The 57,671-nt window shown below is 62.9% G+C and carries 44 protein-coding genes and 2 tRNA genes (1 of these 46 running past the window's edge); 14 read left to right on the plus strand and 32 right to left on the minus strand.

All coding sequences use genetic code 11. From position 1 onward, the window contains the following. A partial coding sequence (gene nrdD, locus DF196_RS08375; protein WP_241519658.1) for an anaerobic ribonucleoside-triphosphate reductase occupies positions 1-716 on the minus strand: 716 nt, incomplete at its 3' end. A 376-nt stretch (positions 717-1,092) separates the two neighbouring features. Between nrdD and xseA the strand changes: the two genes are divergently transcribed. Together xseA and DF196_RS08385 are read left to right on the plus strand one after the other, a co-directional pair. Further along, positions 1,093-2,460, plus strand: a complete 1,368-nt coding sequence (gene xseA, locus DF196_RS08380; protein ID WP_109057398.1) for an exodeoxyribonuclease VII large subunit — start codon at positions 1,093-1,095, stop codon at positions 2,458-2,460. Between the two features lie 69 nt (positions 2,461-2,529). Further along, positions 2,530-2,832, plus strand: a complete 303-nt coding sequence (locus DF196_RS08385) for an exodeoxyribonuclease VII small subunit (RefSeq protein WP_109057399.1) — start codon at positions 2,530-2,532, stop codon at positions 2,830-2,832. A gap of 27 nt (positions 2,833-2,859) precedes the next feature. Here DF196_RS08385 and DF196_RS08390 read toward each other — a convergent pair whose 3' ends face one another. The 3 genes from DF196_RS08390 to DF196_RS08400 form a co-directional block, all read right to left on the minus strand. Beyond that, the gene (locus DF196_RS08390; RefSeq protein WP_170115025.1) at positions 2,860-4,716 is read right to left on the minus strand and encodes an AMP-dependent synthetase/ligase; all 1,857 of its coding nucleotides are present in this window, start codon (positions 4,714-4,716) and stop codon (positions 2,860-2,862) included. A gap of 203 nt (positions 4,717-4,919) precedes the next feature. Beyond that, the gene (locus DF196_RS08395; protein WP_109057401.1) at positions 4,920-5,345 is read right to left on the minus strand and encodes a nucleoside 2-deoxyribosyltransferase; all 426 of its coding nucleotides are present in this window, start codon (positions 5,343-5,345) and stop codon (positions 4,920-4,922) included. Positions 5,346-5,568: 223 nt separating this feature from the next. Next, a tRNA-Arg gene (locus tag DF196_RS08400) sits at positions 5,569-5,641 on the minus strand. A gap of 225 nt (positions 5,642-5,866) precedes the next feature. Between DF196_RS08400 and DF196_RS08405 the strand changes: the two genes are divergently transcribed. Beyond that, the gene (locus DF196_RS08405; protein ID WP_158276302.1) at positions 5,867-7,150 is read left to right on the plus strand and encodes an endonuclease/exonuclease/phosphatase family protein; all 1,284 of its coding nucleotides are present in this window, start codon (positions 5,867-5,869) and stop codon (positions 7,148-7,150) included. A gap of 99 nt (positions 7,151-7,249) precedes the next feature. Here DF196_RS08405 and DF196_RS08410 read toward each other — a convergent pair whose 3' ends face one another. Together DF196_RS08410 and DF196_RS08415 are read right to left on the minus strand one after the other, a co-directional pair. Beyond that, positions 7,250-8,218, minus strand: coding sequence for a Ppx/GppA phosphatase family protein (locus tag DF196_RS08410; RefSeq protein ID WP_109057403.1), 969 nt, complete (start codon positions 8,216-8,218; stop codon positions 7,250-7,252). Between the two features lie 33 nt (positions 8,219-8,251). Then, positions 8,252-9,460, minus strand: coding sequence for a pyridoxal phosphate-dependent aminotransferase (locus tag DF196_RS08415; RefSeq protein WP_109057404.1), 1,209 nt, complete (start codon positions 9,458-9,460; stop codon positions 8,252-8,254). Positions 9,461-9,666: 206 nt separating this feature from the next. Here DF196_RS08415 and DF196_RS08420 point away from each other — a divergent pair, with 206 nt between their 5' ends. After that, positions 9,667-10,725: a Gfo/Idh/MocA family protein gene (locus DF196_RS08420; RefSeq protein WP_109057405.1), complete on the plus strand. Its 1,059-nt coding sequence runs from the start codon at positions 9,667-9,669 to the stop codon at positions 10,723-10,725. 65 nt (positions 10,726-10,790) lie between these two features. On the opposite strand, the gene DF196_RS08425 is transcribed toward DF196_RS08420, so the two are convergent. Continuing rightward, complete coding sequence (locus tag DF196_RS08425; protein ID WP_421728469.1) at positions 10,791-11,186, minus strand: very short patch repair endonuclease; 396 nt, start codon at positions 11,184-11,186, stop codon at positions 10,791-10,793. 305 nt (positions 11,187-11,491) lie between these two features. Between DF196_RS08425 and DF196_RS08430 the strand changes: the two genes are divergently transcribed. Continuing rightward, on the plus strand, positions 11,492-11,971 hold the full coding sequence (locus DF196_RS08430; RefSeq protein WP_109057406.1) for a GNAT family N-acetyltransferase: 480 nt from the start codon (positions 11,492-11,494) through the stop codon (positions 11,969-11,971). A gap of 4 nt (positions 11,972-11,975) precedes the next feature. On the opposite strand, the gene DF196_RS08435 is transcribed toward DF196_RS08430, so the two are convergent. Then, positions 11,976-16,463 (minus strand): DEAD/DEAH box helicase, encoded by a 4,488-nt coding sequence (locus DF196_RS08435; protein WP_109057407.1) that lies wholly within the window; start codon positions 16,461-16,463, stop codon positions 11,976-11,978. A 103-nt stretch (positions 16,464-16,566) separates the two neighbouring features. Here DF196_RS08435 and DF196_RS08440 point away from each other — a divergent pair, with 103 nt between their 5' ends. The 3 genes from DF196_RS08440 to DF196_RS13285 all read left to right on the plus strand — a co-directional run bounded on the left by DF196_RS08440 (position 16,567) and on the right by DF196_RS13285 (position 19,555). Then, positions 16,567-17,694 carry a helix-turn-helix transcriptional regulator gene (locus DF196_RS08440; RefSeq protein WP_109057408.1) on the plus strand — a complete coding sequence of 376 codons (1,128 nt, stop codon included), beginning with the start codon at positions 16,567-16,569 and terminating at the stop codon, positions 17,692-17,694. A gap of 257 nt (positions 17,695-17,951) precedes the next feature. After that, positions 17,952-18,971: a 2,3,4,5-tetrahydropyridine-2,6-dicarboxylate N-succinyltransferase gene (dapD, locus tag DF196_RS08445; protein ID WP_109057409.1), complete on the plus strand. Its 1,020-nt coding sequence runs from the start codon at positions 17,952-17,954 to the stop codon at positions 18,969-18,971. 230 nt (positions 18,972-19,201) lie between these two features. After that, positions 19,202-19,555 (plus strand): hypothetical protein, encoded by a 354-nt coding sequence (locus DF196_RS13285; protein WP_146194741.1) that lies wholly within the window; start codon positions 19,202-19,204, stop codon positions 19,553-19,555. A 337-nt stretch (positions 19,556-19,892) separates the two neighbouring features. Here the strand turns inward: DF196_RS13285 and DF196_RS08450 are convergent, their stop codons facing one another. From DF196_RS08450 to DF196_RS08460, 3 genes are all read right to left on the minus strand, one after another. Then, on the minus strand, positions 19,893-21,185 hold the full coding sequence (locus tag DF196_RS08450; RefSeq protein ID WP_109057410.1) for a citrate synthase: 1,293 nt from the start codon (positions 21,183-21,185) through the stop codon (positions 19,893-19,895). A gap of 223 nt (positions 21,186-21,408) precedes the next feature. After that, entirely contained in the window at positions 21,409-22,191 is a 783-nt protein-coding gene (map, locus tag DF196_RS08455; RefSeq protein WP_109057411.1) for a type I methionyl aminopeptidase, read from the minus strand. Positions 22,192-22,215: 24 nt separating this feature from the next. Then, complete coding sequence (locus DF196_RS08460) at positions 22,216-23,154, minus strand: HdeD family acid-resistance protein (RefSeq protein WP_109057412.1); 939 nt, start codon at positions 23,152-23,154, stop codon at positions 22,216-22,218. Positions 23,155-23,324: 170 nt separating this feature from the next. On the opposite strand from DF196_RS08460, the gene DF196_RS08465 reads away from it, so the two are divergent. Further along, complete coding sequence (locus tag DF196_RS08465) at positions 23,325-25,511, plus strand: M13 family metallopeptidase (protein ID WP_109057413.1); 2,187 nt, start codon at positions 23,325-23,327, stop codon at positions 25,509-25,511. Between the two features lie 146 nt (positions 25,512-25,657). Here the strand turns inward: DF196_RS08465 and DF196_RS08470 are convergent, their stop codons facing one another. Both DF196_RS08470 and DF196_RS08475 read right to left on the minus strand, forming a co-directional pair. Next, positions 25,658-26,389 carry a single-stranded DNA-binding protein gene (locus DF196_RS08470; RefSeq protein ID WP_109057414.1) on the minus strand — a complete coding sequence of 244 codons (732 nt, stop codon included), beginning with the start codon at positions 26,387-26,389 and terminating at the stop codon, positions 25,658-25,660. Between the two features lie 500 nt (positions 26,390-26,889). Continuing rightward, positions 26,890-28,692 (minus strand): proline--tRNA ligase, encoded by a 1,803-nt coding sequence (locus DF196_RS08475; protein ID WP_170115027.1) that lies wholly within the window; start codon positions 28,690-28,692, stop codon positions 26,890-26,892. A gap of 604 nt (positions 28,693-29,296) precedes the next feature. Here DF196_RS08475 and DF196_RS13690 point away from each other — a divergent pair. Further along, a complete protein-coding gene (locus DF196_RS13690) occupies positions 29,297-31,261 on the plus strand; it encodes an SCO7613 C-terminal domain-containing membrane protein (protein WP_206603791.1) in 1,965 nt (654 codons plus the stop codon). Between the two features lie 18 nt (positions 31,262-31,279). Here DF196_RS13690 and amrS read toward each other — a convergent pair whose 3' ends face one another. The 7 genes from amrS to DF196_RS08515 all read right to left on the minus strand — a co-directional run bounded on the left by amrS (position 31,280) and on the right by DF196_RS08515 (position 40,905). Beyond that, positions 31,280-32,365, minus strand: a complete 1,086-nt coding sequence (gene amrS / locus DF196_RS08485; RefSeq protein ID WP_109057416.1) for an AmmeMemoRadiSam system radical SAM enzyme — start codon at positions 32,363-32,365, stop codon at positions 31,280-31,282. A gap of 109 nt (positions 32,366-32,474) precedes the next feature. Continuing rightward, positions 32,475-34,679: an AmmeMemoRadiSam system protein B gene (gene amrB / locus DF196_RS08490; RefSeq protein ID WP_241519659.1), complete on the minus strand. Its 2,205-nt coding sequence runs from the start codon at positions 34,677-34,679 to the stop codon at positions 32,475-32,477. A 180-nt stretch (positions 34,680-34,859) separates the two neighbouring features. Next, positions 34,860-36,266, minus strand: coding sequence for a DEAD/DEAH box helicase (locus tag DF196_RS08495; protein WP_109057417.1), 1,407 nt, complete (start codon positions 36,264-36,266; stop codon positions 34,860-34,862). 211 nt (positions 36,267-36,477) lie between these two features. Beyond that, on the minus strand, positions 36,478-37,128 hold the full coding sequence (orn, locus tag DF196_RS08500) for an oligoribonuclease (RefSeq protein ID WP_109057418.1): 651 nt from the start codon (positions 37,126-37,128) through the stop codon (positions 36,478-36,480). A gap of 159 nt (positions 37,129-37,287) precedes the next feature. Continuing rightward, the gene (gene guaB, locus DF196_RS08505) at positions 37,288-38,841 is read right to left on the minus strand and encodes an IMP dehydrogenase (RefSeq protein ID WP_109057419.1); all 1,554 of its coding nucleotides are present in this window, start codon (positions 38,839-38,841) and stop codon (positions 37,288-37,290) included. Positions 38,842-38,911: 70 nt separating this feature from the next. Further along, complete coding sequence (locus DF196_RS08510; protein ID WP_241519660.1) at positions 38,912-40,210, minus strand: MraY family glycosyltransferase; 1,299 nt, start codon at positions 40,208-40,210, stop codon at positions 38,912-38,914. Continuing rightward, a complete protein-coding gene (locus DF196_RS08515) occupies positions 40,207-40,905 on the minus strand; it encodes an L-threonylcarbamoyladenylate synthase (RefSeq protein ID WP_170115029.1) in 699 nt (232 codons plus the stop codon). Before DF196_RS08515 ends, DF196_RS08510 begins: the two co-directional genes overlap by 4 nt. 282 nt (positions 40,906-41,187) lie before the next feature. Between DF196_RS08515 and DF196_RS08520 the strand changes: the two genes are divergently transcribed. Further along, positions 41,188-41,787, plus strand: a complete 600-nt coding sequence (locus tag DF196_RS08520; RefSeq protein WP_193852572.1) for a sugar O-acetyltransferase — start codon at positions 41,188-41,190, stop codon at positions 41,785-41,787. Between the two features lie 68 nt (positions 41,788-41,855). On the opposite strand, the gene prmC is transcribed toward DF196_RS08520, so the two are convergent. From prmC to DF196_RS08545, 5 genes are all read right to left on the minus strand, one after another. Then, positions 41,856-42,734, minus strand: a complete 879-nt coding sequence (prmC, locus tag DF196_RS08525) for a peptide chain release factor N(5)-glutamine methyltransferase (RefSeq protein ID WP_109057421.1) — start codon at positions 42,732-42,734, stop codon at positions 41,856-41,858. Further along, positions 42,731-43,819, minus strand: a complete 1,089-nt coding sequence (gene prfA, locus DF196_RS08530; RefSeq protein ID WP_109057422.1) for a peptide chain release factor 1 — start codon at positions 43,817-43,819, stop codon at positions 42,731-42,733. The genes prmC and prfA overlap by 4 nt, the downstream gene beginning before the upstream one ends. Positions 43,820-43,963: 144 nt before the next feature. Then, entirely contained in the window at positions 43,964-44,176 is a 213-nt protein-coding gene (rpmE, locus tag DF196_RS08535; protein WP_109057423.1) for a 50S ribosomal protein L31, read from the minus strand. Between the two features lie 115 nt (positions 44,177-44,291). Beyond that, positions 44,292-44,365: transfer RNA gene (locus tag DF196_RS08540), tRNA-Ile, on the minus strand. 182 nt (positions 44,366-44,547) lie between these two features. After that, on the minus strand, positions 44,548-45,774 hold the full coding sequence (locus DF196_RS08545) for an ROK family transcriptional regulator (RefSeq protein WP_109057424.1): 1,227 nt from the start codon (positions 45,772-45,774) through the stop codon (positions 44,548-44,550). 235 nt (positions 45,775-46,009) lie between these two features. On the opposite strand from DF196_RS08545, the gene DF196_RS08550 reads away from it, so the two are divergent. From DF196_RS08550 to DF196_RS08560, 3 genes are all read left to right on the plus strand, one after another. After that, a complete protein-coding gene (locus DF196_RS08550; RefSeq protein ID WP_109057425.1) occupies positions 46,010-47,530 on the plus strand; it encodes a xylulokinase in 1,521 nt (506 codons plus the stop codon). Between the two features lie 507 nt (positions 47,531-48,037). Beyond that, on the plus strand, positions 48,038-48,373 hold the full coding sequence (locus tag DF196_RS08555) for a hypothetical protein (protein ID WP_109057426.1): 336 nt from the start codon (positions 48,038-48,040) through the stop codon (positions 48,371-48,373). 229 nt (positions 48,374-48,602) lie between these two features. Next, on the plus strand, positions 48,603-48,947 hold the full coding sequence (locus DF196_RS08560) for a hypothetical protein (protein ID WP_109057427.1): 345 nt from the start codon (positions 48,603-48,605) through the stop codon (positions 48,945-48,947). Positions 48,948-49,234: 287 nt separating this feature from the next. Here DF196_RS08560 and mmsB read toward each other — a convergent pair whose 3' ends face one another. The 7 genes from mmsB to DF196_RS08595 form a co-directional block, all read right to left on the minus strand. Further along, positions 49,235-50,446 (minus strand): multiple monosaccharide ABC transporter permease, encoded by a 1,212-nt coding sequence (gene mmsB, locus DF196_RS08565; RefSeq protein ID WP_109057428.1) that lies wholly within the window; start codon positions 50,444-50,446, stop codon positions 49,235-49,237. A 72-nt stretch (positions 50,447-50,518) separates the two neighbouring features. Continuing rightward, positions 50,519-52,060, minus strand: a complete 1,542-nt coding sequence (locus DF196_RS08570) for a sugar ABC transporter ATP-binding protein (protein WP_217624838.1) — start codon at positions 52,058-52,060, stop codon at positions 50,519-50,521. A gap of 191 nt (positions 52,061-52,251) precedes the next feature. After that, a complete protein-coding gene (locus DF196_RS08575) occupies positions 52,252-53,367 on the minus strand; it encodes a substrate-binding domain-containing protein (protein WP_109057430.1) in 1,116 nt (371 codons plus the stop codon). Between the two features lie 600 nt (positions 53,368-53,967). Further along, on the minus strand, positions 53,968-54,162 hold the full coding sequence (locus DF196_RS08580) for a hypothetical protein (RefSeq protein ID WP_109057431.1): 195 nt from the start codon (positions 54,160-54,162) through the stop codon (positions 53,968-53,970). Positions 54,163-54,286: 124 nt separating this feature from the next. Then, complete coding sequence (locus DF196_RS08585) at positions 54,287-56,281, minus strand: right-handed parallel beta-helix repeat-containing protein (protein ID WP_109057432.1); 1,995 nt, start codon at positions 56,279-56,281, stop codon at positions 54,287-54,289. A 58-nt stretch (positions 56,282-56,339) separates the two neighbouring features. Further along, complete coding sequence (locus DF196_RS08590; protein WP_109057433.1) at positions 56,340-56,972, minus strand: sugar O-acetyltransferase; 633 nt, start codon at positions 56,970-56,972, stop codon at positions 56,340-56,342. A 118-nt stretch (positions 56,973-57,090) separates the two neighbouring features. Beyond that, positions 57,091-57,671: the final stretch of a glycoside hydrolase family 43 protein gene (locus DF196_RS08595; RefSeq protein WP_109057434.1), read on the minus strand. It continues 1,258 nt past the right edge of the window; 581 of the gene's 1,839 nt are visible here — the last part of the coding sequence; its start codon lies off the right edge, out of view; the stop codon is at positions 57,091-57,093.

A 57,671-nucleotide genomic window follows, 5' to 3' on the forward strand; every position in this document is an offset into this window, starting at 1 on the left:
TCCTTCATGATCTGGGTGATCTGGGTGGCGGCGATGGCGATGGACTTCGGGGAGGCCATCGGGGCGTTGCCGAGCGTAAAACCGTTGGCCAGCATGTCCCAGAAGTTCGGGAGGCTGCAGTTGGACTGGGCGGTGAACGGCGAGTAGTCGGCGTCATGGAAGTGGATGTCGCCCTTCATGTGGGCGTTGGAGACGGCCGGGGGCAGCATGTTGAACGCGGCGGCCTTGCTCACGGCGCCGGCCAGCAGGTCGCGCTGGGTGGCGTAGACGTTGGAATCCTTGTTGGCGTTCTCATGGATGAGCGTCGGATCGTGGTTGATGAAGCGGGCCACGGCTTCGTTCACGTCGGTGGCCTTGGCACGCTCGATGTCCTTGTCCAGACGGTAGCTGGTGTAGGCGCGGGCCACGTCGTACAGGTGCGCGTCGATGAGGGCGTGCTCCACCAGGTTCTGGATGTCCTCGATCTTGGCCGGACCGTTGTAACGGCCCTTGATCTCGCCTTCCACCTGGTTGGCGAAGCCACGGATCATGGCCTCCTCTTCGGGGCCGATTTCCTTATTGAGGTCACCGAAGGCGGACTTGACCGCGGAGATGATGTTGATCGGGTCGAAGTCGACCACGCGACCGTCGCGCTTCTCGACGAGAACGGTGGAGGTCTTGGCGACCTTCTTGATCTCGCTGCCGGCGACGTTCTCTTCCAGCACCTGTGCGCTCATCGGGAACCTCTTTCCTTGGTGTGCGGGCCTGTTTCCAGCCCCGTATTTTGGCCGCACTTGACGTGGGCCACACGAATTACATGGATGTCGTTTCTTGAACCTTTAGAAGGATACGGCAACCCCAACCCTATATCTAGTGCCCAACTATGGCGTGTTGACCTATTTGTAGTGATTATCGGCCATATTCCGCCAAAATCGAATCTGTGTGATTCACGTAACGGTTTTTCCCGAGCGTGTCGCCGGTTGATGACGTCCATATTCGACCTCCCCTCGTGCTATGTGGTTCCATCCGCATCCGATACGGCTCATCATCGCATGGGTTTTTCGTGTCGGTAAAATTTTTCCCTCCCTGAAAACCGCACTTATAGTGGAGGGCATGACTACTGCAATGGGCTATTCTTCGGGCGGCGCACCGACCGCCGCCTCTCTGGCTTCGGCCGGCTTCACCCCCGGTCAGGGGGCCGGCGCCGGCGAACCGGGCACTATCAACCTGCCCGCCGGTCCACGCCCCGCCGACCAGTTGCCGGCGCGAGCGGGCGAGACCACCGCCCAGAACCCCTGGCCGGTCAGCGTGCTGAGCCAGAAGTTCTACGGTGCGGTGGAACGCTGGCCCGCCGCCTGGGTCACCGGTCAGATCACCCAGATCAACACCCGTCGTGCCGGCTCGGCGTACATCACCCTGCGCGACGACTTCGAGGACATCGCCATGGAGGTCAATGGCTTCGGCCGTTTTGCCGCCGCCGCCAGCCAATTCGTGCAGGGCGATCGCGTGGTGATTCATGGCAAGGCGAATCTGTGGATGAAGCGCACCTCGCTTTCCCTGAGGGGAGACACGATTCTCAAGGTCGGCGAGGGTGGCAGCCTCAAGGCCATGATCGATGAGCTGCGCAAGAGGCTCAAAGGCGAAGGACTGTTCGACGCGGATCACAAGCTTCCCCTGCCTGAATTCCCCAAGACCATCGGGCTGATCTGCGCGCCGCAGGCCCGCGCCGAGGGTGATGTGATCACCAACGTGAACCTGCGCTGGCCCACGGTCTCGTTCAAGGTGGTGCATGTACACGTGCAGGGCGAACAATGCCCCGCCGAGGTGGTCGAGGCCATCGCCAGGCTGGATGCCGATCCCAGCGTGGATGTGATCATCGTGGCCCGTGGCGGCGGTTCCTTCGAGGACCTCATCGGCTTCTCGGACGAACGAGTGGTGCGGGCGGCCTACGCCTGTTCCAAGCCCCTGGTCTCCGCCATCGGCCATGAGGACGACTGGACGCTGCTGGACTTGGTGGCCGATCTGCGCGCCTCAACGCCCACGGATGCCGCCAAGCGCGTGGTGCCGGACGTGAACGAACAGGCACAACTCATCGAGGGCGCCATCGACCGCATGCGCCTGCGTGTCCGGTCGCGCGTGGAGAACGAAATCAGGCTCATCGAAGGGTACGCCAACCGTCCGAGTCTCACGCAGCCGCACACCATGTTAGAGCCCCATCAGCGTCTTATCGACGATTCGTTGCAGCGATTGGATATCGGCTTGCGGCGCATCGTGGACGACGCCCAGCTCACCATCGAGAAAGCGCACGCCTCATTGACGGCCTTGAGCCCCCAGTCCACACTCAATCGCGGTTACGCTGTGGTGCAGTCGGCGGATGGGCACGTCGTGGACAGCTCCACGCAGGTCTCCCCCGGAGATGACATCACCGTGACGTTGAAGCAAGGCGTCATTACCGCAACCGCCACGTCCACCACCGAATAGCCGCATCGTTATTCATCTATTCATACCGACACACGCATAACTACCGTATATATAGTAAGGAGCGTCATCATGACCGATACTGCCAACACTTCCGAAAACACCACCCCCGCTTCCACACTGACGGACAAGGAACGCGAGCTCATCGCCCAGATGCCGTATGAGGAGGCGCGCGACAAGCTTATCCAGGCCGTGCAGGCATTGGAGACCGGCGGCCTAAACCTTGACCAGTCGATGCGCCAGTGGGAAATCGGCGAGGCTCTGGCCAAGCGCGCACAGGGCCTGCTCAACGATGTCCGCGCCAAGCTCGACCAGGCCCAGGCCGATCAGGCCGCCAACCAGGCCACTGCGGGTACTCAGTCGAATCTCGACTGAGTACCCCTCGGCCTACGGCCTTGCTACCTACTTTTTCAGCGGCACGTAGATCACGTTGTCGATCAGGTCCTGATAGTGCTTGACGATCTGCGCGCGGCGGGTCTTCAGGCTCGGGGTCAGCATGCCGTTGGCCTCGGTGAACTCGTCCGGCAGAATCTCGAACTTGCGGATGGATTCGGCGCGGGAGACGCCCTCGTTGGCGGCGTTCACCGCACGCTCCACTTCGGCGTGCACGATCGCGTTGCCGGCCAACGAGGCCAGGTCAGGCTCCGGCTTGGCACCCTGTGCTTCCAGCCAAGCGTTGGCGTCGGCGAAGTCCAGCGTGACCAAGGCGGCCACGAACGGCTTCTTGTCGCCGATCACGAGGCACTGATTGACCACGGGCGAGGTCATCACGGACGCCTCCAAGAGGCCCGGCGAGACGTTTTTACCGCCTGCGGTGATGATGAGGTCCTTCTTACGGCCGGTGATGGAGATGAACCCGTCCTCGTTGATGTCACCCAGATCGCCGGTGTGCAGCCAGCCGTCGGTGATCTGCTGGGCGGTGACCTCGGGGTTGTTGTGGTAGCCCTTGCACACCAGCGGACCCTTGACCACGAGCTCGCCGTCCTCGGCGATGCCGGCAGTGATGCCGCACATGGGCATGCCGATGGTGCCGATACGGTTGTCCTCCGGCAGGCTCACGCACACCGGGCCGCAGGTTTCGGTCATGCCGTAGCCTTCCAGCACGGGCATGCCGATGCCGTTGAAGAAGTGCGAAAGCTCGGAGTCCATGGGAGCTCCGCCGGTGATGGCGAAGTCGGCGTTCGGACCGAAGATCGTGCGGATCTTCTTGTATACCACCTGCTCGTAGAAGGCGTGGGCGATGCGGCCGGCCAGCGGCAGCTTCTCGCCCTTCTGCTCGGCGCGGGACCAGTCACGGGCGTTCTGCGCGGCACGCGCGAACATCTTGCCTGCGAATCCGGTACCGGCGCGCTGGGAAGCGGCGTTGTAGACCTTCTCGTACACGCGCGGCACGGCGAGCAGCAGCGTGGGACCGAAGGTCTCGAAATCCTTGACCATGGTCTTCATGTTGGAGCTCAGGGCCAGCGTGATGGTGCCGCCGAAGCTGAAGAACTCCATGAACCGGGCGAACACGTGGCTCAACGGCAGGAACAGCAGCAGGCGGCGGTCCGGCCATGCGCCGGCGCGCGGCATGTACTGCAACGCGGAGAGCACCAGGAACACGAAGTTGCGGTGGGTGAGTTCCACTCCCTTCGGTGTCCCGGTGGAGCCGGATGTGTAGACGATCGTGGCGAGGTCGTCGCCGTGGGCGGCCTCCTTGTATTCCCAAAATTCGGCGTCGGTCACGGATTCGCCATATTCCTTGATGGCCTCCAGACCTCCCGCCTCAATCACGAACACGTTGCGCAGGGTGGGCACCTGTGAGCGCACGGACTCGATCTTGTCGCGCTGACCGTCGTCCTCGGCGATGGCGATGGTGACTTTGGAATCGTTGAAAATCCAGCTGACCTGACTGGCGGAGTTGGTCTCGTACACCGGCACGGTGAGCGCGCCGATGGACATGATCGCCAGATCCAGCGCGGTCCACTCCCAGCGGGTGTGGGACACGATGGAGACCGAATCGCCCTTCTTGACGCCAAGGCCGATCAGGCCCTTGGCCAAGGCGATGACCATGTCGCGGAAGACCTGCGCGCTGTAGGGGTGCCAGGCGCCGTCATCGCCCTTGTATTCGATCATGGAGCCATCGGGGTCACGCTGGGCGCGGCGGTCGAGCAAATCGAACAGATTAATGTCGCTGTCGATCGGCTCTTTGACCGGGTTGGTGAACTGCTTGACGATCGTGGTCTCATTCCGGGCCACATCAGCGATGTTTTCAGTCATAGCCCCTATGTAACTCCATCGTTGCTACAAATTCGTTGCCGAGGTCCGTCCATCCGTCAACATGGCCAACATGTCTACGGCCCAACGAATGAAATCCCAAGCTCCGGCCGAACCGGACAAGCCCGTGAGCCTGGTGCCGCAAGACGAGTCGAGGCGGCCCGATCCTCTCTATCCGAATCGCCTCGCCTCGTCGGGGTCGCCCATCAGAACTGGATGTAATCGACTTCTGTATGCTCGCCGGTTTCCAGGTATTTGGCCACGTCTTCGGGACCGGAGAAGACCAGTTCGACGGCCTGCGCCACCATGAGGTTCACGCGGTCCATCGGCGTGATGCCTTCGTAATACGCATACACCGGCATGCCCAAGGCATGGGCGTATCCGATTTCGAACATGGTGCCCGGATCCTCATCCATGAGGTTCGCGATCACCGCCTTGGAGGAGTTGATGCCGCGAATATCGTCCGCGAAGCAACCTTCCGGACCGACCTCCTCGATCTGGCTGACGAACCGCGGCTTGAACAGCTTACGGCCATGATCTTCCAGCACCTTCTCCAGACGCTCCATGCTGCGCGTCTGCTCGGGATCGAAGAACGGACCGGCCACGTAATAGTCATATTCCTTGTCGCTCATGGCTTCCAGTCATACCGCAGCCTTGCGGAACATCATGTATATAGCTCAAGGTGTGGACAAGATATCAGCATGCGAACATTTTGCTGCACATACCGCATTCATGCCGCATAATGGCGCGAATTTCACACCTCTTCAGTCACGTCTCAATCATGAGAGCCAGTGATGAGAAGGTGAAATCGACATGGCGGATACGTCACATCCTTGGACCTTCCGCCAGCACAAGTGCCCGAGATCGGATTCGAACCGACGACACCCGCTTTAGGAGAGCGGTGCTCTATCCACTGAGCTACCCGGGCAACGACGTTCCATTGTACACGGTCAGCACCCCAAACGAACACCCATCCAGGCATATCGGTGACCAAGAACGTCACGGCAGGCCCGATGAACCGGCACACATACGAACAAATCGTGCCGGTTTGGTGCGGAACATGGGCCTTGCGGCGAAAAAACGGACGCCCGCCAAGACGAACCCGCTACAGTGGCAAATCGCAGAAAATCGGATGGCATGGAGGGGATTCGTCATGGCGAGGTCACGAAGCACGGCATACGGCAACGTCACCGGCGCAAGTCGCGGCGGGACGGCTTCCGGCCGTACCCGGACACGATCGCAGGCCGCCGGTGGCGCCGGAGCCCAGGCCGGCAGAATCGACGGAACCTACGGATCCGGCAGAGACGGATCGTCCTACAGGACCAGCGCACGCCCGGCCAAGGCAACCGGCAAGGCTCGCCCCGCAACCGGAAAATCCGGCAAGTCCAGCAAATCCGGCAAATCCAAGTCCAGGAAGAACGCAGCCCCCGACCACCGTTATCGGAACCGGCTGCTCGGTCTGTTGTCCGCACTGTTCGCGCTTGCAGCCCTCATCGGCACCACCGCACGTGCGTTGCCCGGTGATTTGCAGGAACTGCCGTATGTGCCGATCGTGGTCTCGGCCACGCCTTGGTTCGCGCTGTTGGCCCTGATCGCTCTGCTGTTGGCGATCGTCTCGCACCGCGTCCTCGCCGCACTGCTCGCTGTGGCCGCTATCGGACTGAACGGGTACTGGCAGTATCCGTTCTTCTACTCCCCCAATCCGTTGCCGCAGGCCGCGCTGAACGCCGTGGCCGCCTCCGAGGCCAATACCGAGGATGCCTTCGCGCGCGTGATGACGCTCAACGTATACAAGGGCCAAGCGGACCCGCAGGCCATCGTGGATCTGGTGAGCGACCAGCGTGTGGAGGTGCTGGCCCTGCAGGAGACCACCGACGACTTCGTCAAGCGGCTCAAACAGGCCGGCATCGAGCATTACCTGCCGTATTCGCAGGTCTCATCGTCCGATGGCGTGTACGGCAACGGCCTGTGGTCCGCCACTCCCCTGGCCGACCCAGTGGATGACGAGGTGAATTCCAGCGCCTCGTTCATGCCGGGCGGCACCGTGGATCTGGGCGGGTATCGGATTCGATTCGTTTCGGTGCATACCACGGCACCGGTGCCCGGCTATTGGCGTCAGTGGAAGCGCTCCCTGGATGAGCTGGGTCTGATGCGCGAGCACACGGACACCCGGTACATCTTCATGGGCGATTTCAACGCCACATACGATCACACGCCGTTCCGTGATTTTCTGGGCACGCGGTTCCAGGACGCCGCCTATGCCTCAGGCCATGGGTTCACGTTCTCCTGGCCCACGAACCGCCCATGGGTGCCGATGTTCGCCGGCATCGACCATGTGGTGCTCGATCAGGGCATGCGGGCCGGCCAAGGCAAGGTGGTGCAGGTGGAGGGTTCCGACCATGCCGCCCTGCTCATGACCGTGGACGTGATGCAGTAGCATCATCCTGTCCCTGGATTCTTCCCGCCAAGGGAAGCCGTCCCGAAGACGGCGTCGAAGATGAGACCCGCGAACCCGTCCGCACACCAACCGACAGTCTCAGAACCCCAGCCGCGTGCGACCGAACTGGTCGAGCCAGCGCAGGATGGCGCCCTCACGCAGCGCCCACGGGCAGATCTCGACTTCCTGGATGTTGAGCGCCTTCATGATCTCGTCGGCCACCACGCCGCCGCCCACGATCTGCATCGTGCGCTCCGGGGTGATGCCGGGCAGGGCCACGCGCTGCTCGGGCTCGATGGCGGCCAGCCGCGGAATCCAGTCCTCAAGCTGCTCTCGGGTCATGATCCACGTGTCCTCGCGGCCGGGCTGGCGCACCACGGCGCCGCACAGTCGGGCCAGCGAGCGGAAGGTCTTGGACGTGCCCACCGCGTGGTTCGGATGCTTGGACTGCGGGAACACCTTGACCATCGGCTCCAGGATCTTACGCACGTTCTTGCGCACTTCCTCAAGCTCCTCGGGCGTGGCGGTGCCGGAGGGCAGGAACTCGGTGGTCACGCGGCCCGCGCCTGCCGGCACGGACAGCGCAACGGTCGGCTCCTCATCGGAGCCCATCGCCACTTCCAGCGAGCCGCCGCCGATGTCCAGCACGAGCAGTCGGCCGGCGTCCCAGCCATACCAGCGGCGGGCGGCGAGGAAGGTGAGTCGGGCCTCGTCGTTGCCGGACAGCACGGTCACGCCCTGGCCGATACGTTCTTCGATCTTGTGAATCACCTTGTTGCCGTTGGGCGCCTCGCGCAGGGCGGAGGTGGCCATGGCGAGCAGCTGCGTGATCTCATACTCCTCGGCGAGCTTCATGCACTGGTCCACGGCTTCGAGGATCGCCTCGACGCCGGCCTTCTTGATGGAGCCGTCCTCCTTCAGGTATTTCATGAGGCGCACGGTGGACTTGGTGCTGGCCTCGGGATCGGGGCGCGCGCCGGGGGCCGCGTCAACGATGAGCATGTGGATGGTGTTGGAACCGATATCGAGCACGCCGAGTCGGGTGGTGTGCGAACGCAGATTGACCATAGTTCTTGACCTTATCACCTAATGACAGGCCGCTCACGCCAGCGCTGCCACGAACCGGCCGAGTCGTTCCAATCCCTCGCTCAGCGCCTCGCGCGAGGCGGCGTAGCTCAGGCGCACGTGCGTGTCCGCGGTGGCGGCGCCGAAATCGCGGCCCGGCGTCAGGGCCACGTGCGCCTCGTCCAGCGCACGTTCGCAGAAGGTCCAGGCGTCCAAGCCGGTGCGGGAGATGTTGAAGTAGGCGTAGAACGCGCCGTTGGGCTCCACCTCCACCGGCAGGCCGATGCGCTTGAGCCCATCAATGACGATGCGGCGGCGGGCCAGCAGTTCCTGGCGACGTGCCTCGCATTCGGACAGGCTTTCCGGCGTGAAGCAGGCAAGCGCCGCATGCTGGGTGGGCGTGTGGGCGCACAGGTAGTAGTTGGTGGCCAGGTCGTCCACGGCCTCCAGCACGGTGGGGTCGTCCGGCAGTACGGCCCAGCCGAGGCGCCAGCCGGTCATGCCGAAGAACTTGGAGAAGCTGTTGCATACGATGGCACCCGGGTCGCAGGCCAGCACGGACTTGACTTCGGTGCCGTCCGGTTCGCGGTCCGCCAGGTCGAGGTAGGTTTCGTCCACGATGCGCCACGCCTTGCGTTCGGCGGCGAGCGCGCACACCTCGGAAAGCACGTTGAAGTCGATGGTGGTGCCGGTGGGGTTTGAGGGGGACGTGACCATCACGGCCTTGGTCTTGTCCGTCCAGTATTTCCGGCACAGGTCGGCGTTGAGGTGGAAGCGGGTGGCCGCGGAGGTGGGCACGTCGATGACGTTGCCCTCGAAGGAGCGGATCAGCTCGCGGTTGCACGGGTAGGAGGGGTCGGCCACGATCACGTCGTCGCCTGTGTCCACGGTGAGCGCGGTGGCGAGTAGCAGGGCCGCGGAGCCTCCGGCGGTCACGCAGATGCGCTTGGGATTGATGTCGAGGTCGTGCCGGTCGCGGTAGAAGTCGGAGATGGCCTGGCGCAGTTCGGGCAGGCCCATGGCGGCGGTGTACGGCAGGGCGCGGCCGTCGTACTGTTCGCGCATGGCGTCGCGCACGGCCGGCGGGGCGCCGAAGTCCGGCTCGCCAAGGCTCAGTTTGATGACGCTGATGCCCTGGGCGATCATGGTGTCCGCCTTTTCGCCGAAGACCATGGCTCGGAAGGGATTGATCTCTCGCGCACGGCGGGACATGACGGGGAGTTGCAGCTCTGCTTCGTTTTCCATATCTCGGTTCTATCCGCGTGCTGGGACAAGGGTTCCGCAACGCTCCCATGCATCCGATATCCAGCGGCATCAAACGTTATCCGGCGCAGGCGCGCCGTCGGATGCGGCACACCGCCTTCCCGCGTAATCCGCTCTCGCAGGATCGATTCCCTCTATAATCGCCAATAGGTTCAACGACCGAACTAACCCATGTTCAAGGAGGAATCATGAGCAGACTCAACAACAATCGTGCGGCGGTCGAGGCCGGCGAGGCCAAGGTCAACGTGGCGATTCTCGGCGCCGGCGGCATCGCGCACACGATGGCCGACACCCTGACCAAGATGGCGGCCGACCCGCGTTACGCCAGCTGGATCCACCCGTACGCGGTGGCGGCCCGCGACCTGGACCGCGCGCAGGCGTTCGCCGATCAGTGGGGTCTTGACAAGGCGTACGGATCATATGAGGATCTGGTGGCCGACCCGGACGTGGATCTGGTGTACATCGCCACCCCGCACAGCATGCACGCCGAGCATGCAATCCTATGCATGAAGGCCGGCAAGAACGTACTGGTGGAGAAGTCGTTCACGGCCAACACCGCGCAGGCACGCGAGATGCTGGCCGTGGCCAAGGAGACCGGGCTACTGTGCACGGAGGCGATCTGGACACGATACATGCCCAGCCGTGGTCTTATCAATGAAATCATCGATTCCGGCGAAATCGGCGAGGTCCAGTCCGCGAGCGCCAACCTGTGCTATCCGGTGGTCGGCAAGGCGCGCATGACCGATCCGGCGTGTGCGGGCGGCGCGTTGCTGGATGTGGGCGTCTACCCGCTGAACTTCCTGGATATGGCCATCGGCGCCGATCATGGCCGGACGGTCGATCATTTCGAAACGTCGATGGTGGCTTGGCCCGAGACCGGCGTGGATGCGCAGAACAACACGACACTGTACTACAGCGACGGCACGATGGGCGTGTCCACCAGTTCGATGCTGGTCACGTCCGACCGCGGCGGCTACGTGTGGGGCTCCAAGGGATACCTGGTGGTCACGAACATCAACAACCCCGAGGCCATCGCCGTCTATGACAACGACCACAAGCTGGTGCGCAACGTCGAGGTGCCGCCCCAGCTGACCGGCTACGAATACGAGGTGGCGGACGCGGCCGCCGCGCTGCTGGATGGCAAAACGGAGTGCGAGGCCATGCCGCACGCGGACACCATCCGCATCATGGAGCTCATGGACGCCATCCGCGAGCGCTGGAACCTCAGGTTCCCGTTCGAGGAGTAGTCCTTTCCAGTTCCCTTCTCTGAGGGGAGCTCATCAAGACATCATCGCTGGCGTCTCAATCCAAATCACTTCCTGACGCTATCTTCCCCGACGATCTCCTCATACAGCCGCGCGAGCCGATCAGCCCGCGCGGCTTTCGTCAATTCGCATTCCCACACGACGATCACCCGCCAGCCGGCGGTCTCCAGCTCAGCGTGCTGAGCCAAATCGCGCTCATGGTTGCGCAGCAGCTTGGCCTGCCAGAATTCCACGTTCGATTTCGGCATGGCATGCTTCGAGCATCCCTCATGCATGTGCCAGAAGCAGCCGTTGACGAACACGATGGTGCGATACTTCGGCAGCACCACATCCGGGTGGCCGGGGTAACGTTTGTCGTTCTTGCGGAATCGCAGCCCGCGACGAAACAGGTAGCTGCGCACCAGCACCTCGATTTTCGTATCCTTGCCGCGGATGTGCGACATGGTGTACGAGCGGGTGCCCTTCTCGTATTTCTCCAGCTGCTGCTTGCGACTCACGGCATCCCAGCCTACCGTGCCGCTCCCCACGGCAACGACATATTTATTTCGAGATCACCAGACCATCAGAAACGAGCGCGCCGCCTCGGTCCGGCTGACTCGCGCATCTTTTCATCTCCTCCGACTCGCGCATTTCTTCAACCCGGCTGGCTAAGGCACCCCCGCTAGATAGCCTGCCTTGACATGCATCCCACCGCCAAACGAACATCATGCAAACACCGCCACTCCCCCGCGATTACACTGATTTGCTTATGAGTGATTTGACGATTCGCAGGGCCACGGCGGCCGACATACCCACCATCGACGACCTGCTGCTGCAAGTGGCCGAAGTCCATCATCAGGGCCGGCCCGACCTGTTCAAGAGCGGTGCCAGGAAGTACACGGACGACGAGCTGGCCGGCATTCTGGCCGACGATGCCACGCCGGTGTTCGTCGCGGCCGATGCCGATGGCCGGGTGCTGGGGTATGCGTTCTGCATCTTCCAGCAGCATCCGGGCAACCATGTGCTCACGGACATCAAGACCCTGTACATCGACGACCTGTGCGTGGACGAGACGGCGCGCGGCATGCACGTTGGTTCCACGCTCTACCGGTATGTACTCGATTTCGCCCGCGAATCCGGTTGCTACAACGTGACGCTTAACGTCTGGTCCTGCAATCCCAGCGCCCAGGCCTTCTACGAACGCATGGGCCTGACCCCCTACCGCATCGGCATGGAGCAGATTCTGTAGTCCGCTATCCCAACAGTCCCATCAAATCGTCCTTGGTCAACGTGGCGATGGATGCGGTGCCGGTCACGCCCGCGACGCCCAGCTCATTCGCGTCGTCCGCAGCCAGCGAGGCATCGGTGAACTGGCGTGCCAGCTCGCTTTTGGTGTGCTGCAATTCCAGAATCCGCTCCTCGATGGTGTCCTTGGCCACCACCTGATACACGTTGACGTTCTCCGTCTGGCCGATGCGGTGGGCACGGTCCGTGGCCTGATCCTGCGCGGCGGCGTTCCACCACGGGTCGGCATGGATCACCACGCTCGCGCCGGTCAGGTTGAGACCGGTGTTGCCGGCCTTCAAAGAGATCAGGAACGCCGGAGTGTCGTCCGCATTGAACTGGTCGACCAGTTCGAGACGCCGTTTCTTGGGCGTGGATCCGGTGATGGTGTAATACCGGAGCCCCAACATATCGAATCGTTCGGCGATCAGGTCCAGGAAACTGGTGAACTGGGAGAAGATCAACGCTTTCTTGCCTTCGTTCACGCAGGTCTCCACCAGTTCCGCGATAGCCGCCAACTTGGCCGACTGGTCCTTGGCATCCGAATACAGCAGACGCGGATCGCAGCAGATCTGGCGCAACCGGGTCAGTTCAGCCAGAATCCGTATCTTCGACGTGTTGAAGTCGCTCTGGTCGCTGTGCTCCAGTTGCATGCGCAGACGCTGCTCATGGGCGGCGTACAGTTTGCGCTGTTCGCCTTCCAGCCGCACGGTGAGCACGGTCTCCATCTTGTCCGGCAAGTCGGTGAGCACTTGCGACTTGAGACGGCGCTTGATGAACACACCCACCAACGATTGCAGTTTGTGGGCCACGCGCGCCGCCTCCGGGTTGACCTGCGCCGCGGCACGCCCCTCTTCGGTGGACTCGTCCGCCGCACGGCCGTTGGCGATGGGAAGCTCGTACCGTTCGCGGAACCGCTTGTACGATCCCAGCAATCCGGGCATGAGGAAGTCGAAGATGCTCCACAGCTCGGACAACCGGTTCTCGATGGGCGTGCCGGTGAGCGCGAACCTGTGCTCAGCGGCCACCGATTTGACCGCCTTGGCGATCTTGGTGGTGTGGTTCTTGATGTACTGGGCCTCATCCAACGCCATGACCATGAACCGGCGCGGTTCGGCCCCGGTCCCGCTCCCAGACGCGCCCCCGCCCGAAATCTCAGTCGCCGTATAGTCCTCGACATCCCGGCGCAGCAGATCGTACGACGTGATGAGCACGGTCGGCCCGTCCGACTGGAACGCCCGGGCGATGGCCGCACGACGTTCGGCTTTGGAGCCGGCGACCACCACGGCGTTGAGATCCGGCGCGAACTTGGCGAATTCGGCGGCCCAGTTGTACACCAGCGATGCCGGGCATACAATCAGCGACGGCGACGAATCCGGCTGGTTCGCCGCACCCATCGTCCACGCCGAATCACCACTCGTTGCCAGTTCGCTACCGCTTCTCCCGCTTCCATCGATGCGGTCAGTGCTGGCAGCGTCAAAAGTCTGCGGCCGATCGTTCCGGTACTGCTGATACCGAGAGACCAGCAGCGCGATGAGCTGCACGGACTTGCCCAATCCCATCTCGTCGGCCAGGATGCCACCGAATCCCTTGTCGCACAAGGTGTTGAGCCAGCGGAAGCCTTCCGCCTGATACGGACGCAACACGTGCTTGAGACTGTCCGGCACCTCGTAACGCTGCGGGTCGATGATGGCCAGATCGTCGATGTATTCGGTGAATGAGGAGTCCTTGACCACATCCGAACCGTCGTCCGGCAATTCGCCGTCCAGCAGGAACGCCTGGCTGCCTGGTAGTTCGATAAGCCCGGCGTTGAGGTCCTGCTCACTCAAGTCGAGGTCCCGTGCGAGCCGATCCAAGGTGTCGAGCTTGGCACCGCCGAGTTTGACGAGCGTGCCGTCCTTGAGCTGATGATATTGCTGGCGGCGTCGATAGGAGGCCAACAGCGAGCCCACCTCATCCGGCGGCACTTCGTCCGCAATGGGTGAAATCTCCACCAGATTGCCCTTGATGGACAATCCCACCTTGACGCTTGGCGCCGCAGGGGCCACCAGACGGTCGAACGCCGGGGTGGTGAACACCTTGCCGACCTCATGCAACGCCGTCAGGCCCTCATCGAACAGGCGAACCAACTGCGTGGTGTCGTCCCGGTTGATGACCGCCGCACCGGACACCGAGCGGACGGCATTCCCAACCGACCTCGAAGCCTTGGAACCAGAAGCACTGGCCCGTTTTCCGGCCGCCGGTCCTCGTCTACGCCCAGAAGTCTGAGTCGCCGTCGCCGACGGCAACGACGCCGACGATATCTCCGCGTGCATATCCGGCATGGTGAAGAATTCACGCACCACATCCAACGCCAGATGTTCGGCATCGAAGTCGCGTCCGAGCACGACCCCAACACCATAATCCGCAGAGCCGGACCCGGCACCCGACGAGCCGCCGGACATCCCACCAACCGAATCGTCCCGCTCTACCGGCCCCGCAGGCAACAACGGCACCACGGCATCGCCATACCGCGCCTTGACCTCGCACTGCACACCGTGCTCGTCACGATCCAGGTAGAATTCGGGCTCGCAGTCCACCGGCTGCAACGAGACCAACTCGCGAGGCAGCTCGCCCGCATCCAGCAATCCCGCACCCACCAGTTGCGGCAGCAGCGTGCGCGCAAACAACGCGATGTCGTCTCCGGCGATGACCTGGCCCGGCGAATCAGGAGCGAACAACTCATCCAGCAATCCCAATAACGGGAGCACCTGCCGCGGGCAGCGCACGAACCGGCATCCGGCGGCGCTGATACGCTGCGAGCCGGCCATCATGGCGGAAACGGCACCCGGCACCGCGCCCGTGGGGGCAAGCAGCAGCCACGCGCCCGTTCCGCCCTCAACTACCGTTTCAATCGGCGGCATTCCGGATAGCAGGTAACCGGCATCCGGCCCATGCACCTGGAAGTCACGGCGCGTGATGCGCATGGCCAATTCCGGTTCGCCGTCTTCCACCGGCACCGTGGCGGGCTGACCGGCGAACCAGGTGTCCAACACCAGTTTCACGCTGCCGCCCGCACGGGAATCCAGCAATTTCGCCACTTCGGACTTGGAAAGCGTCATATGCCGGTCGATGGCGATGTGCCCGTAATACCGGTCCTGCTGTTCGGCGGCCTGACGGACAGCAAGCGCCGATTTCAGGAAGCCGAGCAACGGTCGCGACGTATCATCGAACATGTCTGCCGTATGGGTGAACGCGAGTTTCTGACCGTAGCTTTCATATGTACCGGCAGCAATCGCAGCCACGAACTGCGGAATCGACTTCAGCACATAATCGGAACCGTTGGCCGGAGCACCGATTTTGAATTCCACACCCCATACGCCATCAATGAATCGCAGGATGGGCGTGAGCCTCACCTCGCCGGGCGCCACGGTGTCAGCGAAACGGTATCCGTCCATGTTCGCGCCGGAACGCGCGCGTCCGCCATTCGCACGGCCGAATCGACCTGACGCAGGAGCACCGCCGTCCTTGCCGAATCGTTGCATCACGGCAAGCCGACGCCGTGATTTGGCTTGGGCTTCACGCTGATCCATACGTTCCATGTAGCTGAGCACCGCACGCGATGGTCGCACCGCTCCGGCCTTGTACCCGGCGAATCGCTGAGGTTCGTCGCAGAACGCCAAGGCGAGCGCCGCCATGTGCTTGCACATGCCGTATCCACGCCCGTATGCGGGGCATGTGCAGCTGCCGCCGTTCACTTCGCCCGTATCCAAATCGAATTGGACGTTGGTCCGGTACCGGCTGCCGGGACTGGTGGTGCCGCGCAGTATGGCGTCGAGCTCGGCGTACCGGGCACGCTGATCGTCCTGATAATGCGGGTCGATAAGCATGGTGTCGGCCAGACGCACGATACCGCGGGCCCGGTCCAGCACCGCGTTGGAGACGGATGTGGTCACGTCGCGGCGCAGCTCGGTCAGCGGGACCGGCTGCGTTCCCCGCGACCTGCCCAGTGAGACCGCTCCCCCGCCCCCGGCTTTTCCGGCGGCCTCGTCCTCATCGTCGCCAAACCAGACGCTTTTGCCTTGCCGATATGGACGATATGGCATGACCGCGTCGGCCGCGGTGAGGCTTCCGCCCGCACCGAACGTCACATCGGAAGCATCGTCTCGATCAGTGTCCGAAGTATTGGTATTTCCGGCATCAGGGTCCTCGGCGTCCATGTCAGCATCGGCAACGGCATGCCCTCCCATGCGCCACGAAGCCTGTCCGCGCAGGCGATTCCCCCATGAGGCAGCGGCATCGTCGTCGTAACCGTCCATACCGCCGTCGTCATCGATGCCATCGACAAGGTCGTCGTTGTCCGAATCCGCACCACGCCATCCCTTGCGCCGCCGAAGGCCGGACGAATAAGACCGCTCATCGCGCAGGTCATCCGAATCGTCGGAGACATGCCCGAACACGCCATATCCCCCGCTCATAGGCATCCTCCTTTCCGAAAAACAGTCATGTATGGGCCGCTCAATCAGCATGCAATCAACCCAACATTTCCATCCTAGACGACACGCGCGGTAGCCTTGATATATGGAAGCGGACACTCAGGCCAAGCGCAAGACCTATGCGGGCAACGCCACCCTCGAGATCTTCGAGGTGCTATGGCGGCACACCTACTTTGGTCACGGCTTGTCCGTGCGCCAGATTCTTGATGAACTCGGCAAGATGCATCCGTACGCCACTCCGGACGAGCTGCCCACGGAAAAGACCGTGCGTAACCAGCTCAGGAAACTCGCCACCACACGCTTTCTTGGCCGTGGCATCGGCCATCTGACCGAAAGCGACCTGATTGGCGTGGAGTGCGCCGACCCACAGCCCGGCTGGTATATGGACGCCTTCCTGTCCACAGCAGAGATGCGGCTGTTGGCGGACAGCCTCACCCTTTCGCGCATCAGCCTGGACACGTTGGACGAGCTGGTTGGCAAGATCCGTGAACTCGCCGGAGCGGCCGGAGACACCATCGACTATCTCGACCACGTGGCCACGTACACGCATATCAACGGCGAATTCCTCTCCACCATTGACCAGCTCAACCAGGCCATCGAGGACGGCCACGGCGTGACCTTCCAATACCGTGACTACGGGCCGGACGGCACATTGGTGCCGCACAAAAGCCGGACCGGCACGGGCAGCACCTACACGGCAGACCCGTACCAGATGGTGTACAAGAACGGCCGCTACTACCTCATCTGCCATCTGCACGGCGAGGACCACCTGCGCATCTTCGTGGTCAACCGCATCACCAACGTGAGCACCAAGGGGCTGCACGGCAGCGTACCGTTGGAGAGGCCGGCGCCCGAAGGCTTCGACGCGGTGAACTTCATGCGGCACCGCCCCTACCCCGTAGCGGACGACCCGGTGCGCATCCGCATGCTCGTCCGCGGCGAATCCATGCTCAACAATGTGTTCGAGTGGTTCGATGATCCGCAAATCACCCCGCTCGGCAGCGGAGACCGGTTCGAGGTCGCCGTGGACTCCCCCGAACGCGCGGTGTTCTGGTGGGCATTGCAGTACTCGTGGGATGGCCGCGTGACCATCCTCGAACCAGATTCGCTCAAGCGCAAACTGTACGACGCCGGCACCCGCATGGCCGCCGCCTATGCCCCTCCTCCTTCCTCGGCTCCCCTTGTCAGGGGAGCCGGCGGCGAAGCCGACTGAGGGGTAGTCACACGCAACTATCATCGGCATCATCATCGCCTCCCAACCAATAACAGCAATCCTTTGCCGGAACCGCCAGCAACATCGTCCCGTCATCATCGCACAGGTTTTCGAAGGCGGTAAATTTTTACCGAACCTCACGAAAACAAGCCATTCTCAAGCATTTCTGAGCAATCAACGCTCAGTCAGACCGTCTTACGGCTATGGTGGAAATCATTGGAAACCTCGATCATCGCCAATGAATAAAAGGAGCAAGTATGAGCGAAGCACGTACCGCATGGGGCTGGGGCCTGGCCAGCATCGACGCGGCCGGCAACACCCTGGACGTCTGGTACCCCGAACTGACGCTGGGCCCGGCCCCCGCCGAGGCCGACCGCCCGAACCACGACTTCGGCACCTTGGTCACCGAGGAGGCGGACGCCCGCGGTGTCCGTCGCGTCCCGGTGTTCACCGTCAGCCAGCTGGACGAGCCGATCGTCAGCGCCGCCGAGGCCTATCTGAAGCTCCACCTGCTGAGCATGCGTCTAGCCAAGCCGAACACCCTGAACCTGGACGGCATCTTCGCCCAGCTCAACAATGTGGTCTGGACCAACTACGGTCCGTTCGCCGTGGAGGACTTCACGCTGCGCAAGGCGGATGTGGAGCGCGCCGCCACGGACGCCGCCCAGGCCTTCGCCACCCAGGTGGGTCTGCCGGCCGCGGCCCCCGCCGCCACCGTGAACGTGTTCGGCGTGGACAAGTTCCCGCGCATGCTCGACTACGTGGGGCCCACCGGCGGGCGCATCGGCGCCGCCGACCGCGTGCGTCTGGGCGCCTACCTGTCCGAGGGCACCACCGTGATGCACGCCGGCTTCGTGAACTTCAACGCCGGCACGCTGGGCGTCTCCATGGTCGAAGGCCGCGTCTCGCAAGGCGTGGTGGTCGGCAACGGCTCCGACATCGGCGGCGGCGCCTCCATCATGGGCACCCTGTCCGGCGGCGGCAAGCTGCGCAACTCCATCGGCGAGCACTCCCTGCTCGGCGCCAACGCCGGCATCGGCATCTCCTTGGGCGACAACTGCACCGTTGAGGCCGGTCTGTACATCACCGCCGGTACCAAGATCACCATCTGGGACAAGGCCAAGGCCGCTGCCGGCGAACCGCTCGAAGTGGTCAAGGGCGCCGAACTGTCCGGCAAGAACAACATCCTGTTCATCCGCAACTCGGTCAACGGCCGCATCGAGGCCCGCTACCGCAAGATCGGCATCGAACTCAACGAGAAGCTGCACAAGAACTGATTCCACCGGCTCCTTGAGCCGTGCCGGCATAGCTGCTCATTTTCACCTGCGGAGAGTCCCATCGGACTCTCCGTTTTGCGTTTCGGCGCGGAAATCGAGGCCGGTCTCTGAAACCGCTCTAACACACGGGAATCGCAACTCCGTTCATATCGCAGCTCTCATATTGATTCAGAAGCTCCTAGCCACATCCATCAGATTCAACTCGTTTCCGATACTCTTTGCGCACGACTATGGCAGAAACAGCCAGCCCCGCCCCGCAGGCATTCATTCTCAATGAATGCCTGTTTCAGCGATTGTTTGAGGCCAGAAGAGCATGCTTTCTATCACCAAGCAATCGCAAATTGCCCGCCCAACGATTGTTTGATGCTAGAAGCATCTTTCTTCTATCACCAAACGATCGTAAATCGTCCGTTCAGCGGCCGTTTGACGTCAGAAAGGCCCGCCTTCTATCACCAAACAATCGCAAACATCCGCTTCAGCAGTCCTTTCAGTCCAAAAACCACATGTTTTTCCCGGATGCAAACGGCCGCGAAACACCTTCCAGCAGCCCATCAAAATCCGGAAAGCATCTGTTTCCATGCTGAAAGAACGCAAACCACTTTTGCCGAGGGCCTTCCGGAACCGGAGACACAAGCCCATCCGGCATGCGACCACCAATGAACTTGCATGCGGACGCCGTGCGGATTCAGCCCGTGAAATCCGCCGAAAAGCCATGTCATATCAACAAATCCTGTGCAACCTCACCGCTACTCATCACGAAACCTCGAATCAAATTTAAGAACACCTCGCCAAAACCCAAAGCAGCCACGAAAACCAACAATCTCCAGAGCGACGCCCCTACCACGACACCAAACAAACAACGAAAAAGGCCGACGCGCAGAATCACGCATCGGCCTCGAAAGACATACCGAAAACGGAAGCCTACCGCTCTTCCAGCGGCACGTAGTCGCGCTTCACCGGCCCGGTGTACACCTGGCGCGGGCGGCCGATCTTGGTGTTCGGGTCGGCCAGCATCTCGCGGTACTGGGCGATCCAGCCGGGGATGCGGCCCAGTGCGAACAACGTGGTGAACATAGCCGGGTCGAAGCCGATGGCGCGGTAGATCAGGCCCGTGTAGAAGTCCACGTTCGGGTAGAGGTTGCGTGAGACGAAGTACTCGTCGTGCAGGGCGATGTCCTCCAGCTCGGTGGCCACATCGAACAGTGCACGCTCGTCGGCCGGCAGCTTGGACGTGTCCTCGCGCTCCATGATCTTCTCCAGATACTGCTTGGCGATGGCCGCACGCGGGTCGTAGGACTTGTACACGCGGTGTCCCAAGCCGGAGATCTTCTGTCCGTTCGCCTTGGCGTCGGCCACGAACTCGCTCACGGACTTGCCGGAATCGCGAATCGCCTTCAACTGCCGCAACACGGCCTCGTTCGCACCGCCGTGAAGCGGGCCGGATAGGGCGTTCACGCCGGCGGCCACCGCGGAATACAGGTTGGCGTGGGCCGAACCGGCGATGCGCACCACGGAGGTCGAGCAGTTCTGCTCATGGTCGGCGTGGATGATGAGCAGTCGGCCGAGGGCATGCACGTACAGCGGGTCGGATTCGAACGGCTCGTACGGCACGGCGAAGCACATGCGCAGGAAGTCGTCCACGTAGCCGCGCGCGTAATCGGGGTAGAGCATCGGCTCATCGCGGCGACGGCGGAAGATGTAGGAGACGATGGTACGCACCTTGGCCATGATGATCACCGCGGCCTCGTCCAGCTGGTCGGAATCGGTGATGTCCGTAGTGTCCGGATAGAACGTGGCCAGCGCGTTGATGGCGGAGGCAAGCACGCTCATCGGGTGCGCGGTGCGCGGGAAGGAGCCCATGAACGTACGGAAGTCCTCGCCCACCATGGTGCGATGATTGATGGCGGAGACGAACTTCTCGTACTGCTCCTTGCTCGGCAGCTCGCCGTGGCGCAGCAGCCACGCCACCTCGAGGAAGTCGGATTGGTCGCACAGCTGCTCGATGGGGTAGCCACGGTAGCGCAGAATGGAATGCTTGCCGTCGATGAACGTGATCTTCGACTCGCACTGCGCGGTGGTCAGGAAGCCGGGATCGAGCGTGACCCAGCCGTCGTTACGCAGCTTGGAGACGACGATACCGTCCGCCCCCGCGGTGGCCTTGACCACCGGCAGGGTGTATTTGCTGTCATCCACATTCAGCTGGGCTGTTGCCATACTTGTGCTCCCTCATCAACGGGCCGATGCCGACGGAACGGGCCGTTCGGCTCAAAGCTCAAAAGTATGGCTCACTATATGGCATGCGTGTTTCGGTGCAAGCCGGCGTCTCAAAAACGGCCGAGCGGCAACGCACGGCACCACCGGGCATAACAAAAGGGAGCCCCTACCTGGTGCAGAAGCTCCCCTCAGTCCGCTTTGCCGGCTTTCAAGCCAGCGGCAATCACAGGTTGGTGCGGTCGGTGAAGATGATCGGGCCGTTCTCCGTGATGGCGATGGTGTGCTCGGAGTGGGCGCCGCGCGAACCGTCGGAGGAGCGCAGGGTCCAGCCGTCCTTCTGATCCTGGTAGATCTCGTCCGTGGTCTTGAGGAACCACGGTTCGATGGCGATGACCAGGCCTTCGCGCAGCTTGTAGCCGTGGTGGGCGCGGCCGTCGTTCGGCACGTGCGGGTCGCCGTGCATGATGTGGCCCACGCCGTGGCCGCCGAACTCAAGGTTGATCGGGTATCCGTATTCGCGCGCGATGTCGCCGATGGTGTTGGAGATGTCGCCGAGACGGTTGCCGGGCTTGGCCACGTCGATGGCGGCGGCGAGCGCCTCCTCGGTGCACTTGATGAGGCGCAGGTCCTCGGGGTCGGGGTCCTTGCCCACCACGAAGCTCACGGCGGAATCGGCGACCCAGCCGTCCACGGAGATGGCGAGGTCCAGGGAGACCAGGTCGCCGTCCTTGAGGCTGTAGTCGTACGGGACGCCGTGGAGCACCGCGTCGTTCACGGAAGTGCAGATGTAGTGGGCGAACGGGCCGGTGCCGAAGTCCGGGGCGTAATCCACGTAGCAGGATTCGGCGCCCTTGCGGTCCACGATCTTCTTGTGGACGAATTCGTCGATCTCCAGCAGGTTGGTGCCCACCTTGGTGGTCTCCTGCAGTTCCTTGAGGATTCCGGCGACGAAGCGGCCGGCAGGCTTCATTTCCTCGATTTCACGAGGGGTCTTCAGTTCGATCATGCCTGCCAGCCTACTCAGGCCGCCCTACTTGCGCGGCTTGCCGAAAGTGAACGCGCGGATCACGGCGGTGATGCCCATGACCACCATGGCGCAGCCGCCGAAAATCACCATGAACACGGTGGAGCTCAACGGGCTCATCAGCACCACGAATCCGGCGATGATGGAGATGATCGCGTAGGCCACGGCCCATCCGGAGTGCGGGATGCGCCACGATTCCACCAGCGCCATCACGCCCTCTATGATCCAGCCGAAGCCCGCCATGAGGGTGATCATCAGGGCCAAGGTCTGTCCGGTCAGGCCGTAGTTGCGCACGACCACCACGCCGCCGAAGGTGAGCAGGATGCCCACCAGCACGTCCAGCACGCGCCAGCCGCCGGGCAATCCGGGCTCGACCAGGGCGCTGACGATGCGCACCACGCCGGAGATCACGAAGTAGACGCCGAGCAGCAGCGCGGCCAGGGCCAGCGTCTTGGACGGCACGAGCAGCAGCGCCAAGCCCAGCGCGACCGCGGCCACGCCCACCACGCCGTACACCACACGGATGGTGGTCTTGGCCTTCTGCGGCAGCCATTCCTCGATGAGGCGGAACGGGTTGAAGTCGCCGGCATACCAGCCGGGTTGCGCGCCGAACGGATTCCGGCTCTGATCGTCCTGGCCGTTCTGGTTCGGTTGGTTCTGGCCGTACGCGCCGTATGGCTGACCGTACTGTCCGTACTGTTGCCCGTTCGGATTAGTGGCGTACGGCCCGTAATAGGGCTGACCGTAGCCCTGGGATTGCGGGCCGCCCTGACCAGTCTGTCCACCACCCTGCTGCGGTGGATACTGGCCTCCGTGGTTGCTGTCGTACGCACCGTACTGCGGCTGCTGGTTCTGCTGATACTGCGCACCGTTCTGGCCTTGCGGGTTCGGGCCTTGCGGATCGAATGGATTCTGCGGGTTCTGGCTGTTGTTCGGGTCGCTCATCATGACTCCTTACGTACACGGTTCACCCCATATTTTAGACAGTCTGCCTAATTCACACTATGAGCAGAACTAGTCAGACTGCCTAGTAACCCCTTACGCAATGCACCTCAATCAGCCTACAGCCGAGCTTTTCACCAACGCTTCTCCCCCACGCCGATTAGGCTGGGGGCATGACCAACGAAACCGAAACGCTGAAGTCGGGCATCGACCCGGCATCGTTCTCCACCGTCATCAAACCCGTCAACGACCTGTTCCGCTACGTCAACGGCCCCTGGATCGACACCTACCGTCTGCCGGACGACCGTTCCCGCTACGGCTCCTTCGACAAACTCGCCGAGGACGCCGAGAACCAGGTGCGCGAGATCCTCGAGGACGAGGATTGCCCCGCAACCAAGTCGCAGGCCCTCTACCGCTCCTTCCTCAACACCGACGCCATCGAGGCCGCCGGACTGGACCCGATCCGCGACGAACTCGACCTCATCGACTCCGCCATCGACAAGCCCGCGCTGACCCGCGTGCTCGGCACCATCAACCCCGCCGGCGGCCCGGATCTGTTCGGCCTGGCCATTTACGGCGACCCGGGCAACCCGGACCTCAACATCACCCACATCGAACAGTCCGGCCTGATGCTGCCGGACGAGGCCTACTATCGCGAGGACCACTACGCCCCCGTGCGTGAGGCGTACGTGATGATGGTGGCCACCCAGCTGGTGAACGCCGGATACGCGCCGGCCGCCGAAACCGATGGCGACGATGTTAACGATGCTGCCGACACCAGTGCCGATGCCACTTCCGAGACCCCGGCCGTGGTGCCGAGCGAGGCCGCGCTGGCTATGGCCCGGCACTTCCTCGACGTGGAGACCCGCATCGCCGCCAACCATTGGGACAACGTGGCCACCCGTGACTCGGTGAAGACCTACAACCCCACCGATTTCGCCGATCTGGCGGCCACACTGCAGCACTTCGACCTCGTCTCCTGGATCGACGCATGGCAGTCCTCGTACGACGCCACCGACGCGGCCAAGGCGCAGCCCATCGACCTCAAGTCCGTCTTCGACCGCACCATCGTGCACGAGCCGAGCTTCCTGACCGGACTCGATAAGTTCTGGGACGAGGCCGATCTGGCCGATCTCAAGCTGTGGGCCCGCGTACATATGATTGTCGGTTCCGCGAGCATGCTGTCCCGCGCGTTCGACACCACCAACTTCGACTTCTTCGGCAAGGTGCTGTCCGGCGCCAGGAAGCAACGCGATCGTTGGAAGCGCGCGGTGAGCCTGGTCAACGGCGTATGCGGCGAGGACGTGGGCCGCGAGTACGTGCGTCGCCACTTCCCGGAGAGCGCGAAGCAGCGCATGGAACAGCTGGTGGCCAACCTCATCGACGCTTACCGCGTCTCCATCACCAACTCCGATTGGCTCGGTGCGGACACGCGCGCCAAGGCGTTGGAGAAACTCTCCAAGTTCACGCCGAAGATCGGCTACACCAACCACTGGCGTGATTATTCGGCGCTGAGCGTCTCCGCGGACGCCTTGCTCGCCGAGAACGCCAAGGCCGCGAACCTCTACGAGACCGGCTACCAGCTGGCCAAGGTGGGCAAGCCTGCCGACAAGGACGAGTGGCTGATGAACCCGCAGACCGTGAACGCCTACTACGAACCGACCATGAACGTCATCGTGTTCCCCGCCGCCATCCTGCAGCCCCCGTTCTTCGATCCGGAGGCCGAGGACGCCGCGAACTACGGCGGCATCGGTGCGGTGATCGGGCACGAAATCGGCCACGGCTTCGACGACCAGGGTTCGCAGTACGACGGCGACGGCAAGCTCAACAACTGGTGGACGGACGAGGACCGCAAGAACTTCGAGGAACGCACCAAGGCGCTCATCGAACAGTACAACGGATTCGTGCCGCAGCAGCTCGCCGAGAAGTACGCGGACGAGCCGGACAAGGCCCCGCACGTCAACGGCGCGCTGACCATCGGCGAGAACATCGGCGACCTGGGCGGCGTGAACATCGCCTTGAAGGCGTATGCGTTCGCACTGGGCAAGGCATCCGGCGCGATCGCCGGCGATGGCGACGAGGATGGATCCCCGGCCGCCATCAAGGCCCTGCTGGACACCGCCCCTGAGATGGACGGTTTCACCGGTCTGCAGCGCTTCTTCCTAAGCTACGCCTCCATCTGGCGCACCAAGAACCGCGACGAGCTGGCCGAGCAGTACCTGCAGATCGACCCGCACTCCCCTGCCGAGTTCCGCACCAACGGCATCGCCAGCAACGTGGATCTCTTCTACGATGCGTTCGGCGTGACCGAAGGCGATGCCATGTGGCTCGCCCCCGACGCCCGCGTGCGCATTTGGTGATCTTCTTGCGTTGCTCTAGCTCCCCTCTCTTAGGGGAGCTGTCGTCGTTAGACGACTGAGGGGAGTACCACGAGTAATGCTCCCCTCAGTCTGCTTTGTGTCCAGCTACCTTGACAAGGGGAGCCAAGGCGGACATCATTTTTCACCTAAAACGGAACGTCGTCTTCGACTTCCTCGTCGAATTCACCGTTATACGACTGTGCGTCCGCCATTGAATCCGCCTGCGGCGCTTGTTGGCCAGCCTGCTGTGGCTGGCTTGCGGATTGACTCTCTACCGACTCATCGGTAACTCCTAAATCAACCGGTTGCGCCTGCTGAGGCCCCGCCGCATTCCCCGCAGCCTGATATGGGTCGGGACCGGGACCATTGGCGGTATCATACTGCTGCTGCGGGTTTCCCGTTCGTTGGAACTGCGACTGCTCTCCCTGTGCGGGCTGGGTGCCGGTTCCGGCCCCATTGCCCCCGGCAGCAGTGCCGGCATTCGCGGCATTTCCGCCATTGCCGGCACCATTGCGCGACACCTTGGTCAGCGCCGTGGTGCCGAACGTCAGATCGTGGCCGATATTGGTGGCCTCAATCACCGTGCGACTGCGCAGTTCGCCGGTCGGCGTGGACCATTGCTCGGTGTTGAGCACGCCGACCACGATGACCCTATCGCCTCGACGTACCGATCGTTGGGTGTTCTGGGCCAGTACCCGGAAGGCCTTGACCGCGATCCATGCGGTACCGTATTCCTCCCATTGACGGGTGTTCTGGTTGAAACGGCTTCGCGTACTGCCCATGCGGAAACTCAATACGGGGAAGTTCTCCGTGCCGCCCATCATCGGATCGCCCGCCACGAATCCGGTGATGGTCACTGCTGCCTGCTGATTTGCCATGATCGGTCCTTTCATTCGCATTGCCATGGATGGACCGCCGGGGTTGCCTGCGCGTCCTTGCGGGCAGATCAGCCGGCGGTACTTCCCACTGTGCTGGACCGGAATAAGCCGGGACAAGCCCAACCGGCGAATGTGGATACCATGACGCAGTTGCTTTCGCGTGCACTGTGGACTGATTTCGGTTATCCACCATTAGGCAAATGGTCTTTGCATTTATTCCGGCTCCCCTCTCTCTGAGGGGAGCTGTCGTCGTTAGACGACTGAGGGGAGTACCACGAGTAATGATGCTCCCCTCAGTCAACTGCGCTGGCAGCTCCCCTCAAGGAGGGGAGCCAAGAATAGGGGGACGTCAATCTTGGTTCACCGAACTACTTCTTTTGGCTCCCCTCTCTGAGGGGAGCTGTCAGCGCAGCTGACTGAGGGGAGCCTGAACAGCAACAAAAAGCGCCATCACACAGGATGCGGGATGGCGCTTATGCGCAGCTCTACTCAGGCCTCAATCACAGACGCTCAAGCAGCGTTTCCACGGCCTGGTCGGCGAGCACGGCGACCTTGTTATCGCCGTTACGGTCGCGAATCTCAATCGTGCCGTCGTTGACGAAGTCGCGGCCCACCACGGCGATGGTCGGCACACCGATAAGCTCGGCGTCCTTGAACTTCACACCCGGGGAGACCTTCTTGCGGTCGTCGTAAATCACCTCGACGCCCTTGGCTTCCAGCGCCTCGACCAGCTTCTCGGCGCCCTCGAAGGCCTTCTCGTCCTTGCCGGTGGCCACCACGTGCACTTGGGCCGGCGCGATCACGGACGGCCAAGCCAAGCCGGCCTCGTCGTGATGCGTCTCGGCGACGCATGCGAGCACGCGGGACACGCCGATGCCGTAGCAGCCCATCCACACCGGCACGGCCTTGCCGTTCTGGTCGAGGACCTTGAGGTCCAGCGCCTTGGAGTACTTGAGGCCCAGCTGGAAGACCTGGCCGATTTCCACGCCGCGCTCGAAGCTCAGCGGGCCGGAGCCGTCCGGGCTCATGTCGCCGTGGCGGACCTCGACGGCCTCTACCACACCATCGGCCTTGAAATCGCGGCCGTAAACGAGGTTGTAGTAGTCGACCTCATACTTGTCGGCACCGGTGAACCATGCGGAACCCTTGACCACGTGAGCGTCCACGAAGTAACGCAGCGGCTCCTTGACGCCGGCGACCTCGGCCTGCGGGCCAAGAACCATCGGGCCGATGTAGCCCGGCACGAGTTCGGGGTGCTTCTTGAGGTCCTCTTCGGTGGCCTCTTCGAGCTCGGACGGCGCGAACTGCGCCTCGAGACGCTTCATGTCGACCGTACGATCGCCCGGCACGCCGACGACGATCAGCTCGCGCCACGGCTCGTCGTGTTCCGCGTCCTCCGGGTGCTTGACGGCGATGACCACGTTCTTGAGGATGTCCGAAGCGGCCCATTCACGGCCGTCGTCACGCGGGTGATCGGCGTTGGCGCGTTCGATCATCTTGTCGATGGTCTTGGCGTCCGGCGTGCTTTCCTTGGTGGCGGCCGGGGTGTTGGAGGCATCGATCTCCGGCAATTCCGGCGTGTGCAGGGCCTCGACGTTCCAGGCTTTGCCGGAGGGGGCAAGCGCGAAGGTATCCTCGCCGATCGGCATCGGCGCGAGGAACTCCTCGGACGCGGAGCCGCCCATCGGGCCGGACATGGCGAACACCGGCACGTACTTGAGGCCGATGCGCTGGAACACGCGCTCGTAGGCGCCGCGCTCGTCCATGTACGCCTTGCGCATGCCCTCTTCGTCCACGTTGAACGAGTAGGCGTCCTTCATCACGAACTCGCGGCCGCGGATCAGGCCGGCGCGCGGACGGAACTCGTCGCGGTACTTGGTCTGGATCTGGTACAGCACGACCGGCAGGTCCTTGTAGGACGAGTACATGTCCTTGACCAGGAGGGTGAACATCTCCTCATGGGTGGGGGCCAGCAGGTAGTCGGCCTGGTGACGGTCCTTGAGGCGGAAGATGTTGTCGCCGTACTCCTCCCAACGGTGGGTGGCCTCGTAGGGCTCACGCGGCAGCAGGGCCGGGAAGTGCACTTCCTGGGCACCGATGCCATCCATCTCCTCACGGATGATGGCCTCGATCTTGTTGAGCACGCGCAGGCCGAGCGGCAGCCAGGTCCAAATGCCGGGGGCGGCCTTGCGGATGTAGCCGGCGCGCTGCAGGAGCTTGGCGGAATCGACGTCCGCGTCCGCCGGGTCTTCGCGCAGGGTGCGCAGGAACAGGGTTGACATACGAAGGGTATTGGAAGTCATGTGTTCCAAGATATTCGTGTGAACCGACAATGAAGGGGCGATCCCGAATCGTCCTGCCCATGCCGGTTTTGTCTACGGCCGCTTGTCTTTGGATACCAGTGCGCACTTGACGTTAGCTTGGTTTTCGGCCTTGCGCATGCGACAATGATGAGGGGGATAGATTTACCGTGAAGGGGCACCGATGACGCAGCCGACCAATCCACAGGAACAACACACACCATACGATTCCGAGAGGCAGGCTCCGCCGACGTCACCGCCCGCCGGAACCTCAGTACCAACGACAGGCGATGCATTCACTCGGCAACCGCAGTCAACGACGACTGCCGAATCGCCATTCCGCCCTAAGCCGCGTGAGCCGCAAATTTCACAAACCGTACCGCCTGTAATGCCAGGTCAGCCATATCCTTCGTATTCCGAGACCCCGCAACCGCCGAATTTCGCGGAGACGGGATCATTTCCACCATATTCAGCCACAACCGACGCACCGCCGATAACACACGCCCCCAGCCAGCAGGAACCGTATCCGCCATTCACCAATGGCTTGGGCGTGCCCATAATCCTGCCTTCCACACAACCGGAACCGGAACAGCCTCGCCATTCCAGCGTGCAGATCCTGCTGCTGATTCTGGGTGTGGCGTTGGTGACCATCGCGGTGCTTGCTTTCGCTTTGGTGGCGTACAGCACATTGGGAGATATCGGCAGAGCTGCGGCCATCGGCGGCATCGGCTTGTTGTCGCTGGGTATCGGCGTGGCATTGACTGCGCGGCTGCGGGCCACCGCCGAAGGACTCGCGTGGGCTGGACTGGCGGCATTGACCATCGACGCTATACTCATCGGCCATATTCCGGTGGTGGTACTGCGTGTGCCGCAGGGTACTGCGAGCGGCCTGATCATAGTTCTGATCACCGCATTCGCCTTGGGGTTGCGGCTCATCCGCACGCCTTTCCATACATCCGTCCGTAAGTCCGAGTCTGACACTCAAACGGTCCAGACGACTTCCGTTTCCGCTGGTTTCCCGGCGCAAAATCCTCCGGCTCGGAATGCCTTCACCCAGCACTCCCCGATACCGGAATCCACCACACCGGTCCCTTCGACGCAGGATAATCCCGTGCAGAGCTTTGCTGTGACGGAGTCCTCTGCGCAACCGGTTCTGCCATTGCGCGCCTATACGTTGTATGCGACCTTCTCATTGCCGTTCGCGCTTATCCTGCTCATGACCGATTTGCCTGTGGTGGATTCCGGATTGCGTAATACCGTGGCCGTTGCCGCAGGCGCATTGGTCACTGCGCTGGATGCGGCATTCCTGAAGCCCAGCAGACACTCCCGCCACGCCGATTTCGAGTGGGTCGCCTCGGCCATTGTCTCAATGGCACTCCTGGCACCCATATCCTTCACCATGTATTCCGTAATGTCATCGGCTGAACCGTTCCCTCCGGCGGCTTCGCTCTGTGTCCTTGTCCCCGCTGCATGGGCGGTGGTGCTGGTGACGCTGCATGTACGGGTCTTGACCCATACCGGCAAAACCGTGCATCCGTTGTTCTGCGCCATACCGACCGCGGGACTCGTATGGACATGCGCTTCGGTATCCGTACCGTTGAGCCGCGGTCTTGAGGCGGTGATGGCGGATCAGAATCTCGCCCGCATGTGTGCCTATCTGGCCACAGTGTTGGTATCGGCCATCGCCATGGCCGCAGGCTGTCTGTTGCCACGTTCCGGCGCATTCAGACGCATCGGGGAACCGGCCCGCACCACGGCCAGCATCATCGGCGCGTTTCTGTTGATGGTTCTGACGTTCAGCGAATTCGGTCGCAGGGATGTTCCCGCGTTCATCACCGCAATGACGGCATTCATGCTCATGCTAGCGGTCTGCGCCGCGACCGGAGTGCTCGCTGCCAAACCCCGATTGGACGAGCCGGAAGAAACGACTTCCAAGTTCAATGCACCCATACCGGTTTCGACCATTGAGCTGAGGCCGCAACCAACTTCCCACGTGCAAGCCCCGCGTCCGCAGGGCGCACAATCTACGTATCGATCCAGATACATCTACGCTTCGGCCCTGTTCGCATACTGTTTTGCGATTTTCACCGCCGTGGTATTGATGCTTTGGACGCTTTCGGATCATCATCCGTATATCTCGGTCGATGTCATCGCCATCATCACGGGTTCGGCAGCGCTGATTGTGGGAGCATACCGGCTGCATGTCAACACGCAGGCGCGTAGTTGGCCGGCACTTTGGGCACCGCTGGCACTGCTCATGGTTCCCTCATTGCTGGCAAGCCAGCTGGAGCCGGTCAATTTCCCGCGCATGCTCGCGCTACTCACCATCTCGCTCGTCACATTGCTATTGGGAGCGCTGCTGGGATTGCAGGCGCCGCTGATATACGGTGCGGTGGTACTGACCATCCATATCCTCACGGTAATCTGGCCATGGCTTGCGGAATTCTCACGCCATTACTGGTGGGTATGGCTGCTCATCGGAGGCATCATCCTCATCGTGACCGCCGCGCGGTATGAGGCCAGTCTCAAATCCATGCGCAACATCGCCGCCCGCATCAGCGACCTGCGTTAGTCGCGTACACAATCAGCGTCACCAACGACCGGCTATAGGAGTGCCGCAATTGGGGCAACGGCCGTTCCCGCCGTTTGCCACAGACAGACGGTCGACGATGATGCGGTACCAGTCACGCTCAATGAGCTTTGCACGGCATGACGGATTCGGGCAGTAGGTAGTGTCCCCTTCACGGTCGTGGACATTGCCGGTGTAAACGTAGTGCAGTCCCTCACCGAGCGCGATTGCACGCGCACGGGTCAGGGTTTCATGCGGAGTGGGCGGCACGTCCATCATCCGGTAGCTGGGGTGAAAAGCGCTGAAATGCAGTGGCACGTCCGGACCGAGATGTTCGCGAATCCACGTGCATTCAGCGTGGAGCTGGGCATCATCGTCATTGAGACCGGGGATGAGCAGCGTGGTGAGCTCCACCCATACATGCTCGCCGCCTGGAGTGCGCGCCTCGTTGACCGCATAGTCAATGGTGTCCAACACATCCTGGAGATGCGTGCCGGTCACCTTCCAGTAGAAATCCTCGGTGAAACCTTTAAGGTCGATGTTCGCCGCATCCATGGCCGCATAGAAGTCGGGACGTGCGGCCGCACTCATATATCCGGCGGTCACGGCAATCGGGTGAATACCGTGCTCGCGGCAAGCAACCGCCGTATCGATGGCGTATTCGGCGAACACAATCGGATCGTTGTAGGTGAACGCCACCGAATCGATGCCACGATCCGCCGCTACCTGCGCGATTTTCTCCGGGCTTGCCTCCACACCAAGACGGTCGAAGCTGCGCGCCTTGACGATATCCCAGTTCTGGCAGAACCGGCACCCCGAATTGCACCCGGCCGTACCGAAGCTCAGCACGCTGGAACCGGGGTGGAAATGATTGAGCGGCTTCTTCTCCACCGGATCCACGGCAAAACCGGAGCTGCGTCCATAGGTATCGGACAAGATGACGCCGTCATGGTTTGACCGCACGAAACAGAAACCACGTTGACCAGGCTTGAGCACACAGCGTCGCGGGCAGAGTTCGCACCGGGCGCGGCCGGAGCCGTCGTCGAATCGTGTTTGCCACCGGCCGACTGCGGGATTCACACTTCTTGAATCAGGCGCGACTGTCATACCTGTGGAATCACCAGCATTGATTGACACGCCTGTATCAACAGACTTACGACTCATGGCATTCGACCCGGTAAGGCGATTCACAGTAGCAAAGGCATGCGTAGCCGCATCATTCCTCGGCATAGGCGGTCACCTCGTAGCGCTGGCAGTCGATCTCACCATCAGACCAATCGTAGGATGGGCGAATGCCGGCCTTGGCCAACAGGTGGGAGACGAAGTCGTGCGGATCGGGAAGTTGTTCCCAAACCTGCGGCAGGAAGGTGGCGCTCCGGCCGCGATGGTCGACGATGATCAGCCCATCCCGGCCAGGACGCAATGCCGATTCAAGTTCGTCGCGGGATTTTACTGGTCTGCCCGAATGCTTCGGTTCCCGGCCTGCATTCGTGGTTGCGGGACGGCTCCCATCAGTCAGAGTATGCCAGCAGCTACCCTGCGTCGCTTCCCCTTCGCCATTCCTGTTGGATTCCGATTTCTCGGCATCTGCCGTCACGACAATGGGTTCCGGCTCGCCCAATACCGAGACCTCCACGCTCAACAGCGGGTATTCGGCCGCCGCGACCGGGTCAAAGCGTGGGTCATGAATCGCCGCATCCACGGCATGCTCTGCAACGTCGCGCCCCAACGAGCGGTAGGCCACCAACGAGCCGATGCATCCACGCAGTCGGCCGTATTCGGTAAGGGTCACGAAGCTCGCACCCGACTGCTGCAGCCAAGGATGGGCCGCGATGATGTCACTCACCGACGATTCGGTTGCCATAGTCACGCCGGCGTCTGATTCGGAAACATCGGTAACGGTACCGGCGTCAGCATTGGCACCAACTCTGGCATTGGAGACGGTAGACCGTCGTGTATCCGTATCGATGCCCAGTCGCTCCCGGATGGCAGCCCGGGCAAGCGCCAGTAGCACGTCACCGCGTCCGCTATCCGCCGGATGCGCGTCAGTACCGGAATCTTGGGAGCTCTGATTCGCACCGTCAACGGCATCAGTGCGGCCAGCGGCATCAATACCGCCATGGATATCGGCGTCATCATGACGATCGGTGTAATCATGACCAGCTTCATTTGATTCGGCATCGTTCCGGCCGCCCTCCCACGCGGCAAAGGATGCATAGCCGACCACCGGCTCGCCGGGGTCATGCATGGCTGGGCGTGACTGGCCGGCGAGCGCCGCCACACCGTCATCGCCCGAAGTGGAGCAGCTGAGCTCGAACAGATGCATGTCATGACGTTCGGTCAGCACGTCCAACAGCCCGTTGATCGGGTAGGCTCCGCAGGCACGACGCGGATGGATGGGTTTGCGCAGCGCAAGAATGTCCTCGATGGTCTGGTCGTCCAGTGCGCGGGCGTAGGCCTGAGGATGGTAGTGCGAAAGATCGGAACTGATGACGATGACGGTTTCGGGGCCACCCCACAGGGCCCGCAGCACGTCGCCCACCTCCTTGGCGGTGGCGTCGCCCGCGTTGAGCGGAACGATTTCAAGGTCCGGGCCGAAGATGGTTTGCAGGAATGGGATCTGCACCTCCACCGCATGCTCCTGGGCGTGTGTGGGGTCGTTGACGATCAGCGCAGAAGCGGGAGCACCTGGCCGAGCGTGCATGCCGGAACGCAGTCCGGAACGTGAAACACCTCGTGAAACATTGCGTGAAACGTCTTGTGAAACATTACCGTGAGATGTAAGCTTGTGTGCGCCGTCGCCCGCATCGGCAGTGCCCGCACTGGCAGCATCCGCACCAGCATGGTCAGAAGCAGCAATACCAGCAGCATCCAGGCCATTACTGGCAGCTTTGCCGGCATTATCCGTGCTCGTGCCAGCAGCAGCACCATTCCCACCATGTCTCTCGCCGGAATCACGATTGACGGAATCAGTCGCAGCCATTCCCAACGCACGGCATTCAGCCGCGGTATCCACACGAGTCACATCCAATGGCGTCTCGAACGCATCCCACGTGGAGCAGGCCACGCCGCGGACCGCCACACGATGGGTCGGCCCCACAATCACCGCACGCTTCACCATGCCACGGCCGCGTTCCAGCAATGCGTAGGCAAGCGCCGCCGTGGTGCCGGAATACACGTACCCGGCATGCGGCACAATCACCGCTTTCGGTACACCGGTCGGAAGATTCGGAGCCAACCGCCGCACCAACGAACGGCCATAATCGAGCTGCCGGTTGATGAGCTGCTTCAACGTCACTCGGTCGGCCGGGTAGAACGAACCGGCCACCGACGCCGGCCGCACCGCCGCCGCACCCGCAGCGCCGGTTTCGAGCGGTTCATGAACCTCGTTGTTCCTGTGGAAGATATCGGAATGCACCATAACGACCACCTCACCTTCCATGGTAGCCCGATGGTGCTCGATACTTCACTGCATCACGATTGACATACCCTCAGTCAGCTTCGCCGCCAGCTCCGCTGGCAATAAGAGCCAAGAATAAGGGCCATGTCAATCTTGGTTGAACAAAGCCATATCAATTGGGTTCAACAATGCAACCCCGATTCAGAACAGTGCGTCCTGATTGAATTCGTCATCGCCGGCGGCAAGACCGGTGGGCTTGAAGGCGGCGGCTCCGTCCGCGGCCAGTTGGTCGGAAGCGGCGGCCGAGGCCTCGCGCAGGTCTCCGTCGAGCATCACGGCGTCCGGCGAGACCAGGAACATGCGTTCGTTGCCACCGGCCAGATACAGTCCGTCCAGCGATTCCACGCGGGAGAGCGCCACATAGCCCATGCCGGGCGCGAAGGTGCGTCGCAGGTCCATCACCGCACGATCGAGCGTCATGCCCTGCGACTTGTGGATGGTGATGGCCCACGCGCACCGCAACGGCACCTGCCGCACGGAGGCGAGCACGGTGTCGCCGTCCATCATCTCCCAGTCCGCCGGTTTCATCGTGACGATATTGCCGTTCTCGAACTCCACGATGGGCCAGCCACCCTTGGCTTCGGGCGCGAACCCGCGCACAGTGCCAAGCGAGCCGTTGACGAACTGATGGTCGGAATCGTTGCGCAGCGCCATCACCGCCGCACCGGTCTTGAGCACCAGCCGTTCCGGAGCGAGCATGTTCTTCCTGAGTCGGTCCACCAGATTCGCCGGGCCCGCGGTCTCGGCGTGGAACTCATGCTCGTCAAGCGCGATCTGGGCCAGTCTCATATCGTTGAGCCCGTCGGCCTGCCGGTTGACGGGGAACAGGTGGACGGCCACCTGACCGGGTTCGGGCATACGTCCCAGTCGGGTCAGCAGCACCTCGCGGTCGTGCTGGGTCACGCCGCCGGCGCGGATGTCGGTGAGTACGGTGAGCAGGTCGCCGGTGTCCTGACGATGTTGTTCGGTCAGGTAGCAGACGGCGGGATTGAGTTCGTCCCACACCAGTGATTCGGTGACGAAACCTTCCGGATTACGGTCGGCCTTGGCATAGCGTTCGCGTGCGGCCACGAATTCCGGGGTCGGGGCAATCAGGTCGTTGTTGCGACCGGATACGGAGACGGGCGGCAACTGGAAGAAGTCGCCAGAGAGCACCACCTGGATGCCGCCAAACGGACGCGGGTCGTGGCGAACCAGCCGGCAGACCTGATCGACCATATCGAACAGCCAGGCGTGCAGCATGGAGACCTCGTCGATGACGAGGATGTCCGCGGCCTGGATCTTGCGGCGACGACGGGAACGGATGAGTTTCAACAGGTTGGCCGTCAGGCTCGTGGCCACGCCCACGCCGCTCCATGAGTGGATGGTCTGGCCGTTGATGTGCGTGGCGGCGATGCCGGTGGACGCGGTGACGGCCACTTCGGCGCCGTCCGCCCGCGCCTGACGGATGAATTCGTTGAGCGTGTACGTCTTGCCGGCGCCTGGGGCACCGGTCAGGAACACGTTCGCGCCGGCGTTCAGGATGGCCAGGGCCTCGCTTTGGCGCATTGGTGTTCCTTTCGATTCCCGTGATATCCGATGCCCGATTGAGTGGTGAGTACTCCCCTCTCGGAGGGAGCGGAGAGGGGAGCCACGAAAAACAAGGCTCTGTTAAACCAAGATTGACATGAATTCCATTGGACTACCCCTCAGTCTCGCTTCCGCGAGCCAGCAAGAATAAGGGCCATGTCAATCTTGGTTGAACAGAGCCACAAACAGACTACTTGTTGAGGATGCTGGTGGCTTCAATGTCGGCAGCGATGGCCTTGGCCTCGGCCTCGTCCGGGCCGGGCACCGGGGCCATGAAGGCCTTGCGGTAGTAACGCAGCTCGTCCAGCGACTCGATGATGTCCGCAAGCGCGCGGTGGCCACCGTTCTTCGGCGGGCGGTTCTCGTAGACCGCCGGGTACCAGCGGCGTGCGAGCTCCTTGAAGGTGCTCACGTCCACGCTGCGGTAATGCAGGTGGCTCATGAGTCCCGGCATGTAGTGGTCGAGGAACTTCTTGTCCGAGCCGATGGTGTTGCCGGCCAGCAAGGGCTTGACGCCGTCCGGGGTGAAGCGCAGCACGTATTCGGTGACCTTCTGCTCGGCCTCGGCAAGGCTCAGGCCGTGCTCCCATTCGTTGATGAGGCCGGAGCGGGTGTGCATGTTGCGCACGAAGTCGTTCATGTGGGCCACGGCGGCATCGGAAGGCTTGATGACGAAGTCCACGCCCTCGTCCAGCACGTTGAGATCGAAGTCGGTGGGCACCACGGACACCTCGACCAGCTCGTCGCCGCCGAAGATGTCGAGTCCGGTCATCTCGCAATCGATCCAGATCAGGCGCGAGTCCTTCGCGCTGTACGTTTCCGCGTCATGTGCATCCACCATCGTGGGCCGCCTTCCGTAACTGTCGCTCGTAATCAGAACAGTTCAGACTATACCGCGGGGAATACAAAGAGGCTCCCTTTCCGTAGAGGAAAGGGAGCCTCAAGTATGGGACGCGGCGAATCACCTGCTATGTCGGCGAATCACCGGCCGTGACCGGCATCAGTTGTTGTGGAAGCCGGAGTAGTTCGGGGCCTCGGCGGTCATCACGATGTCGTGCGGGTGGGATTCGCGCAGGCCGGCATCGGTGATGCGGATGAAGCGGCCCTTCTCGCTCATCTCGGAGATGTTGTGGGCACCGATGTAGAACATGGACTGGTGCAGGCCACCGAGCATCTGGTAGAGCACGGCGTTGAGCGGTCCGCGGTACGGAACCTCGCCTTCCACGCCTTCCGGCACGACCTTGTCGTTGGAGGTGACGTCAGCCTGGAAGTAACGGTCCTTGGAGTAGGACTTCTTGCCGCGCGGAGCCATGGCGCCGAGGGAGCCCATGCCACGGTACAGCTTGTACTGCTTGCCGTGCAGGAGCACCTTCTCGCCCGGGGCTTCCTCGCAACCGGCGAGCGTGCCGCCGAGCATCACGGAGGAGGCGCCGGCCACGAGGGCCTTGGCGATGTCGCCGGAGTAGTGGATGCCACCGTCGGCGATGCACGGCACGCCGGCGGCCTTGCAGGCCTGGGCGGCTTCGTACACGGCGGTGAGCTGCGGGACGCCGACGCCGGCGACCACGCGGGTGGTGCAGATGGAGCCGGGGCCGATGCCGACCTTGACGGCGTCTGCGCCGGCGTCGATCATGGCCTGGGCGCCGGAACGGGTGCCGACGTTGCCGCCGATGATCTGCACGCCGTCGAAGGCGGAGTCGTGCTTCAGGCGGGAGATCATGTCGAGGGCGAGACGGGCCTCACCGTTGGCGGTATCGACCACGAGCACGTCCACGCCGGCCTCCATCAGGGCGGAGGCACGCTGCCAGGCGTCGCCGAGGAAGCCGACGCCGGCGGCCACGCGCAGGCGGCCCTGCTCGTCCTTGGTGGCGTCCGGGTACTGCTCGGTCTTGACGAAGTCCTTCACGGTGATCAGGCCGGTCAGGTGGCCTTCGGAATCGACCAGCGGCAGCTTCTCGACCTTGTGCTGTGCCAGCAGACGGTGGGCGTCGTCCTTGGAGATGTTGGACGGGCCGGTGACCAGGTTGTCCTTGGTCATGACGTCCTTGACCTTGAGGGTGTCGTAATCCTCGGAGGCGATGAAGCGCATGTCGCGGTTGGTGATGATGCCGACGAGCTTGTTCTCCTTGTCCACCACCGGCAGGCCGGAGATGTGGAACTTGCCGCACAGCTTGTCGAGATCGGCCAGGGTGACCTCGGGGTTCACGGTCAGCGGGTCGGTGATCATGCCGGACTCGGAACGCTTGACCACATCGACCTGGGCGGCCTGGTCATCGATGGAGAGATTGCGGTGCAGCACGCCGATACCACCGTTGCGGGCCATGGCGATGGCCATCTCGGACTCCGTCACGGTATCCATGGCGGCGGAGAGAACCGGCGCCTTCATGGTGATCTTGCGGGTCAGCTGCGTGGTGGTGTCCACTTCGGAGGGGATGACGTCCGTCTCGTTCGGCAGCAGGAGCACATCGTCATATGCAAGGCCGAGCTTGGCGAAAATCGGGGGAAGGGGGGCGTACGCCGACTGGGCGTTCAATTCATCAAGGTTTGTAGCCATGTAAACACTATATGAATACACGCTGACCTTCACGACACGCATGGTCTATACTGCCCCGCGCAATCCGGTATTATGCCGGCTTCTTCTCCGATTCCGACGCTTCCGGATGCCCAGGCGCGACGGGTGCCGCAGACGCGGCGATGGCGCCCGGCATATCAGGTGCATCGGCAGAGGTCTTCCCCTCCCCCGGCACGAGTCCGGTGGGCTGGCCCGACTCGGCCGTGGCGTGGTGGGCCTTCTTGCGCGCGGCCTCCATCGCCAGGTTCTCCGCACGCATCTCCGGGATGCGGTGCTTGAGATACGGGTACATGGTGGCGATGGTGAGCACCACCACCGCGATTGCCATGCCGATGGCCACGTGCTGCGCCTTGAAGAACAGGATCATCAACGAACCGAATGCGATGAGCGCCGCCCAACCCCACAGGATGAGCACGGCGGCACGCACCGAATGACCGATCTTGAGCATGCGGTGGTGCAGGTGCATGCGGTCCGGATGCATCGGCGACTGTCCCTTGGCCAAACGTCGCACGATGGCCAGGCACATGTCCAGCACGGGCAGGAACAGCACCAGGATCGGCAGCAGGATCGGCATGAAGACGGGCAGGTAGATGCTGGCGTGAATCGAGGCCGGGTCGAGACGACCGGTCATCACGATGGACGCGCAGGTGATGAGGTAGCCGAGCAGCATGGAGCCGGAATCGCCCATGAACAGTTTGGCGGGATGCCAGTTATGCAGGATGAAGCCCACGCAGATGCCCACGAGACCCACATCGATGAGCGTGGCGAGTGAGGCATAGCTCGGCGAGGAACGGGCGATGATATAGGAGTACGCGGCGAACGCGATGCCGCCGATCGCCACGATGCCCGCGGCCAGGCCGTCCAGGCCGTCCACGAAATTGACCGCGTTGATGGAGGCCACGATGAGGAACGCCGTGATCGCCATGGACAGGCTGGGGCTTGCGGTGACCAGCTGACCGCCCAACGGCAGCGAGATGATCTGCAGACCACCCCATGCCACGAACACGGAGATGAGCAGCTGCCCGGCGAGTTTGAGCATCCAGTCGAGGTCCCACAGGTCGTCCGCCATGCCGAGCAGGCTGATCATCACGCCACCGGCGAGGATCACCCACATCTGATAGCTGCCGGCGAACAGGCCGGACAGGAACGGCAGGCGGCTGGCGAAGACCATCGCCGCCACGAAGCCGATGAGCATGCCGAGACCACCCATGCGCGGGGTAGGCACGGTGTGCACGTCGCGTGCGCGGACCTCGCCCACCGCGCCGATTTCGATGGCCACGTGACGGATCAGCGGGGTCACGAGCCAGGTCACGCCGCCGGCGATGGCGGCCACCAGAAGATAGATTCTCATGCGCCCAGTCCCCCGCCGTTGAGGTGGAGGGCCTTGCGAATCACGCTTTGGGCGATGACGCCCTCACGCAGGATCTCGATGCCGTCACGACCGTACGGATCGGCGCGCACCACGGTGCTGGAGACATGGCCCGGCGTGGGGCCGCCGTCCAGATACAGGTCGACTTCGTCGCCGAACGCGGCGATGGCCTCCTCGACGCTCTGGGCGCTCTCCTCGCCGGAACGGTTAGCGCTGGAGGCCGCGACCGGACCGGTGGCCTTGAGGATGCGCAGCGCCAGCGCGGAGTTCGGGATGCGGATGCCCTGCGTGCCGGGACGACCGTCGGCGGTGTCGGCCAACGTTTTCAGCGTGCAGTCCGGACGTGCCACGGCGATCGGCGAGAACGCGCCGGGCAGGAACGCCGCGGAAAGACGATTCAGCGGCGACGGCAGGTCGAGACCGAGCTCATCCAACTGGTCGACGGAGGCGAGCAGCACCTGCAGCGCCTTGTATCGCGGGCGGCGCTTGAGCCGATAGATGCGATCGATGGCATCCGTGTTGCGCGGGTCGCACGCCACGCCGTACACCGTGTCCGTGGGGATGACGACCAGGCCGCCCTCGCGTATGACGCGCGCGGCCTCGGCCAATGATTCCTCCGTGACCTTCAGCGCTGCTCCCCTACTCACGCCCTTGCCTCCGTTCGCCTGTTGATTCACAATCTATCATTGCACCATTGCGCCCGGACGGGTACGGTCGCCGGAGATGGAAGTCAAATCGTCGAACCAAATGCGAGCAACGCAGGCCCGTATGCGGTGCGGGTCATTACAATGGAGCCCGGTTTTTGTTTCCTTACGCAATAATATGGAGGACCTCCCATGAGCGACATCGCCGCCGCAACCGCCAATCCAGCCGAACCCAACGGTTCCGATTCCATCAATCCCGCCGCCGAGCTGCCGCCCGTGGAACTGCGCTTGCCGCGCGCCAGCGAACACGAGGAGATGCTCGCCGGCCGCCTGTACAACCCGGCCGATCCGGAACTCGTCGCCCTGCGAGACAAGTCCGCCGACCTGTGCACGCGCTTCAATGCCACCTCGCGCGCCGACCACGCCACCCGCAACGCCATCCTCGACGAACTGCTGCCGGGTCACGGCAAGCACCTTGACATTCTGGGCCCGGTGTTCTTCGACTACGGCTGCCACACCACCATCGGCGACCGCGTGTTCGCCAACTTCAATTTCACCGTGCTCGACTGCTGCCCGGTCACCATCGGCGATGATGTGCTGTTCGGACCGAACGTCTCGCTGCTGCCGCCGATGCACCCGCTGCGTTGGCAGGACCGCAACGTGCGCGAGGCCGCGGACGGTTCGATGTACGACTACGAGTACGGCAAGCCGATCGTGATCGGTTCGAACTGCTGGTTCGGCGGCAATGTGACGGTGATCGGCGGCGTGACGATCGGCGAGGGCTGCGTGATCGGTGCCGGTTCGGTGGTCACGCGCGACATTCCGCCGCACACCGTGGCCGTGGGCAATCCGGCCCGCCCGATTCGCGAAATCACCGACAAGGACGCCTCCGCGCTGCAGTATTACGCGCTGTAGTTTCTTCTCCGGCTCCCCTCAGTCCGCTACGCGGCCAGCTCCCCTCAGCGAGGGGAGCCAAGATAGGCCTATTTCTCCGCGAAGAGGTAGCGGTCGCGGCCGGTCCAGTCCTGGCCGGTTATGGCGGTCGTGAAACCGGTGGCTTTGGCGTAGGCAACCAGACGGCCGCCCTGGGTTACGTCGTGTTCCATCACCAGCGCGCCACCAGGCTTCAACAGACGGAACGCGCGCTCGATAATGCGTTCGGGAATCAGCGTGCCGTCCGCCGAACCGCCATACAGGGCCAGTTCGGGATCCCAGTCGCGTACTTCGGGCTGTTCGGGCACGTCCGTTTCGGGTACGTACGGCGGATTGGTGATGACCATGTCCACCGTGCCGTCCAATTGAGCCAACGTAGTCAGCGACGTGGCGTCGCCCAATTCCAGCTGGTAGTTGGAGGCGATGGACGGGTATCGTTTCGCGGTTTCCGCCAGGTTCCGGCGCGTCCATTCGGCCGTGCGCGCCGACAGTTCCACGGCCCACACCTGGCTGCCGGGCACTTCAGTGACCACGGCGAGACCGATGGCGCCCGAACCGGCGCACAAATCCACCACACGCGGGTGCATGAGCCCGTGACGGGTCATCCAGTCCAAACCGGCCTGGACCACGGTCTCCGTCTCGGGGCGTGGAATGAACACACCCGGACCGACCTTCAGGTCAAGGTAGCGGAAGGGCGCATGACCCACGATGTACTGCAACGGCTCGCGCTTGGCGCGGCGCTCCAGCATGGCCGAGAACCGGGCCTCGTCGTATTCAAGCGCACTTCCCATGAGCAGCGCCTTGTCCACGTCACGCAGCTCCACACCGGCCGCTTCGGCCAGCAGCAGTTTCGCATCATGCTCGGGCGTTTCGATGCCGGCCTCGCGCAGTCGCGCCGCCGACTCACGAATCACATCGGAAATGATCATTGCTGGTTGGCGAGGCGTTCGGCTTCGTCGGCCTGGATGTCGGAATCGATCACGGCCTGCAGGTCGCCGTCGAGCACGGCGTCCAGATTGTAGGCCTTGTAGTTCGTGCGATGGTCGACGATGCGGTTCTCCGGGAAGTTGTACGTGCGGATGCGCTCGGAGCGGTCCAGCGAACGGACCTGCGAGTGGCGCATGTCGGCGGCCTCGGCGGCCTCCTGCTCATGCTTCATGGCCAGCAGGCGGGACTTGAGCACGCGCAGGGCGGCGGCGCGGTTCTGGATCTGCGACTTCTCGTCCTGCATGCTCACCACGATGCCGGTGGGGATGTGGGTCATGCGCACGGCGGAGTACGTGGTGTTCACGGACTGGCCACCGGGGCCGGAGCTCATGAAGATGTCGATCTTGAGGTCCTTCGGATCGATCTCGATCTCGTCGTCGTCCTCGTCGGCCTCGGGGAACACGATCACGCCGGCGGCGGAGGTCTGGATGCGGCCCTGCGATTCGGTGACGGGCACACGCTGCACGCGGTGCACACCGCCCTCGTACTTCATGGAGGCCCACACGCCGTCCTCCGGGGCGGGCGTGCCCTTGGCACGGATGGCGATCTGCACGTCCTTGACGCCGCCAAGCTCGGTGGTGTTCTCGGACTGCACGTTCACGGTCCAGCCGCGCTTCTCGGCGTACCGGGTGTACATGCGCAGCAGGTCGCCGGCGAACAGCGCGGCCTCCTCGCCGCCGGTGCCGGCCTTGATCTCCATGATGGTGTCGCGCGCGTCGTCCGGGTCGCGCGGGATAAGCGCGGTGCGCAGCTTCTCCTCGGCGGCCGGCAGCTCCTCCTCCAGTCGCTTGGCCTCATCGGCGAAATCGGGGTCCTCGTCGGCCATCTCGCGCGCGGCCTCGAGGTCGTCCTTCACCTGCAGCCAGGACTTGTAGGCGCCCACGATGGCGCCGAGTTCGGCATGGCGGCGCCCCAGCTTGCGCAGCTTGTCCGGGTTGGACACGATTTCGGGGCTTGCCATCTGCTGTTCGATGGATTCATACTCCTCAAGCGCGGTCGCCGCCGCCGGGAACTGTTCGTCTGCCATGACGCTTCTTTCGCTTCTTTCCGTGGATGGAACCTGAACTGGAATACGTGATGAATGGTGAAGGGTGAAAAGAATACAAAAACGCCAGTCCCACGGCGGACATGCCGAAGCATGCCGGACCGAGATGGACTGGCGTGAAGAATGCTACTTGCTCCTCTTGCCGTAGCGCTTCTCGAAGCGAGCAACGCGGCCACCGGTATCGAGAATCTTCTGCTTGCCGGTGTAGAACGGGTGGCACTGAGAGCACACGTCAACGAACATGTGATCTTCCTTGCCAGCGGTGCGGGTCACGAAGGTGTTGCCGCACGAGCACGTCACCTCAACGGGGTGGTAATCAGGATGGATACCCTGCTTCATTTGCGTCTCCTAATGATTCGGGGGACCCGGGTCGCATGCCCCTATGGTATGCGTGAACCGGAACCTTTGGGATTGTACTCGCATGGGCGGACGGGCGCGCCGAAAACAGCATAAGTGGGGCCACTCGGGCTTGAACCGAGGACCGGGCGATTATGAGTCGCATGCTCTAACCGACTGAGCTATGGCCCCACGCTGGCCTTTCACCCGCGAAGCGCCGCGGAAGCCAACCTGTCCAGTGTAGCACGGGCCGCACGGAACCACACGCCCCGCATATCCTCGGCTCATCGGCAATCCCCGCACCCTGGACCGTACGGTCCAAGGTTCAACGGTCCAGGGTTCAACGGTCGCCATACGCACCAGACATACGTCCGCTACTGCCCGATGTAGGCGAGCGGATTCTCGATGAACCGACGCAGACCCATTTCGGCGGCGCCGTACAGCGAGGGATGCTCGGACACCGGCGGCACGAACACGCGGATCTTCACGTTCGGATAGCCCAGGATCTCGGAACGCAGCCGGCCTTCGAGCACGGTGGCCAGCTCGTCGCCGAAGTGCGTCCACAGGCCGCCGAGCAGCACCGTATCCACGTCCACCATGTTCACGGCGGAGGCCATGGCGGAGACCAGCGCATCGGCCGCCTCGTCCACCACCGCGGCCACCTTCGGATCGCCGGAACGCCAGCGCTGCAGGAACTTCTCGATGGCCTCGGAACTGGTGGCCTCCTCGTTTTCGGCGATGCCGGCCGCCTCCACCAGCGCGCGTCGGCCGGCGAACGCCTCCAGGCAACCATGCCGTCCGCACAGGCACAACGGCCCATCCATCGAGACGGACATGTGGCCGATCTCGCCGGCGAATCCGTGCGAGCCGGTCACCACCTCGCCGTCGCGCACCACGGCGCCGCCGATGCCGATGTCGGTGGACAGGTAGATGAACGAATCCGTGCGGTCCACCACGTTCAGGAAGCCCGCACGCTCGGTGGCGTACCCGGGGATCTGGGCGATGGCGGCCATCTTGGCCTCGTTGCCGGCCACCACATCCAGCCTGCGCACCACGTTGAACCGGGTCAGGTTCACATTCTCCCAGCCGAGGTTGCGGGCCACGAGCAGCCACATGTCATCCGTCACGATGCCCGGCAGGGCGAGGCCGGAGCCCACCACCTTGCAGCCGCGGCGCTTGAGCCGGCTTTCCAACGGGAAGGTCATGGCGTCCAGTTTGGCGAAGATCTCGTAGGGGTTCGTGTCGGTCATGTCCGCGCTGACCCACTCCTGACCGAGCGTGTCGCCGTTGAGGTCGAGCGCCAGACAGCCATAGCCATCGGTGTTGATCTGCAGTCCGATGCCGGCGATGGTACCGCCACGGATCTTCAGCGGCGTGCTGGGACGGCCGTAGGTGGTGAGCACCACCGGATCGTCCTCCTGGATCACCCCGCCATCCAGCAGCATCGAGGCCAGCAGCGACATGGTGGCCTTGGTCAGCCCGGTCTCCTTGGCGAGGTCCGCACGGCTCATCGGCCGTTGCGCGCGCAACAGGGTGTCGAGCGTGACCGAGAGGTTATGGTTGCGCAAATCTTCCTGATTGATTCTGCGTAGTCCCGCCATGCCGCCCTGCCTTTCCGTGATTCCGCTCCCCCAGCGTCACCGAGAGCCCCTCACAAACAATACCGTCTTACGCACGCCCGACGATTGCCATCGCACGCTTCTTCGCGTGTTTCCGTTTGCAATCGCGGCTTGGAATACAGTATAGTTTAATCGTCTAACTTATTCAGCATGGCGCGTCGAATATCCGGATATATCAGTGGATATCAGGCGCACGAACCTCACCGAGGAGGAATACATGGCGAAAGTACTGGTTGCCGGCGTCGATACGTCAACCCAATCAACCAAGGTCCGCATCACGGACGCCGAGACGGGCGAGCAGGTTCGCTTCGGCCAGGCCAAGCACCCGGACGGCACCTCCGTCAACCCCGAGTTCTGGTGGGAGGCCTTCCAGCAGGCGGCAGAGCAGGCCGGCGGCCTGGATGACGTGGCGGCCCTCGCCGTGGGCGGCCAGCAGCACGGCATGGTGATTCTGGACAAGCAGGGCAATGTGATCCGCGACGCCATGCTGTGGAACGACATCAGCTCCGCCCCGCAGGCCGCAGCCCTCATCGACAAGCTCGGCGAGGCCCCGGCCGAGGACAACGAGCCCGAGGATGTGACCGCCCGCGGCAAGCAGCGCTGGGTCAAGGCTGTCGGCTCCTCCCCCGTGGCCTCCTACACGCTGACCAAGGTGGCGTGGGTGGCCGAGAACGAGCCCGAGAACGCCAGGAAGATCGCCGCCATCTGTCTGCCGCACGACTGGCTGAGCTGGCGCATCGCCGGCTACGGTCCGGTGGCCGAGGGCGAGGACGCCCATCTCGAGGCCCTGTTCACCGATCGTTCCGACGCCTCCGGCACCATCTACTACGACGCCGCGCATGACGAGTACCGCCGCGACCTCATCGCCATGGTGCTGGCCCCGGCCGAAGGCGAGGAGGCCGCCAAGGCCCATGCGGACGCCATCGTGCTGCCCACCGTGCTCGGCCCCACCGAGTCCGCCGCGGTCAAGGCCTCCCCCGCCATCGCCGGCAAGGACGTCGAAGGCGGCTGCATCCTGGGCCCCGGCGGCGGCGACAACGCCATGGCCTCGCTGGGCCTGGGCATGGCCGTGGGCGACGTCTCCATCTCGCTGGGCACCTCCGGCGTGGCCGCTGCCATCGCCGAGAACCCGGTGTACGACCTTTCCGGTTCCGTCTCCGGCTTCGCCGACTGCACCGGCCACTATCTGCCGCTGGCCTGCACCATCAACGGTTCGCGCATCCTGGACGCCGGCCGTGCGGCGCTGGGCGTGGACTATGACGAGCTGGCCGAACTGGCGTTCAAGTCCGAGCCGGGTGCGGGCGGCATCACGCTGGTGCCGTACTTCGACGGCGAGCGCACGCCGAACCGTCCGGACGCCACCGCGTCCCTGACCGGTCTGACGCTGCACAACACCACCAAGGAGAACCTGGCCCGCGCGTTCGTGGAGGGCCTGCTGTGCTCCCAGCGCGACTGCCTGGAGCTCATCCGCTCCCTGGGCGCCCAGATCAGCCGCATCCTGCTCATCGGCGGCGGCGCGAAGTCCGTGGCGATCCGCACGCTGGCCCCCTCGATCCTGGGCATGGATGTGACCCGTCCGGCCACCGACGAGTACGTGGCCATCGGTGCCGCCCGTCAGGCCGCCTGGGTGCTGTCCGGCGAGGCCGAGCCTCCCGCCTGGGAGCTCAGCATCGAGGGCGTGGAGACCGGCGAACCCACCGAGGCCGTGTACGCCGCCTACGCCAAGGCCCGCGGCTGAGGCAGCCTTAGGCATACGCCGATAGGATTGGCTTTGTTAAACCCAGGTTGACATGAATGCCATTGGACTACCCCTCAGTCGGCTTCGCCGCCAGCTCGTCCTGCAAATTAATGACGAACTCCGTTCGCATTCTGTTGGCTCGACTGTCGTCTCGCACATTGCCTACAAACAGCTCCGCTGTTTGCTTCACGGCAATGTCCTGACAAGGGGAGCCAAGAATAGGGGCATGTCAATTTTGATTTAACCGAGCCATAGGATTTCCGCCATAGATACGCATCAGGCCGTCGGTCAGGCCGGCACGCGCGCATGAATATGCGACGATGTCCGACTTGGCCGGCGGCCTTCCTGTCGCCAAAGAATCGCAACGTTGAGATGCGGTGGCGGCAGTGGTCATGCCGGCGACTGACAGACACCGAACCGGCCTGCCGATCGCCGTCGCGTAAGGCGACGGCCCGCCATGGCAGCCCCGTTATAATCGAATGGTTTGCACTATTTTGGAGAACGCTTATGAATGATCGCTCACGTATGATGCTGTACGCCCTGACCGCTTTGGCCTGTGTGGTCTGGATCTGGCAGTCCGTCCAGGAATCGATGGCCGATGGCACGATGATCAGCACGTCGAACATCATCTTCCTGGTGTGCATCGGCATCGCGGCCGTCTACTGCGCGGCCAATGCGCTGATCCTGTGGTGGCGTCAGCCCGGAAAGCACGATGACGAGGAGCCGGGCGACGACGATGCCGAGGACGTCGAGGACGGCGGGCAGGACGACGAAGCGCCCGGCACCGGCGAAACCACGGAAGTCGCTGACACCAAGACGGAATCCAATTCGAAGAACAACTGACTTCCCCGCCGTTGGCTTCGCCGACGGCCCATCAGTAATCACGACATATCAAAGGCTTTTCAAGCGGTGACGGCCTGCTCTGGCGGTTGCCGCTTTACTATTGTTCACAGACCGTATCGTCCCCGCTTCATCGCGATTCGCCGCCGGCTGGGCAAACAGCCAACGACCGACGGCCAACGGCACGATCGGAGCGGCACGGCATGCGGATATGCGTCATCGAAGGAGCATCATGGATTCAACTACTTTGGACATCGCCATCAGCGCGGCGCTGGGCATCGTCTGCATACCCTGCGGCACGTTCCTGGGCCTCATTCCGATGAAGGCCGACCAGGTGACCACCAAGCAGTCGCGCGCATCGCAGATGATGTGCTTCGTCATCGCGCTGGTGTTCATCGGCCTGCTCATCGCCGAGCGGGATCTGGAGACATGGGCCATCGTGGCCGGACTGGCGGTCGGCTTCGCGGTCGGCAAGATTCCGCCATTCCACCAGTGGGCGCTGGGCAAGTGGCCGTTCCTCGAACCCAAGAAGCCCGCCGGCAAGGCCAAGCGCGTCAAGAAGGCGAAGAAGAAGTAGCCTTCAACTCCCCTCACATCATCAAAACCATCAAAACGGCGTTATGTATGCGGCCCAACGAAGGCCACGCATACATAGCGCCGTTTTCGATGCCCTAACCGGCGTTATGTATGCGGCATGATGGTCGAACCGCATACATAGCGCCGGTTGTGCATCCGGCGCAGCAACACGGAAAAGGGACGCCGCCTGAGCGACGTCCCTTTCGGAGGAGGAATGGGAACTACGTTCCTATCCTTGTGGAGCCCGATCCGTTGGAAGATGCGGCCCGGACCCCACGGATTGCGAGATCAGCCCTTCTTCTTCTTGGAGAGCAGGTCGTAGGCCACGGCGGCGATGACCACGAGGCCCTTGATGGTCTTGACCCAGGCGGCGTCCACACCCATGATGGACAGGCCCTGGTTCAGGACGCCCATGATCAGAGCGCCGACCATGGCGCCGGGGATGGTACCGATACCACCGGTGACGGCCGTGCCACCGATGAAGCAGGCGGCGATGGCGTCCATCTCGAACTCCATACCGGTCTGGGCGGAAGCGGAGGCCAGGCGGGAGAGGGTGATGATGGAGGCGATGGAGACCAGGAAGCCCATGTTCAGGAAGATCTCGAAGTCGACCTTCTTGGTGTCGATGCCGGAGAGGATGGCGGCCTTGCGGTTGCCGCCGACGGCGTAGACGTTACGGCCGAAGACCATGCGGTTGAGCACGAAGTAGTACACGCACACCAGCACGCCGATGATCACGAGGACAATCGGGATGCCGCCCTGGGTGGCGTTGCCGGACATGGCCAGCAGGTAGGTGACGTAGCCGATGGCGAGGGCGGCGACCACGCACTTGAGGACCACGAAGCTCATCGGCTGGGCCGGCAGACCGTTCTTGACGGCCTTGGCGCGCTTGGACAGCTGGCTCCAGATCACGAGCACGATGGCGGCGATGCCCACGATCAGTGCGGTCAGCGCGTACGGTCCCACGAAGATGGTCGGCACATAGTCCTTGGAGATGGCGCGGAAGGCGGCGTTGGAGACCGGGATGGACTCGCCGGCCACGACGGTGGCGAGGCCACGGAAGATGAGCATGCCGCCCAGGGTGGTCACGAAGCCGGGGACGCCGACGTAGGCGACCCAGAAGCCGTGCCATGCGCCGATGACCAGACCGATGGCGATCATCAGCAGGATCGCGGCCCACCACGGCACGCCGTGTTTCATGGCCAGCGCGCCGACGCCGCCGATGAAGGCGACCACGGAGCCCACGGACAGATCGATGTGGGTGGCGATGATGATCATCAACATACCGATGGCGGCGATGAGCACGTAGGCGTTCTGCTGGAACAGGGCCACCACGTTGTTCGGGTTCAGGAGGCGGCCCGCGGTCAGGATCTGGAAGACGATGATGACCAGCACGAGGGCCAGGTAGATGCCGTAGGAGCGCATGTTGCCCAGCAGCAGGGACTTGAGGCTCTGCTCCTCGCCCTTCTTCGCGGCGGGGGAAACGGTTGCGGTAGACATTTGGGGATTATCCTTTCGAAGCTTCTTTGCTTTATCACGATGCCGGCGCGTCGATCGGGCCGGCTGGCGGCGTCAGGCGAAGACCTGGTCCTTGGGCAGGGCCGTCGGGGAGGTCATGTACTTCATGAGCTCCTCCTGGTTGGTGGTCTTGGCGTTGAACACACCGGTGATCTGGCCCGCGCTCATCGTGTAGATGCGGTCGCAGATGCCGAGCAGTTCGGGCAGTTCGGAGCTGATCACGATCACCGCGGAACCGGAGTCGGCCAGCTGGTCGATGATCTCGTAGATGTCGTACTTGGCACCCACGTCGATGCCTCGGGTCGGCTCATCCAGGATCAGGACCTTGGGATCGGTGGCCATCCACTTGGCGAGCACGACCTTCTGCTGGTTGCCGCCGGACAGGTTGCCGGCCGGCATCTCGATGGTCGGGGCCTTGGTGCGGAACTCCTTGCGGTATTTCTCGGCCGTCTGCTTCTCGCGGGTCTCGTCCACCACGCCCAGCTTGTTGGACAGTTCCTTGAGGCTGGCCAGGGAGGTGTTCTCACGGATGGTCTTCATGAGGTTCAGGCCGTAGACCTTGCGATCCTCGGTGGCGTAGGCCACGCCGTGGTCGATGGCGGAGCGCACGGTCGGGAACTTGACTTCCTTGCCTTCCACGAAGATCTTGCCGGAGGCGTTGGTGCCGTACTGGCGGCCGAACACGCTCATGGCGGTCTCGGTGCGGCCCGCGCCGATCAGGCCGGCCATGCCCACGATCTCGCCGGCGCGCACGTTGAAGCTCACGTCCTTGGCGACCAGGCGGTTCTCGTCGAGCGGGTGATGCATCTTCCAGTCCTCGACGCGGAACATCTCCTTGCCGATGTGGCTCTCGTGCACCGGGTAGCGGTTGGTCAGCGGGCGGCCCACCATGTCGCGGATCAGCACGTCCTGGTCCAGCGGGTGCTCGGCGTCGATGTCGATATGGCTGATGGTGTGGCCGTCTCGGATGACCTGCACCGCGTCGGCGGAGTAGGCGATCTCGTTGAGCTTGTGGGAGATGATGATGGCCGTGATGCCCTGGTCGCGGCGCAGGCCGTCGATCAGGTCGAGCAGGTTCTTGGAATCCTCGTCGTTCAGGGCGGCGGTCGGCTCGTCCAGAATGAGGAGCTTCACATTCTTGGTGAGGGCCTTGGCGATCTCGACCAGCTGCTGCTTGCCGACGCCGATGTTGGAGATCAAGGTGTCCGGGTTCTCGTCCAGACCGACCTTCTTCATCACGTCGTACGCGATCTTGCGCTGCTGGTCGGCATCGATCGCGATGCCCTTCTTCTTCTGGTTGCCCAGGAAGATGTTCTCCTGGATGGACATGTACGGCACCAGTGCAAGCTCCTGGTGGATGATCACGATGCCCTTCTCCTCGGAATCGCGGATCGTCTTGAACTTGCAGGTCTCGCCGTTGTATACGATGTCACCCTCGTAGGTGCCGTACGGGTACACGCCCGACAGCACGTTCATCAGGGTCGACTTGCCGGCGCCGTTCTCACCGCAGATCGAGAATATCTGGCCCCTCTTGACCGTGATATTCACGTCGTTCAATGCGGTGACCGGGCCGAAGCGCTTTACGATATGACGCATTTCGAGAATCACGTCACCGTTTGTAGCCACAGTTACCTCCTCCGATAGTAATGTCCCTGTGCATGGTGGAGGCGCCGTACCGCAACGATGCAGTGCGGCGCCTCCTGTTCTGTGAGCTAGCGGCGGGCCGAAGCCCGCGTACTGTGCTTTTCCTTATGCCTTATGGCTTGGTGATCGACTTCCGATTCCGATCACAGGCCGGCATCGGCGGCGGAGATGTAGCCGCCGTCAACGAGGACTTCCTTGAGGTTGTCCTTGTCCACGGTGACCGGGGTCAGCAGCTGGGACGGGACGTCCTTGGTGCCGTTGTTGAAGGTGTCCGGGGCGGTCGGCTCCTTGCCGTCGACCAGGGCCTTGATCATCTCGGCGGTGGCCTTGGCCAGCTCACGGGTGTCCTTGTAGACGGTCATGGACTGCTTGCCCTGGACGATGGCCTGGACGTTGGCCTTCTCGGCGTCCTGTCCGGTGATGATCGGGTAGTAGTCCCAGCCGGCGGCTTCGACGGTGTTGTAGGTACCGGTTGCCTCGGCGTCGTTCTGGGCGAGCACGGCGTCAAGCTTGGTGCCGTCGTTGTAGAAGGAGTTGATGCGGTTCTCCATCTCGTTCTGGGCCTTCTGGCGATCCCAGTTGTCGATGCCGATGGACTGCCAATCGTCGGCGGAGGACGGGACCTTGCCGGACTTGGACTGCAGCACGCCGGACTTGAAGTACGGTCCGAGCACGTCCCAGGCACCCTTGAAGTAGTAGCCCGCGTTGTTGTCGGTCGGGGAGCCGGCCATGAGCTCGACGTTGAACGGGCCCTTCTGGCCGTCCTTCAGGCCGAGCTTCTGCTCGATGTACTCGCCCTGCATGCGGCCGACGTCCTCCAGGGAGAAGGTGGCGTAGTAGTCGACGGCGTCGGTGTTCATGATGAGGCGGTCGTAGGCGATGACCTTGCCGCCGTTGGCCGCGACCTGCTCGGCGGCCGCACCGGTGGCGGTGCCGTCGATGGAGGCGATGACCACGTAGTTCATGCCGTTGTTGGCCATGTTCTGAATCTGGGAGGTCTGCAGATCGGTCTTGCCGTCCGCGTACTGCAGGGTGACGTCGTAGCCGTAGCCCTCAAGCTGCTTCTTCAGGTTCTCGCCATCGATCTTCCAGCGCTCGAGCATCTGCTCGGGCATGGAGATGCCGACCTTGACGTCGCCGGAGCTGCTGCTGTCACCACCGGCGGTGGTGGTGCCGCGGGTTCCGCCGCCGCAGGCGGCCAGCGGGACGAGCATAGCAGTCGCAGCGATGACGCCGAGAGCCTTGGTCCACTTGTTCATGGGGATTCCTTTCGTCATTGATAGGAACTTTGTTTCCTCTTCCTTGCGGTCTGGCAACCATTGCCGAACCTGTTAAAAATATACCACATAGTTTTTTGGTTTAACAATTACCAATCGTTAAGTTTGGCTGGAATAAGGCCGTTTTTCAGGTGTTTGATTCACTCAGCTAACTAAATGTGAGCGGTAACAATGACAGTTTTTCAACATTCCCTCGAACTATGAAGTACGTCATTTCATCGTTGAGAAAAACGCGACACGCCGAAATCCTTCCACCCCGCGAACATGGCGGGGCGAGTCAAAACGCACCAAAATGCACACGAATTACGTTCAAAATCGCACATCATCCGCAACAAAACGAAAGGCGACGTTAAATCAACATCGGCATGAATTCCATTGGACTACCCCTCAGTCGGCTTCGCCGCCAGCTCCCCTGACAAGGGGAGCCGAGAATGGGGGCCATGCCAATCTTGGCTTAACGAAGCTAAACGAAAAAACGCCGTCCCGCTGGATACGCGGGACGGCGTGGGTTGCGACGGGACATCGCAAGGGTTGCGGTTTTGAATTATCGGATAATCCGACCAGGAATCCGGGAATCGGGACTCAGCGGGCGGTCTCCCCCGTCTCGAACAATGCGAGGAACTTGGGACGCCAGGCGTAGCGCGTGGAGACCAGCACCAGTCCGGCGGCGGTCAGCAGGGCGCCGATCGGGGCGGCCACGGGATCCACGAACAGCAGGACGGCATAGGCCACGGCCAGCATGGCCAGCGAGAACAACAGCATTCGATGTGCGTGCATAGCGGTATCTCCATTGACGTTGCGCAGGTACGCAGAACGGGTACGGTTATTTAGTTCAATGATTTAACCATATACCCGTTTTGTTACATGCGCAAGTCATCCGACGTCGTTCCGCAGCGGGTCATCAGCTGGCCGCACCGCTTCGCCAAACGAGCACCTCATCCGCCGGATACGCGGCGAGCGGTCCGCGGGCGGAACGCTCGCCACGGGCGGCGCCGGTGATGTCGCGGTCCACCACGATGGGCGAGCCGTTCGGCTGTTCGAAGTATCCCTCCACGATGCGCGGCTGGCCGAGGTCGGCGGTGGAGACCACCGGACCGGTCGCCCCGCGCACCGCTTCGGGCAGCGTGACCGCGAGCCACAGCTCATCATCATCGGTCTCACGCAGGCTCAAAGCACCGGCTTCACCGCACACTACGGCGTCCGGCTCCCACGAGGCGGCCTTCGCCCCATTCAGATACGTGTTGGATGCCAGCGTCATAGGCTGCGGGATGCTGCGGTACAGCTCCTCATCGCCGAGGCCGGCCTCTTCGATGCGTCTCTCGTATTCGGCGAGCGAATGTGGATGGTCCTCGAAGCAGGCGGTGCCCGTATCCACCACGCCTTCGCCGCCGGCGGCATCCGTCATGCGCTCGGCCTCGCCGGCACCGCCGACCGCCATGAAGAGGTTGTTGAGGTACCGGTCGTCGCCGCCGTAGACGAAGGCCTCGCCGGCGGGGTCGGTGGAGTGCGGGAAGTGGTAGGGCGTGGACCGGTCGAGCACCTGGGTGTGGCGGATGCGGCCGGCGAACAGGTTGTTCACGAACGCCGCGCCCTGCGCGTAATCATCGAAGCTGAACTCGGAGGCGAACACGTTGTTCGTGAACGTGATGGGCCCGTGGGTCACCTCGGTCATCACGTCGCGCGTGTTGCGGTAGAACACGTTCGCATCCACCACCGTGCCCTGTGCCTGCCAGTCGAGCCACATGCCCAGCACCGAATCGTGAACACGATTGCCGCGCACCACGGTGTCCACCGCGGCGTGCATCTTGATCGAGGCGACCTCCCAGCCGAAGAACTCACGCTTGGTACCGATCCGGAAGATGTGGTTGCCCTCGATGAAGCTGAACGCGCAGCCCATGTGCCCCACCACGCCGTTCTGGCCGCAGTCGTAGATCACGTTGCCGCGCACCACATGGCCGCCGACCACGCCCTTCCTCCAACCCACGTGCAGGGCCTTGTACACGGCCTCCTTCTGGTACTGGTAGCCGGACTTGCGGTGCGTGCGGGTCGAATCGTTGTCTCCGGTGGAGATCTCCTTGCCCAGCGAGATGGCGGAGCATTTCGCGTCGTGGATCACGTTGCCCTCGATCACCCAGCCGCGCGACCAGTGCGGGCCGATCAGTCCCACCTGATCCGCGGTCGGCGGCGTGTACGGGCAGGCCGCGCGGCACAGCTCGAACCCGCGCACGGTGATGTAGTTGACGAACGGGCGAGACGGGTAGAAGCACGTCTCGCGCACGTTGATCTCCGTGGCCTCCGCGTTCGGGTCCGCATCATGGAAGTTCGCCCAGATCGTGGTGGTTTCGTCGTTCGTCTCGCAATACCATACGTTCACCGTGGCGTCCGGGTCCAGCAACGGCACGATGGAGTCCGTGGCCGCGTCGCGCCCGATGTCCCAGCGTTCCGGTTCGCGCACCTTGTCCAGCGAGGAGACCTCGTAGAACGACTTGCCGTTGAGGTACACGTCGCCCAGGTGACGGACCTCCACCTTGGGATCGGGGTAGACGGTCCAGTCGCCGAATACCGTCTCGACGTACGGGTTGTATCCGCCGAAGAACGAGTTCGGGATCTCGGCCCGCCATACGCCTTCGCCTTCCGGAACCCATGTGTCGATGCGTTCGGCACCGGTGATGACCGGGCGCGGCTCGCCCTCGGCGGCGCGGTAGACGATACGGTTCGTCTCGCTCTCGCCGCCGAAGCGCGGGTCCACGGACTCCCGGTACGTGCCCGCGTGCACGATCACCTCGTCGCCGGCGCGCGCGATGGCCGCCGCCTGGCCGATGGTCAGGAACGGGTCGACCTCACTGCCGATGCCCGCCGGGGAACCGGCCGAAGCCGAAACATGATACTGCGTCATTGCATTGCTCCTTTGCTGATGGGTGCCGGCCCGACAGTGCCGATGGGCCGGCGAAAACCTATGCGCCCTCCACGGCGGCGCGCTGTTCGGGCGTCCAGTCCTCGGGCACCTGGCCGATCACATGGCAGGGGTTGCCCACGGCGATGGAGTCGGCGGGGATGTCGTGCGTGACCACGGCACCCGCGCCGATGATGGTGTTGTCCCCGATGGTGACGCCGGGGCAGATCACCACGTTGCCGCCGAGCCACACGTTGTTGCCGATGGTCACGTCCTCGTTGTGCTGCCAGCCTTCAAGCCTGGGCTTGCGTTCGATGGCGTGGTTCGGCGTGTAGATGCTCACGCGCGGGCCGATGAGGCAGTCGGAGCCGATGGAGATCGGGCCGCCTCCCACGATGAGGAAGTCCATGTTGATGAAGGTGCGGTCGCCGATCTTCAAGCCCAGACCGTAGTCCAGGCGGATCGGCGGACGGAAGTCCACGCCTTCGCCGGCCTCCGGCACCAGCTCGCGGAACAGCCGCTCGGCTTCGGGGGTGTCCTCGAAGTAGATGCGGTTGATGCGGTCGCATGTGGACTGGGCCTCGCGCGTGAGTTCCGGCAGGATCTCCGATTTGCGGTATTGCAGCCAGTCGTCCGCGAAGAGCTTCGCCACGTCCGGGTGGTCGCGCTTCAATTGTTCGAGATCATGGGCCATTGCATTGCCTCCTTGCATTGGTGTGATTTCCCCGGCTCCCCTGCCGGGAGCCGACGGCAAAGCCGAATGAGGGATGGTCCTCCGAAATTTCGTTTGAATCAAGTATCGGTTCAACGGTTTAACTATATGCGCCCGACGATATTGTACGGCTGCCGACCAGGCATCCGACGAAGCCGCCGGCCCATTCGGTGCTGAGGAATCGCGCGTCGCACTCCCCCAGCGTCCGGGCGCCGGATATGTCGGCGTGCGCCATCAGCACGGTTTCGCAGGGCGAACTACCGACCGCGGCAGCGACTACCTCGGCATCGTCTTCGTCCTCGGTCTTTGCCGATGAAGGATGAGCCACATCGCAGGCGACAGGCCGGACGGCCAGGAATCGCAACCGATTGTCATACAGTCGCATGCCGAACCATTCGCCCGGCTCGATCGTCCCCAAATCCAGCAGCGAGGTCTCGCCTCGGTCGGTGATTTCGGCTGTCAGTCCGCCCTGCTTTACGCGCATCGTGACGTAGTGCGTCGAGTCCTGATGCAGCATCAGTTCCCGGTTCGGCGGGACCATCGCCGCATAGTCCGGCGCGTCCACGCGCATGAACCGGTATCCGTCGCGGCCGCGGACGCCGATCAGACGGTCGTCCTGTTCGTCGATGCGTTCGGCATATCCGTCATCAGCCAAACAATTCAGCGGAACCTCGACGGATT

It is taken from the genome of Bifidobacterium callitrichidarum (genome assembly GCF_003129905.1).
Classification (GTDB): domain Bacteria; phylum Actinomycetota; class Actinomycetes; order Actinomycetales; family Bifidobacteriaceae; genus Bifidobacterium; species Bifidobacterium callitrichidarum.

Bases quoted from the DNA above. Each gene is read 5' to 3' on its own strand.
- prmC (WP_109057421.1), bottom strand. From the start codon at position 42,734: ATGATCATTTCCGATGTGATTCGTGAGTCGGCGGCGCGACTGCGCGAG.
- DF196_RS08440 (WP_109057408.1), top strand. From the start codon at position 16,567: ATGGAAGCGGACACTCAGGCCAAGCGCAAGACCTATGCGGGCAACGCC.
- DF196_RS08460 (WP_109057412.1), bottom strand. From the start codon at position 23,154: ATGAGCGACCCGAACAACAGCCAGAACCCGCAGAATCCATTCGATCCG.
- amrS (WP_109057416.1), bottom strand. From the start codon at position 32,365: ATGACAGTCGCGCCTGATTCAAGAAGTGTGAATCCCGCAGTCGGCCGG.
- dapD (WP_109057409.1), top strand. From the start codon at position 17,952: ATGAGCGAAGCACGTACCGCATGGGGCTGGGGCCTGGCCAGCATCGAC.
- guaB (WP_109057419.1), bottom strand. From the start codon at position 38,841: ATGGCTACAAACCTTGATGAATTGAACGCCCAGTCGGCGTACGCCCCC.
- DF196_RS08585 (WP_109057432.1), bottom strand. From the start codon at position 56,281: ATGACGCAGTATCATGTTTCGGCTTCGGCCGGTTCCCCGGCGGGCATC.
- DF196_RS08495 (WP_109057417.1), bottom strand. From the start codon at position 36,266: ATGCGCCAAAGCGAGGCCCTGGCCATCCTGAACGCCGGCGCGAACGTG.
- DF196_RS08560 (WP_109057427.1), top strand. From the start codon at position 48,603: ATGGATTCAACTACTTTGGACATCGCCATCAGCGCGGCGCTGGGCATC.
- mmsB (WP_109057428.1), bottom strand. From the start codon at position 50,446: ATGTCTACCGCAACCGTTTCCCCCGCCGCGAAGAAGGGCGAGGAGCAG.
- amrB (WP_241519659.1), bottom strand. From the start codon at position 34,679: ATGGTGCATTCCGATATCTTCCACAGGAACAACGAGGTTCATGAACCG.
- orn (WP_109057418.1), bottom strand. From the start codon at position 37,128: ATGGTGGATGCACATGACGCGGAAACGTACAGCGCGAAGGACTCGCGC.
- DF196_RS08475 (WP_170115027.1), bottom strand. From the start codon at position 28,692: ATGACTTCCAATACCCTTCGTATGTCAACCCTGTTCCTGCGCACCCTG.
- rpmE (WP_109057423.1), bottom strand. From the start codon at position 44,176: ATGAAGCAGGGTATCCATCCTGATTACCACCCCGTTGAGGTGACGTGC.
- DF196_RS08510 (WP_241519660.1), bottom strand. From the start codon at position 40,210: ATGAGAATCTATCTTCTGGTGGCCGCCATCGCCGGCGGCGTGACCTGG.
- DF196_RS08520 (WP_193852572.1), top strand. From the start codon at position 41,188: ATGCTCGCCGGCCGCCTGTACAACCCGGCCGATCCGGAACTCGTCGCC.
- DF196_RS13285 (WP_146194741.1), top strand. From the start codon at position 19,202: ATGGCAGAAACAGCCAGCCCCGCCCCGCAGGCATTCATTCTCAATGAA.
- prfA (WP_109057422.1), bottom strand. From the start codon at position 43,819: ATGGCAGACGAACAGTTCCCGGCGGCGGCGACCGCGCTTGAGGAGTAT.
- DF196_RS08470 (WP_109057414.1), bottom strand. From the start codon at position 26,389: ATGGCAAATCAGCAGGCAGCAGTGACCATCACCGGATTCGTGGCGGGC.
- map (WP_109057411.1), bottom strand. From the start codon at position 22,191: ATGATCGAACTGAAGACCCCTCGTGAAATCGAGGAAATGAAGCCTGCC.
- DF196_RS08385 (WP_109057399.1), top strand. From the start codon at position 2,530: ATGACCGATACTGCCAACACTTCCGAAAACACCACCCCCGCTTCCACA.
- DF196_RS08575 (WP_109057430.1), bottom strand. From the start codon at position 53,367: ATGAACAAGTGGACCAAGGCTCTCGGCGTCATCGCTGCGACTGCTATG.
- DF196_RS08545 (WP_109057424.1), bottom strand. From the start codon at position 45,774: ATGGCGGGACTACGCAGAATCAATCAGGAAGATTTGCGCAACCATAAC.
- DF196_RS08550 (WP_109057425.1), top strand. From the start codon at position 46,010: ATGGCGAAAGTACTGGTTGCCGGCGTCGATACGTCAACCCAATCAACC.
- DF196_RS08450 (WP_109057410.1), bottom strand. From the start codon at position 21,185: ATGGCAACAGCCCAGCTGAATGTGGATGACAGCAAATACACCCTGCCG.
- xseA (WP_109057398.1), top strand. From the start codon at position 1,093: ATGACTACTGCAATGGGCTATTCTTCGGGCGGCGCACCGACCGCCGCC.
- DF196_RS08410 (WP_109057403.1), bottom strand. From the start codon at position 8,218: ATGGTCAATCTGCGTTCGCACACCACCCGACTCGGCGTGCTCGATATC.
- DF196_RS08570 (WP_217624838.1), bottom strand. From the start codon at position 52,060: ATGCGTCATATCGTAAAGCGCTTCGGCCCGGTCACCGCATTGAACGAC.
- DF196_RS08415 (WP_109057404.1), bottom strand. From the start codon at position 9,460: ATGGAAAACGAAGCAGAGCTGCAACTCCCCGTCATGTCCCGCCGTGCG.
- DF196_RS08425 (WP_421728469.1), bottom strand. From the start codon at position 11,186: ATGTCGCACATCCGCGGCAAGGATACGAAAATCGAGGTGCTGGTGCGC.
- DF196_RS08435 (WP_109057407.1), bottom strand. From the start codon at position 16,463: ATGAGCGGGGGATATGGCGTGTTCGGGCATGTCTCCGACGATTCGGAT.
- DF196_RS08580 (WP_109057431.1), bottom strand. From the start codon at position 54,162: ATGCACGCACATCGAATGCTGTTGTTCTCGCTGGCCATGCTGGCCGTG.
- DF196_RS08390 (WP_170115025.1), bottom strand. From the start codon at position 4,716: ATGACTGAAAACATCGCTGATGTGGCCCGGAATGAGACCACGATCGTC.
- DF196_RS08430 (WP_109057406.1), top strand. From the start codon at position 11,492: ATGAGTGATTTGACGATTCGCAGGGCCACGGCGGCCGACATACCCACC.
- DF196_RS08555 (WP_109057426.1), top strand. From the start codon at position 48,038: ATGAATGATCGCTCACGTATGATGCTGTACGCCCTGACCGCTTTGGCC.
- DF196_RS08590 (WP_109057433.1), bottom strand. From the start codon at position 56,972: ATGGCCCATGATCTCGAACAATTGAAGCGCGACCACCCGGACGTGGCG.
- DF196_RS08465 (WP_109057413.1), top strand. From the start codon at position 23,325: ATGACCAACGAAACCGAAACGCTGAAGTCGGGCATCGACCCGGCATCG.
- DF196_RS08395 (WP_109057401.1), bottom strand. From the start codon at position 5,345: ATGAGCGACAAGGAATATGACTATTACGTGGCCGGTCCGTTCTTCGAT.
- DF196_RS08420 (WP_109057405.1), top strand. From the start codon at position 9,667: ATGAGCAGACTCAACAACAATCGTGCGGCGGTCGAGGCCGGCGAGGCC.
- DF196_RS08405 (WP_158276302.1), top strand. From the start codon at position 5,867: ATGGCGAGGTCACGAAGCACGGCATACGGCAACGTCACCGGCGCAAGT.